Origin of the sequence: Paraburkholderia podalyriae (assembly GCF_014397785.1) — a bacterium.
Lineage (GTDB): Bacteria > Pseudomonadota > Gammaproteobacteria > Burkholderiales > Burkholderiaceae > Paraburkholderia > Paraburkholderia podalyriae.
The window spans coordinates 57672-114509 of sequence record NZ_VZQQ01000021.1; the positions used below are offsets into that span (position 1 = coordinate 57672).

Consider the following 56838-nt stretch of genomic DNA (forward strand, 5'->3'; position numbering starts at 1 on the left):
TGGAAGCAGGGTCGATATCCGACGCAGCAAACAGGCTCGCCATCTCGCAAGCCGGTGTGTCCCATCGCATCAAGGTGCTGGAAACGCTGCTCGATACCACCTTGCTCGACCGGGCGACCCGTCCCGCCCGCCCCACTTCGGCGGGGCAAAGGCTCTTTGAACACGCCACCGTGCTACTGCAGGGCGCGAGCCAGATGGTGGAGAGCGTGCGCAGCGTCACGCGCGCGAAGCGGGTAGTGGTAAGGCTCGGTTGCGTGGACTCTTTCGCGGCCACGATGGGCCCGATCGTCATTCGCGCGCTGGCGGGCACGTCGCATCAGATCCGTCTGTGGTCGGGCATTGGCCCGGTGCTCGAAGCGCAACTGGAAGCGCGGCAGGTCGACATCGCAGTGACCACGTCCGGCCAGACGGGGGCTCAGGGAATCATCCGGCAACGGCTTTTTTCCGAACCCTATCTGGTCGTGCTGCCGCGCAACTTCGAGATCGACCGGTACGGTACGCTGACTGATCTCTCAACGCATCTTCAGTTGATCCGCTATAGCGCGAGGTCGGTCATCGGGCAGCACGTCGATGGGTATCTGGCCGCGAACGCGGAAAGTATCGAACGCACGTACGAGCTCGATGCGACGGACCCGTTACTGAGTCTGGTCGCAGCCGGACTCGGTTTTGCGCTGACAACGCCCATGTGCCTGTGGCAGTCGCGTCAGTATCTGAACGATATCCGCGTCGTGCCGCTGACGTCGTTTTCGCGGCACGGCCGCCCCTACCAGACACTCAGCCGGTCGTTCTACCTTGCATTTCGCGAGAATGAACTGGGCCGGTTGCCCGTTGACATCTATGACATGCTGAGACTTGCGTTTGAGCGGCAAGTGGGGCGAGACATCGCGGCCGCGCTTTCGCTCGCACCCGAAGACGTCTACACGATGGACGGCGCCTGATCCACGGCCCGCTGCACAAACGCCGCCGATTCTATACATAACAGACATTGGCTTAATCAACCCCTGCACAAAGACGGGCTAGTCTTGTACCTGAACCGACCGGCCTTGGCTTTTCCGCCTTCGAGACACGCTCGCGCAGGCCGGCCATACGTCCCATCGTTTTTTGAAGGAGCAGGGGTTGAACTCAAGTCCGAATTTCCCGTTTCCGGCCAATGAACCCGAAGTGCACTTCGGTGCCGGCTCCAAGGCCGCCGAGCAGCTTACCGAGGCATTGAGCGTACGCGACGTCGTCGAGATCCCGACCGTCATCGGTGGCAAACGTTATTTCTCCAATGACGTCGTCGAGGTCCGCGCACCGCATGACCAGTCGCGTCTGCTCGCGCGCATTCACCGTCCGACCGAAGCGCAGATCGGCGAGGCGATCGCCAGTGCGAAGTCGGTTTCGCGCGACTGGGCGGCGCTGTCGTACGCGAGCCGCGCGACGATCCTGCATCGCGCGGCCGACATCATTGCAACGCGCCAGCGCATGCGCATCAACGCAGCGACCGTGCTCGGGCAGAGCAAGACCATCGATCAGGCGGAGCCGGACTCGGCGTGCGAACTGATCGACTTTCTGCGCTTTAACGCATTCAACGCCCAACGCGTGTATGCCGAGCAGCCGCTGTCGGTCTCGACGGCTGTCAATCGCACGGACTGGCGCCCACTCGAAGGCTTCGTGTATGCGGTGTCGCCGTTTAACTTTACTGCGATTGGCGGCAATCTGACGACCGCGCCTGCGATCATGGGTAACACGGTGCTGTGGAAGCCGTCCGAGAAATCCGCACTCGCCAACTGGATTTTCTACGAAGCGCTCGAAGAAGCAGGCCTGCCCGCTGGCGTCATCAACTTCGTGCCGGGCGATGCGGAACTGACCACCCGCGCCGTGCTGGATTCGCCGGATCTTGCGGGCATCCACTTCACCGGATCGTCGGCAGTATTTCAGTCGCTGTGGAAGGGTGTCGCCTCAAAGGTCGGTGCGTTCCGTACGATTCCGCGCCTCGTCGGTGAGACGGGCGGCAAGGACTTCGTACTCGCGCATCCGTCGGCGCATCCGGCCGAACTGGCGATCGCGCTAATTCGCGGCGCGTTCGAGTATCAAGGCCAGAAGTGCAGCGCCGCATCGCGCGCGTACATCCCGCAGAGCTTGTGGCCAGCCGTGCGCGAACAGCTCGTCGAACGCCTCGCGCAACTTAAGGTGGGCGACCCGGCCGATCTCGGCAAGACGTTCATGGGTGCGGTGATTTCGCAGGCGTCGCATGCGAAACTGACCGCCGTGCTGAAGGCAGCGAAGGACGACAGCCAGGTTACGGTCGTCACGGGCGGCAAGACGTGGTCGGAGCCGGGCTTCTTCGTCGCGCCGACGGTGCTCGAAGTGAGCGATCCGAGGCATGCGTTGATGACGCAGGAACTCTTCGGCCCGGTGCTGTCGGTGTTCGTCTACGCGGACCATGCGTGGTCCGACACGCTGGCGCTGATCGATGCGACAAGCCCGTACGCGCTGACCGGCTCGATCTTCTGCACCGATCGCTTCGCACTGCACGAAGCGGAGGCCGCGCTGGTGAACGCAGCCGGCAACCTGTACCTGAACGACAAGCCGACTGGCGCAATGATCGGCCAGCAGCCGTTCGGCGGTGGCCGCGCGAGCGGCACTAACGACAAGGCCGGTTCGTACCTGAATCTGCTGCGCTGGACGTCGCCGCGCGTCGTGAAGGAAACCTATTTGCCGCCGCGCGAGTGGTCTTTCGGCAGTTAAAGCGAATCTGGCCAGCAAGCCGCGCGGATCGTCGATTCGCGCGGTTTTTTTTAATCAGTCGCAGCAATGGTGATGGCTGGCAGGCCCCGCGCAAATCCACTGAGCCCAGGCGGTCAGCCGCGCGACGCACCAATCCATAGTGGAGATTTGCAGACATGACCGACTCACGGGTGTTTGATGTCAAGCCGGGCACCTTGCCATTGGTGGTTTCAATTCCGCATCTGGGCAGGATCATCCCGGGCGATCTGGTAGACCGATACACGGATGCCGCACGCACCGTTGCTGACACGGACTGGCACCTTGATCAACTCTACGACTTTGCCGCGCAAGCCGGCGCTTCGGTCCTGAGTGCGCATGTCTCCCGATACGTGATAGATCTGAATCGTCCGCCTTCCGGCGAGAGTCTCTATCCGGGGCAGACCACCACCGGGCTGTGTCCTTCCGAAACGTTTCGTGGTGAACCGATATACGTCGATGGCAAAGAGCCGTCCTCCGAAGAGATAGCGGCACGCCGCGAGGCATTCCACGCGCCTTATCACGCGAAACTACGCGAGACGCTCAGCGCGTTGAAGGCCGAGCATGGGCAGGTTCTGCTTTGGGAAGCGCACTCGATCGCGAGCGTGCTGCCCCGTCTCTTCGATGGCAAGCTCCCCGACCTGAACCTGGGCACAAACTCCAGCAAGTCGTGCGCGCCGCAGGTTCTCGATGCGGCGACGGCGACGCTGAACCGGCAGCCATTTTCATGGGTTGCCAATGGCCGATTCAAAGGCGGCTATATCACGCGCGAATACGGGCGGCCGGAAGAGGGAATTCACGCTATCCAGCTCGAGATGTGTCAGTCGACCTACATGAACGAGGACGCCCCATTCGACTATCGTTCAGATCTCGCCGCAAGGGTGAAGCCAGTCGTGGAGCGGATGATGTGGGCGGCGCTGGAAGCCACGCGACGTCTGTCCCGATAGACAGAAGATGCAAGAAAACCGTCACCGCGGATTAGCGGTGACGGCAGCAATGTCATGCCGTCTAACTAGACCCTTGGGTCAATCAGAGTGATTGCGTGAGCTGCGGCACCGCTTCGAACAGGTCGGCAACCAGACCGAAATCCGCGACGCTGAAAATCGGCGCTTCAGCGTCCTTGTTCACCGCCACGATGACCTTCGAATCCTTCATGCCGGCGAGGTGCTGAATCGCGCCGGAAATCCCGACGGCGACGTAAAGCTGCGGCGCGACAATCTTGCCGGTCTGCCCGACCTGCCAGTCGTTCGGAGCGAACCCCGAATCGACCGCGGCACGCGACGCACCCACGGCCGCGCCCAGCTTCTGCGCGAGCGGATCGAGCAGCGCGAAGTTTTCCGCGCTCCCCATGCCGCGTCCGCCCGAAACGACGATTCGGGCGGACGTCAGCTCCGGCCGTTCACTGGGCGACACTTCTCTGCGGACGAACCGCACACGGGCCGTGGTCGCAACCGCCTCCCTCTGTTCGACAGACGCCGTGCCGCCTGTGGCTAGCGCGGCCTCGAACGCGGTCGTGCGAATCGTCGCGACCTTGACTGCGTCGTCGCACTGCACAGTGGCAATTGCATTGCCGGCGTAGAACGGCCGGTCGAATGTATCCGCCGAGTGGATTGCGATCACATCGGAAATCTGCGATGCATCGAGCCTCGCCGCGACGCGCGGCGCCACGTTCTTGCCCGCCGCAGTCGCGGGAAAAAGGATGTGAGAGTAAGAAGACGCGAGCGCGAGAACCTGCGCCGCGATATTCTCGGCGAGACCGTCAGCCAGCTCGGGTGCGTCGATCAGGAACACCTTGTCCACGCCTGCGATCTGACTCGCGGCATGGGCCGCCGCCTCGGCGCTGTGACCGGCAACGAGTACGTGGATGCCGTTGTTCAATTGGCGCGCTGCTGCGACGGCGTGCAAGGTCGAAGCCTTAATCTGCGCGTTGTCGTGTTCTGCGATGACGAGAGTGGTCATTTAGATTACCTTCGCTTCGTTTTTCAGTTTGTCGATGAGCGCAGCCACATCGGCGACGCGCACGCCGGCCTGGCGGACGGCTGGCTCCACCACCTTTAACGTCTTGAGGCGGGGAGCCGGATCGACGCCGAGCTCGGCAGGGCTGACCGTGTCGATCGGCTTCTTCTTCGCCTTCATGATGTTGGGAAGCGTCACGTAGCGAGGTTCGTTCAACCGCAGATCGGTCGTGACGATGGCGGGCAGCTGCAATTCGATGATTTCCAGTCCGCCATCTACTTCGCGCGTCACGGTCGCTGTTTCGGCGCCGATCTCGATATGACTCGCGAATGTTGCCTGCGGCCAGTCCAGAAGCGCGGCGAGCAACTGGCCGGTCTGGCCGGCGTCATCGTCGATGGCCTGCTTGCCGAGAATCACGAGTTGCGGCTGCTCGCTTTCGACCGCCGCTTTCAGCAGTTTGGCCACGGCAAGCGGCTGCAACTCCACGTCGGTCTGGATGTGCAAGCCACGATCCGCGCCAATTGCGAGCGCGGTACGCAGCGTTTCGGCACTCTGCGCCGGGCCACAGGTGAGCGCGACGACCTCGCTCGCCTTGCCTGCTTCCTTGAGGCGTGTTGCCGCTTCCACGGCAATCTCGTCGAACGGATTCATTGACATCTTCACGTTGCCTATGTCAACGCCCGTTTGGTCCGCTTTCACGCGGACCTTCACGTTGTAGTCGACAACGCGTTTAACTGCAGCAAAGACCTTCATGTGACGTTTCCTTCATTGCGAAGTTTTAATTGACCCACTGACTCGATCAGGACCAGCGCAACTGCGGCCCCCGAAGCTGACGGAAACAACGGCGTTGGTACGGCATCCGCCAGCGGCGTGACCAGCAGGTCCGGTCCGTCGATGTGCCGCGTGATCACGGAGTCTGACGCTAGCGCCGGCGCCCTGGTCCGGTCTTCCGTTCGCCAGGCGCAGGTTCCGCTCAACGGCAACACGAGCGCGAAACTGCCGGTCGGTACGAGGGTGGTTTCATGCAACGGGACAACGCGCGAGCGAAAGCGCCCGCGCGCCGCCATCGTGTTGAGCGCGATGACCGGACCGCCTCGCAGCGTTGCCTGCCAATCGATTGCGCCGTCATATTCAACAGCACGACCCGGCTCCAGCATGACGTGGTTTCCGGCGTGTCGCAGATCGACCCCCGCGCCCTGGACCACGAGCGACAGCCGGTCCATATCAGGAAAACGTGAGTACGGACCATCGCGCTCCACTTCAGCGAGGCTGATGCGCCAGGCACCGTCGGCGCCTTCGGCGAGAGGGCGAGTTCGACCGCCGCCGTTACGCCACGGCTGCAACGCGTACGATGCAAGCGGCCGGATCGTGAGACCGGCCGGCACGCGCGCTTCAGGAGACGGCGCCAAGACCATATTTGCCGGTCAGAAGTTCGCCGGCCGCAAAGCGTTCGATCGAATACGGCTTCAGCGACACGTCCGTCGTCACGCCCAGCGCGCTTTGCGCCAGGATCTTGCCGACGGTAGGCGAGAGCTTGAAGCCGTGACCCGAGAAGCCGTAGCCCACCGTCAGCCCCTCGATGCCCGGTAGCGGTCCGAGCACCGGATTCCAGTCCGGCGTCACGTCGTAGACGCCAGTCCACGACGACGCGATGCCCGCCGCCTCGTAGGCCGGGAAGCGCTCGGCGACCTGCGCACCGACATCGACGACATAGTCCATCGGAATGTCGCCCTGTTCGGTGTCCGCGGTGCTGAGCTTCTGGCCGACCACGCCTTCGCTCACCAGCATCTGGTTGCCGCCGTAGCTGCGGTAATAGAGCATGCCTTCGGACGCCAGATCCTTGAACACCGGCATCTTGAACGTGTACGCGGCGCCGGCGCAATCGAGCGCGAGGACTGCGTGGCGTTCCGGCGCGATGGGCAGCGTCTTGCCGGTCCAGCCGGCGAGCTCCGGCGTCCAGATGTTCTGTGTGCTGATGACGGTCGAGCACGCAAAGTCGCCCGCGCTGGTCGACACGCCAACCACCTTGCCGTTTTCGATCAGCAGCTTGTTCACGGTCACGTTCTCGCGGATGGTCACGCCGCCACGCCGCGCTGCGCGCGCGAAGCTGGTCGCCGTGAGATACGCGTCCGCGAAGCCGGCTTCCGGCTCGTAGCCGATCAACGCGGCGTCGTTGAATTCCGCGATCGGCAGGAGTTCCTTCGCCTGGCGCGCATCGAGCAGTTCGAGCGGGATGCCTTGCTCCTTCTGCTGGTCGAGCGATGCGCGCAACGGCTCGAGCTTGTCGCCGTCGGCCGCGACAATCATATAGCCGCACTTTACGAGGCCGCACGATGCTTCGTCGTCGCCGAGATAGGCGGCGAAGTCGTTGAACACCGACCACGACTTGCGCGCGAGTTCGACGTTTTCCTTCACCGAATAGTGCGTGCGCAAGATGCCCGACGACTGCGAGGTCGTGCCCGCTCCGATAGTGGCGCGATCGAGCACCAGTACGTTCCGCGCGCCGAGCTTCTGCAGGTGAAATGCGACCGAACTGCCGATCACGCCCGCTCCGATCACCACCACATCATAGGTATTCACGATTCCGCTTCCTTTTTGGTTCCCCATCGTGAGCGCAGTGTGAGGTCTCCCAATTCAAACCACACCAATATCAACGAGCGCGATGTTTAGCAAAAGTGTGGTTCGTGCAGTTGTGCTTCATGGACGATGTTCCTCGGGTTTGTACCGAGGGTTCGTACGCAGGCTTCGCAACGGCGCGCACGAAGCTGTCGCCCACCCCGGAGCATCAATCCAACAGCCGCTTGTTTGCAGCATCAACACGGTTGATAACGCCGCAAGATTTTTTGTTGCGAACTACGATGCGCTGCGAAATGTTTTGACCACATGGGGTTTGGACACATGAACACAGTCACTCAAGCGGGCGACGCAATCGACCGCGAGTCGATGGAGTATGACGTCGTGATCGTCGGCGGCGGCCCGGCTGGCCTGTCGGCCGCCATTCGTCTGAAGCAGCGCGCTGCCGAACAAGGCGTCGAGCTTGGCGTGTGCGTGCTGGAAAAAGGCTCGGAGATCGGGGCGCATATCCTGTCGGGCGCCGTGATGGACCCGCGCGCACTGACCGAACTGATCCCGGGCTGGAAGGAAAAAGGCGCGCCGCTGACGGTCGACGTGACCGAGGACCGCTTCCTGTTCCTGTCGGAGACCGGCTCCAAGAGCGTGCCGACCTGGGCGCTGCCGGACAATTTCAAGAACCACGGCAACTACGTGATCAGCCTCGCGAACGTGACGCGCTGGCTGGGTCAGCAGGCCGAGGCGCTCGGCGTCGAAATCTTTCCCGGCTTTCCCGCCGCTGAAGTGCTGTACAACGACGACGGCTCGGTCAAGGGTGTCGCGACCGGCAACCTCGGCATCGGCAAAGACGGTGAGCCGACCGGGAACTTCCAGCTCGGCATGGAACTGCACGCGAAGTACACGCTGTTCTGCGAAGGCGCGCGCGGCCACCTCGGCCGTCAGCTTAACGACCGGTTCAAGCTGCGCGACGGCGCCGATCCACAGGTCTATGGCCTCGGCATCAAGGAGTTGTGGGAAATCGATCCCGCGAAGCACAAGCCGGGTCTGGTGATGCACACGGCCGGCTGGCCGCTCGAAAACGACACCTACGGCGGCTCGTTCCTCTACCACATGGACAACAACCAGGTTGTGGTGGGCTTCGTGGTCGGCCTCGGCTACACGAATCCGTATCTGTCGCCGTTCGAGGAGTTCCAGCGCTACAAGACGCATCCGGCGATCCGCGCGATTCTCGAAGGCGGCAAACGCGTGTCGTACGGCGCGCGGGCGATTACCGCAGGCGGCCTGATGTCGCTGCCGAAGCTGGTGTTCCCGGGCGGTGCGCTGGTCGGCGACGATGCGGGCTTCCTCAACGCATCGCGCATCAAGGGTTCGCATGCGGCGATCAAGACCGGCATGCTCGCGGCCGACGCTGCTTTCGAAGCGGTACAGGCTGGCCGTCATAACGATGAACTCACTGCCTACCCGGAGTCCTTCAAGACCTCGTGGCTCTACACCGAGTTGTACCGCGCGCGCAACTTCAAGCAGTGGATGAGCAAGGGTCTGTACCTCGGCACGCTGATGGTCGGTCTCGAGCAGAAGCTGCTCGGCGGCAACGTGCCGTGGACGCTCCATCATCAGCATTGGGATCACGAGATGCTGAAGCCGGCGTCGCAGTGCAAGCCGATCACGTATCCGAAGCCGGATGGCAAGCTGACGTTCGACCGGTTGTCTTCGGTGTTCATCTCGAACACGAATCATGAAGAGAATCAGCCGGCGCACCTGACGCTGAAAGATCCGAGCGTGCCGGTCAACGTGAACTGGCAGACCTATGCGGGACCGGAGTCGCGCTATTGCCCGGCCGCTGTGTACGAGTTCGTGAAGAACAACGATGGCAGCGAGCGGCTCGTCATCAACGCGCAGAACTGCGTGCACTGCAAGACCTGCGACATCAAGGACCCGACGCAGAACATCGTGTGGGTGACGCCTGAAGGCGGTGGCGGCCCGAACTACTCAAACATGTAGAGCGGGGACGACATCGCGCTGACAAGACGATGCTCACTAATGCGTCGAAGGCGCCGAAGCCGCACGCTTCATGTTCGACTTCCAGACCCAATGAGTGGCGTTGTCGATCATGCCATGGAAGATTCCAATGACTTCATCCATCGAAATGCTGGCAGCGACCTTGTGCTCGATCCATAACCCATGCACAAGCGCCATGGCCTGGATTGCGTGTATGCGCGCCATCGCCGGATCACAGCCGGCCTGCTTCAGGTCGAACAGGAAGTTGGACCGCAGACGGCGCGAAAACGCGGCGCACAACCTCTGGACTTCCGCTTCGTGCGCGGACGAGCTCCACATATGCGGCCATACGTTCGCGGCGCCTGGACTCATGACTTCCTGGTTGAAGCACATGTCCGCCGTAAATTTCATGCGCTCGACAGGGTCGGCGATGCCGCGGCGGCCACTCGTCAACCGTTCGCGCATCCGTCGGATCAGATACATGAAGGTCTTGTACACGAGATTGCTTTTGTTCTCGAAGTGGTGGTGCACGAGGCCGACCGATACACCGGCGTAGTCGCTCACCTTGCGAATCGTGAGGTTTTCGAGCCCGACATCTCCGACCACCGCCAGCGTGGCGTCGAGCAGTCTCGCTCGCATTCCCTCATATTGCCAGCCGTCTTCCTTCCGGGAGCTGGCCGTTGCGACCTCAGACGCCGTTTGCATTTAAAGATCCTGAATTTGAGTCACCGAGCATCACGCAGGTGGCTGGGCAGCCAACTGACGCGTCTCAAGCAGCCATCTTACCTGGAGGGATTGGTTTGAACAAACGTTTACAGAAACGCTGGTTACAAAGGTGTCTTATTACTGAACATGCGTTCATTTCGTATCGGCCAAAAATCGGCGCGCCGTGTAGCCCGTCTCGGCGACACGCGGGAAAATTGGGCAAAAAGTACCGCGAAAAATTATTTTTGACACATCTCCAGCTTCGCTATAGTAGGGAAAACGCCAAATGAATTGAACAAGCGTTCAGGATACGATGCTATATCCAAAAGGTTGAGCGGCAATTCGCCTGATCGTGTGTTCAGTTGGCTGCCGCAGCATGACGCCGTACGCGGCACGTCGAAACTGCATTCGGCCCGTGGCGCCGCGAGACGCTTTGGTAACAGTGCGGTGAGCGAAAGGTTGCGAACGATTTACGAGCTTTTCTTGAGGAACGGTGATGTCGACAATTGTCTCTTTCAAAAACGTCCAGAAGACGTACGACGGCGAAACTCTGGTAGTGAAAAACCTGAACCTTGACATCAAGGAAGGTGAATTTCTCACGATGCTGGGGCCGTCCGGTTCGGGAAAGACCACTTGCCTGATGATGCTGGCGGGATTCGAAACGGCGACTCATGGAGAGATCCTGCTGCAGGGGCGCCCGATCAACCGCATCCCGCCCGAGCGTCGAAATATCGGCATGGTGTTTCAGAGCTATGCGCTCTTTCCTCATAAGTCCGTGGCCGAGAACCTCGCCTTCCCGCTGAAAGTGCGCAAGGTCAGCAAAACCGACATCGAAAAGAAGGTCAGGAGCGCATTGAAGATGGTGAACATGGAGAAGTTCGCCAATCGCATGCCGGGCCAGTTGTCCGGAGGGCAGCAGCAGCGCATCGCCGTTGCGCGGGCGCTGGTGTTCGAGCCCGCGCTCGTGTTGATGGACGAGCCGCTTGGCGCGCTCGACAAGCAGCTTCGCGAACAGATGCAGTACGAGATCAAGCAGATCCATGCGCAAAGCGGTCTGACGGTCGTGTATGTCACGCACGACCAGAGCGAAGCGATGACGATGTCCGACCGCATCGCCGTCTTCAACAACGGGATCATCCAGCAACTCGCTACGCCGTCGAAGCTTTACGAGCAGCCGGAAAACGTGTTTGTAGCGCGCTTCATTGGCGAGAGCAATGAGCTGAAGGGCATCATCGCCGACGTCGAGCAGGACCGGTGCACCGTCAAGCTCAACGGTGGTCACACCATCAAGGCACGCACCGGCGTGGCCATTCGGGCTTCCGACAACGCGTGCGTGTCGCTGCGACCGGAACGCGTGGCAATCGGCGAGTCCGCCAAGGGCTGCGACAACGTGTTCAGTGGCGGTGTGAAAGACCTGATCTATTACGGCGATCATCTTCGTCTGGTCATGCAGATCTGCGGCAAGGACGACTTCATCGTCAAGCTTCCGAATGACGGCGTCGCCCGCACGCTGCGAGTCGGGGATTCAGTGAACATCGGCTGGATGGCCGACGCGTGCAGGGCATTGCAATAGGAACCGGGTCTGTGAAGACATGACGCCAGCATCATCTGACGCCCGTCGACCTCTAGCCCAGCCTGGCCATCAGGCTGTACTGGTCTCTGATGTCATCCAGAGACTCCGCGCCAACCAGACAAGGCGGAATTTCTGCCGTACTGCAAAATGATCCTTCCCACTGATATGACCGTCCCCGCGGGTGACGCTCCTCCAGCGACAGCCGACGACCTGCAAGGGCTTAAGGCCCGACTGCGCCGGGCGGAACGCACGGAGCGCGCGAAGGCCTTTCTGCTCGTCTTTCCGCTGCTGGCATTCCTGCTCGTCACGTTTCTGGTTCCAATCGGAAGCCTGTTGCTCAAGAGCTTTCGGGACCCGACGATTTCAAACGAACTGCCGCACGCGGCTGCGCTGCTTCGCAATTGGGATCCGGCTTCAGGCACGGTGCCGGGCGATGCAGTCTTCACTGCATTCGGCAACGATCTAACGGCGGCAAAGGGAAATGACGGCGTGAGCCGCGTTGCGTCGCGGCTAAATTACGACGAAGCCGGGTTGCGCAGCCTCATCATGAAAACGTCGCGACACCTTGGCGATGATCAGTCAGGCTCCTGGCACAGCCGTCTGACGACGATCGATTCGCGCTGGGATGACGTTGCCGTCTGGAGCACGTTGAAATACGCGGCCTCTCCGTGGACATTGGACTATTACCTGAAAGCCTTCGACTTCAAGCGGGACGCGTCCGGCGCGATCGTCCGTCAGGGCGAGGGCCAACGCCTGTACGTCGATGTCTTCGTCCGCACAGCGTGGGTGAGCGTATTCGTCAGTTTTCTGTGCCTGCTGTTTGGTTACCCGGTCGCTTACTTCCTTGCCAATATTCCCGCGCGCTACGGCAATCTGTTCATGATCATGGTCCTGCTGCCTTTCTGGACCTCGATCCTCGTGAGAACGACTGCGTGGGTGGTCGTGCTGCAGACGCATGGGGTCGTGAACGACCTGCTCGTTCAGCTCGGCATTAGCAGAATGGCGCTGATCTACAACCGGTTCGGCGTACTGGTCTCCATGACGCACATCCTGTTGCCCTACGCCATCCTGTCGTTGTACAGCGTGATGAAGGGCGTCCCGGCGGTCTATGTGAAGGCCGCGCGCTCACTCGGAGCAGGGCCGATCCGCTCGTTTTTCCAGGCGTATTTTCCACAAACGCTGCCTGGCGTCGGAGCGGCCGGAATGCTGACGTTCATTCTGGCGGTGGGCTACTACATTACGCCCGCGATTGTGGGCGGACCCGATGATCAGCTTGCCAGCTACTACATCGCCAATCACGTGAACGCAACGCTCAACTGGGGACTGGCGAGTGCGCTGGCTTCTGTCCTGCTTGTGGGTGTATTGCTCATCTACGGTATTTTCGTGCGCATCACCGGCGGTGCCGGCGTGAAACTGGGGTAATGCACATGTTCAACTTTCCTGCTTACGTGACCGTTTGGGGAAGAGTCGGGCGCGTCTCATTTGTCGCGCTTTCGCTCACGGTGCTGCTATTCCTCGTGCTGCCGATTCTCGTGGTCATGCCGCTGTCTTTCAACTCGCAGCCTTACTTTACCTATCCGCTTCCCGGGCTGAGCCTGCGCTGGTATCAGGAGTTCTTCGGGAGTTCGGACTGGATGCTGGCGCTGAAGAACACCATGATCACCGGCGTCGTATCGACCGTCATTGCAACCCTTCTCGGTGTGACTGCTTCGCTGGGATTGACCAGTAGCCGCATCCGGGGAAAGCAGTTGATTACTGCCATCCTTATCTCGCCGATGATCGTGCCGCTGATCATCACCGCGGTGGGCGTCTACTTCGCCTTCAGTCCGCTCGGCCTCACTGGCAGCCTGGTCGGTCTCATCCTGTCGCACGCTGCGCTGGGCGCGCCGTTCGTCGTGGTTACCGTTACGGCGACGCTGGCGGGCTTCAATGAAACGCTGAGCCGGGCAGGCCGCAGCCTTGGCGCCTCTCCGCTGCGCGTGTTCCTGCAGGTGAAGCTGCCGATCATCGCCCCCGGCGTCGTATCGGGAGCGCTGTTCGCGTTCGCGACCTCCTTCGACGAAATAGTCGTCGCGCTTTTCCTGACCGGTCCGGACCAGCGCACCATTCCCCGGCAAATGTGGGCGGGCATTCGCGAGCAACTCAGCCCAACGATTCTTGCGGTCGCCTGTCTGCTGGTGGTGATCTCGACGCTGCTGCTGTTGACGCTCGAAGCGCTGCGTCGTCGCACGGAGCGACTTCGCGGAAGCAGTCATGTTGCCTGAATTCATGTTGCCCGATACCGTCGTCATTTCTTCTACGCCTCTTACCGTTCAATCGATCATGTTGTCCAAAATTCAGGAAATGCAGGCGCAGACGTCCGATCTGTCGATACTTCGTCAACGGATACGGGATGCATCCGGCCTCCCGGAAGACGTCGTCGTTCGGGAGTTGATCAACACCGCGTACCTGGATCCGGATACGCTTGCCCGTGTGCAGGCTTTGGCTTCGCGCCTTGCCCAGGGCGTACGCGATACGCGCATCAATGCGGGAGGGGTGGACCTCCTCACCCAGGAGTTCTCGCTCGATAGCCGCGAGGGTATTGCGCTGATGTGTCTCGCGGAGGCGATGCTGCGTATCCCCGACACGCCCACGCGGAACCAGCTGATCCGCGACAAGATCGTCGATGCGGATTGGCGTGCCCACCTCGGGAAGTCGCCCTCGCTTTTCGTCAACGCGACTGCATGGGGACTGCTCGTCACCGGTAAGCTGCTCAAGCAGCCCGACGAAAAGTCCCTTTCGGAAGCATTGACGCGCGTAGTCCGCAAAGGCGGCGAAGCGGTCGTACGATCGGGCGTCGCCTATGCAATGCGCTTGCTGGGCAAACAGTTCGTCACCGGCCAGACGATCGAAGAAGCGATCCGTCTGGCAAAAACGCGGGAAGGACAGGGCTACCGCTTCTCCTACGACATGCTCGGCGAGGCGGCCCTGACTGAAGAAGACGCCGAGGCCTATTTTCAGTCCTACCGCCACGCAATCGAAGCGATTGGCAAGGACGCGTCGCTACGCGGCGAGATTGACGGACCAGGCGTATCGGTGAAGATTTCCGGCCTGCACGCGCGCTATGAGCTGTCGCAGCGCGCGCGGGTCATGGAGGAGCTTTATCCGCGATTGCTGAGCCTCGCGCAACTGGCGAAGAAATACGGCATTGGCTTCCACCTCGATCAGGAAGAGTCGGCGCGCTTCGATCTGACGCTGGAAATGCTTGAGCGGCTGTCGTACGAGCCGAGTCTCATGGGATGGAATGGCATCGGCATTTCACTGCAGGCCTATCAGAAGCGCGGACGGTTTGTCGCCGACTGGATGATTGCGCTCGCGCGCGCGACGGGTCGCCGCTTCAATGTCCGGCTGGTCAAGGGCGCTTACTGGGACACCGAAATCAAACTCGCCCAGGATGCCGGTAGCGACGGCTACCCTGTTTTCACGCGAAAGGTCCATTCGGACGTCAGCTACATCGCCTGTGCAAAAATTCTGATCGCCGCTCCGGACGCGATTTTCCCGCAGTTTGCGACACACAATGCGTTTTCGATCGCTGCGGTGCACACGCTGGCAGGCGATGGCGAATACGAATTCCAGTGTCTGCACGGCATGGGTGAAAGCGTCTATGACCAGATCGTCGGATCGGGCAAGCTGGGCAGATCGTGCCGCGTGTACGCGCCCGTCGGTCCGCATGCAACGTTGCTGGCCTACCTGGTACGCAGGCTGCTGGAAAACGGCGCCAACTCTTCGTTCGTCAACCAGGTGGTCGATCCATCGGTGAGTATCGCCGACATCGTCGCCAGTCCGATCGACAAGGCCGCTCGCACCCAAGGGCGTATGCACGAGGGCATTCCGAGCCCGCGAAGTGTTCTGCCAGGACGTCTGAACGCCGCGTCGCTCGACCTCGCGACGTCGAGCGAATTCAGCATGGCGATTGCTGAGCTCCGTGCCGTGCGGATAAACGTACGCTCCATCGTCGGGGGCGAGCTGATTTCCGGCGCCGGTGCGACCAGCCTTGTCTATAGCGCTGCAGATTCAAGCGAAGTGATAGGCAGCATCGAAGCCTGCCGTCCCGCGACGGTCGAAGACGCATTGCAAAAAGCAGGCGGCGCTACGGATTGGAAAAGCAGCACCGCGGAGTCGCGGGCAGACATACTGGATGCAGTCGCGAACGGTTTTGAGGAACGCGGACCGGCGCTTGCGGCGCTGCTCGTGAAGGAAACCGGCGCAACAATGTCCGAAGCGGCCGAAGAAGTGCGCAGCGCAGTCAATCTGTGCCGGCTCCATGCATACGAACTGCGCGACGAACGCTGGTTGAAGACCAGCGAGCCGCTCGGCGTGATCGTGTCCATCACTTCCGCATTCAATCCGCTAATGGCCCTGGTTGGGCAGCTCGCGCCTGCGCTTGCGGCGGGCAACGCGGTCATCGCAAAGCCGGCAGCGTGTGGCTCGATGGTCGCGTTCGAGACGGTTAGAACCTTCCTGAGATCCGGTGTGCCTCCCGGCGCGTTGCAACTGCTTGCCGGTGGCGAAGACGACGTGAGTCGTGCTCTGGTGATCGACCGGCGTGTCCAGGCTGTCCTCTTCACCGGCGATCAGGACATGGCGGCGAAGATCGCGGCGCACGCAGCCAGTCTGCCCGACGCACCGAAGCTTCTGTTCACGCTACGCAGTGCCAACGCGATGATCATGGACAGTTCGGCCCTTCCGGAGCAGGTCATTTTCGACGCGACTGTGTCGGCTTTCAGGTCCGCCGGACAAGCGGCGATGTCGTTGCGAATTCTGTGCTTGCAGGATTCGACTGCCGAGAAAACGCTGAGAATGCTCAAGGGCATCCTGAGCGAGCGGGCGACGGGCAACCCGCTTGACGTGTCCACCGACATCGGACCGGTCGCGACCCCCGAGGGAAGACAAAAGGCAGAAGCCTATCTCGAGCGCTTGCAACGTGCGGGCTTTGCGATTGCCCGCGGCAGGCCGGTGAGGGGCGACAGGAGTGGAAACTACGTATGCCCGGCGATCGTCGATCTTGGCACGACCGGGAACCTCGCGTCGATTGCAGCGGATGTGAGCGGTCCGATCCTCCACGTCGTTCGTTATCGCACGGGCCAACTGGACGAATTACTCGAACAGCTCAACCGTATTGGATGCGGTGCAATCGGACTGCATACGCGGATCAACGAAGCAGCGGGCAAGCTGCTATCGAGGACGACGGCAAGCAGCGTGTGCGTGAATCGCGCGATGCATTCCACCTTCGTCGGTATGCAACCTTCAGCCGGAGTTGGAGCGGCGGGAACGGGCCCGATGCTGGCTGGTCCGCTCACGTTGTCCGCCTTGACTAAAGCCGGCGCGCGTCAGCTTTCTTCTGAGGAGGGACCGTTCGCACGCTGCGACCGTTTCGACAGCAAGTTCTACGAGTTTCCAGTTGAGTCGGGCAAGGATCGTTTCATTGCGCGTCGCAACGCGCTGGCGGCAGAAAAGGCCCGCCGCACAAAGGCCGTCGAAGACCTGTTCGCGCTTGTATGCGCCGGAGCAGGAGATCGTCTGAACACAGACCAGGTGGCCGGCGTTCGCGACTCGCTCATCCGCCTGACCGCGTTGTCTGATCCGCTTGCTCTGCCCGCGCTATCCGGTGAGGAAAACACACTTGAATTCCTGCCCCGGGGAACCGCCCTATGTGTCGCAGGCGAGCCCGACGAAAGGGTCTTCCAGGCGATGATCGCCAGCGCGTTCGGCAACAAGGTTGTGCTTCCCGCAGACGATGTAGCGACAGCCGTGAAGCGCGTGCTTGGTGAGCACTGCGTCATCGCGGCAACGTCCGATCTGCAAAACCTCCTGGAGACTGAACAGCCAGGAGCCCGGCCTGACGTCGTGCTGGTTTCGCGAAAGGCGCGCGTTGCGCCAGCTTTTTCGGCAGCCTGCATCAGACAGCGCATTGCACTGCTCAAAACCGATTTTTCCGAGGGTTGCGATCTCACCGGGCTTGTCCGTGAGCGGATCACCACGGTGAACGCGAGCGCGGCAGGAGGTAATACCCAGTTGATGGTGTTGAGTGAGGGAGAACAGTGACGGGACGCGTAACGCGCACTGGCTCATCGGCGGGCGATTACACGTCTGCCCGGAGATTCCGGATGATCGGCTCCGCGTGGCAGCGAAAAGAAGTGAGGTCGTAGCAGCACAAGTGGTCTTTTTAAATCCTAAATTGAATGGCGATACGGTGCCATCAGACGACGAGAAGGAACATAGAGAATGAAACTGCACACGAAATTGATCGCGCGGATCGCAGCTCTGGTTGCAATAGGTGCGGTAAGCGCCTCCGCTTACGCCAGTGATATCGTCTTCGCGACGTGGGGCGGCTCGTACCAGGATTCGCAAGTGGAACTGGCGGCGAAACCGTTCGCCGCGAAATCGGGAACGGACGTCAAGACCGATACCTACAACGGCGGCATCGCGCAGATCCGCAGTCAGGTGCAAACGAAGAACGTCACGTGGGACGTCGTCGACATGCAACTCGCCGACGCAACGCGCGCATGCGACGAGGGATTGCTGGAGAAGATCGATCCGGCGTCGCTGCCGCCCGGTGCAAAAACGGGCGCAGCGGCGAAGGCCGACTTCCTGCAGGGCGGTCTGTCCGACTGCATGATCGGCAACGTGGGCTGGTCCACGATGATCACGTACAACAAGGACGCATTCAAGAATGGCGAGCCGACCAGGATCGCCGATTTCTTCGATCTCAAGCGTTTTCCGGGCAAGCGCGGTCTGAGGAAGTCGCCGGAGGGTGCGCTCGAGTGGGCGCTGCTGGCTGACGGCGTCAAGTCGGCGGACATCTATAAGGTGTTGGCGACCCCCGAAGGCCTCAATCGCGCGTTCAAGAAACTCGACACCATCAAGTCGTCGATCGTCTGGTGGGAAGCCGGTGCTCAACCGCCGCAACTGCTCGCCGACCGCGAGGTCTCGATGACCAGCGCCTATCCGAACCGGATCTGGGTTGCGGTTGTTCAGAACAACAAGCCATTTGGCTTCCTGTGGGATGGCGAGGTCATGAACATCGAAGGTCTCGCGATCGTCAAGGGCACGAAGAACCTGAAGGCAGCGCAGGACTTCGTCAAGTATTCGACGACGACCGAATCGCTTGCCAAGCTCGCGACGGCGACGGCTCTGGGACCCATGCGCAAATCGTCGATTGCGATGGTCGATCCGAAGGTAACGCCGTACCTTCCGACCAACCCCGCAAACCAGAAGGACGCAGTGAACATCGATATCAACTTCTGGGCGGATCACGCCGACGATCTGAACCAGAGATTCGCGGTTTGGCTGGGCACGAAGTAATACTGCTCGTGCGCTCTGCGCGAACGGCTTGAGGTATCTCCAAGGTGGAAGTTGAGGCGTGCGAATCCGTACGCCTCTTTTTTGGCAGGACCTAACCGTAGAGGCGCGCTACGGGTGTTGCACGAAACTGATATCGAATACTGGCCGCCGCTGTTCCAGGCCCGGAGTCGAGACGCTTTCAATGTTGACCGGGCGCCAATCATGCCAGGCTCAGCGACGGTGCAATCCGTCATGGCAGAGCCCCTGGCGCTTCGCTGAAGTGTCGAGAAAACCATGACGTTCAAACGGATCTTTCACGCTGTAGAAACTCACTCGGGCGAGCCCATGCGGGTTATCACCGGCGGCGTTCCGCATATTCCCGGCAATACAGTGTATGAGCAGATGAAGTGGCTGGAGGTGAATGACGACCAGATTCGCATGTTGATGCTTCGGGAGCCGAGGGGCTATCCGCCGTTGTGCTGCAATCTCATCGTTCCCGCCAAGCATCCGGATGCCGCGGCCGGCTACATCATCATGGAGCAGGTCGAGTATCCGGTCATGAGCGGCGGCAATACGATTTCTGTCGCGACAGTGCTGCTCGAAACGGGCATGATTCCGATGCAGGAGCCTGTGACCGAATTCCAGCTCGAGGCGCCCGCGGGCCTGATTGGAATCCGGGCGGAATGCGCGAACGGAAAAGTGACGCAGGTAACGTTCAGGAACGTTCCGGCCTTTGCAGCACATATCGAGAAAGTCATCGATGTGCCACATCTGGGAAAAGTCACGGTTGACGTCGGTTGGGGCGGCATGTTTTATGTGATCGCCGACGTGCGTCAGTTCAAAGGACTTGAATTGATCCCGGAGCACGGCCGTGAAATTACGCGCGTGTCGGCGCTTGTTCTCAAGGCGGCACAGGAGCAACTGCCCGTCGCGCATCCGCATTATCCGGGCTATGGGATCACGATCGCCCAACTCTCAGGTCCCACAAGCAACCCGAACGCCGATTGGAGAAACGCCGTAACCGTCGCTAGCGGGGCAATTGATTTCGCCAACCCTGCAACCTGGACGGGAGCGATCGATCGCTGCCCGTGCGGCACGGGCACGTCGGCCAAGATGGCAACACTGCATGCAAAAGGCCAGTTGGACATAAACCAGCCGTTCCGTCACGAGGGCGTTCTGGGGACGGTCTACACCGGACGCCTCGTAGAGCAGGTGAATGTCGGAGAGATTCATGCGGTGGTGCCCACCATCTCCGGACGCTCATGGATCTACGGCTTTAACACATACGTGCTCGATCCGGACGATCCTTTCCCGAATGGCTTCACGATGGGTGACATGTGGGCCTGAAGCGCAGCATGCAATCCGCCTGGTGGCAGGCAGATAGACGGTGGTAACGATGCGATACGAACCTGAAGACGCACAACGAATCGCGTACGGAGCGCTCAAAGCGGTTGGAGCGAGCGACGCAGTCGCGCGGTCGCTCGCCGCGGCGGTGATTTCTGCCGAACTGGCGGGTAGCAAGGCTGTCGGTTTTGCGCATCTTCCGGACTATCTGGACGGCTTTACAAAGGGGCGGATCTCGAAGAATGCAGAGCCCGATATCGACGCCACAGTCCCGGCGGCCATAAAAATCGACGCGAAGCAGGGCATCGCCCAGCTTGCGTTCGATCGCATCTGCGAAGACCTGGTGATGCGGACGACGGATTACGGCGTTGCTGTTCTATCCATCGCCAACAGTTTCACTGTCGGAGAGCTCGGGTACTACACGCGGCGTTGCGCCGAACGCCGACTCGTTGCTGTTGCTACCTGTAACGCCACTGCGCAGATGACGACGCTGGAATCGGGCAAAGCCGTCTACGGAACCAACCCTCTTTCATTTGCTGCGCCGATGGCGCAGGGCCGGCGGCCGCTGGTCATCGATCAGGCCTCCAGCGCGACAGCGTTCGTTAGCGTGCGCAAAGCGGCGGAAAGCGGGGAGTCGATTCCCGAAGGGTGGGCGGTCGATCAGAACGGCCATCCCACCATTGATGCCAGAGAAGCGATGAAAGGACTACTGCTCGCGTTCGGTGGTGCGCGAGGCGCGAATATCGCCATGATCATGGAGATACTCGCGGCCGGAATGACGGGCGCCAACTGGTCGATGGACGCGCCTCACTATGCGCTTGGCAGCGAGAGTCCCGGAGTCGGCCTGTTTCTCGTCGCATTCAGACCGGAGGCGCTGGTGGCCGGATTCACTGAACGTCTGTCGGCGCATATCGACAGGCTTGCGCAGTCCGGCGTGCGCATCCCTGGCAGCCATATCAAGGTTCATCAGGTGGACGTCCCTGCGGACGTTATGGATCGCGTGCGGGCGTACATCAGATAGGCGCAGGCGGCCACTACGGTGCGCCTGTACGTTCCAACGGTCAAAGCCAGTCGGTCTCAAACTGGAACGTCGATAGCGGCGTGCAGCCATGGTCTGTGAGTAGCACCTGCTGCTCGAGCTTCACTCCTTCCTTACCGCCTTCATCGCCGATATAACTTTCGATACAGAGAGTCATTCCGGCTTCGAACATGCCGTCATAGCCTCGGTCCTGGAAGTACGAGATGGACGGATACTCGTCGACCATGCCGATGCCGTGTGCGAGGCAACTGTACCGGTTCTTGAAGAACGTATCCGGCATTGCCCAGCTTCGTTCGGCGAATTCATTGAACGTCATGCCGGGCTTGATGAGTGCCATGTTGGTATGCAGCTGCTCGTAGGCAGACGCGTAAAGCCGCCGCTGATCGTCGGTCGGTCGGACGTGGCCGACTGTCCACGTTCGCGAGATGTCAGCACAGTATCCGAAGGGGCCAACCAGATCCGTGTCGAACGCAATCAGTTCGCCTTTCTGCATTAACCTCGGGCTGCACTCCTGCATCCACGGGTTCGTACGGCTTCCCGACGCCAGCAGCCGCGTCTCGATCCACTCGCCGCCGAGTTTGATGTTTTCGAAGTGCAGGTGCGCCCACAGTTCCTGCTCGGTCATGCCCGGGCGCAAAGCTTCGTGCATTCGCTGAATGCCTTGTTCGCAAACGTCGATCGCGGCTTTCATCACCAGCAGTTCATCGTCGGACTTGATGGTTCGAGCCACTTCCATCAGAGCCTGACCATCCACAACGCTGATACCTTCCTCACCGAGGGCATGCAGACCTTCTGGATCAAGTCGGTCGACTGCGATCCGCCGTTCGGATGGAGCGTTTTGACGCAGCAGATCCGCAATTTCGCGCGCCCACTGCTTTGCCTTCGCGGCGACTTGTGATCCAGCATTAAAGTAGTTCCAGCACACAGCACTGCGGATTTCCGCATCGACCGGCACCTCGTTCCAGACGTGCTCACAGTTGTGAAATTCGAATCCGATCACTGGCCCATCGGCAAACACGACCACGTAACGCGTGGGATTGCGGCCCGTCCATATCTGCATGTTGGATGTGTCTGTCGCGTACCGGATATTCACTGGGTCGTACATGACGATTGCCGGTACGCGACTCTTTCTAAGCTGGCGACGTACGCGCTCCAACCGATAGTGACGGACGCGATCAAGCAACCCTCGCGGCAGGTAGCCTGGAACAGCGGACTCGGGCAGCGCGGCGTGAAGCGAGGAAATCCCCGGCATGAATTGTTCTCCTGTTGTGATCCGTGGGGCGATCGAGTCAAGGCGCAGCGAGCCGCAAACGCATTGAATGTGCGAGGGCGGGGCCGATCAGATTCGTTGCGGCTCTGGTTTGAATGAGCCGGTTGAAACGGCGTCGGCATGCTTCTCCAACGCAGTATCGGAACGACGAAAAAGTCGGTCAACCGCCTTTATTTTCCTTCTCGCATGACTTTAAGTTATCCAAGGAGTGCCACGTGCATGCCGTGCGAATTCAGCGCTTCATTAGCGAACCGTCAGGTCTCCGCGGAGCCAGTCGATCAGTTGCGTGATCACGGGCGAGATGGTCCGGCCGTGGGGCACAACCACAAAGTAGGAATCGGCTGGCTTGAAGGTGGCGACGTCGAGTCGAACAAGCTCTCCGGATGCCAACAGGTCTTCTACCAGTCGGCTCCATCCAAGTGCAATGCCTTGTCCATACCTGGCCGCCTGTATCGCGTCGGTGTAAAGGCTGCAGCGAAGAACCTTGTTGAGGCGCGAGGGACGGTGGCCGACCGCACGGAACCACTCTGTCCAGTCCATCCAGCCCTCTGTCGTCGAGTCAGACTCGACCAGCGCCATGCTGGCAAGCTGCTCGAGTGACTCCGGCGCATCGTTCTCTTTAAGGAATTCGGGAGAGCAAACCGGAAAGATCTCGACGTCGAAGAGGAGTGTCGAGGTGCCGTCCGACCATTGCCCGTCTCCATAACGGACCGCAACGTCGACTTCGACATGCCGCAGGTCAGCGGTGAACATCTGGGTTGTCAGGCGCAGTTGAAGTGGCGGCTTCAGCTTTTTCAGGTTAGCCAGTCGCGGAAGAAGCCGGAACTGCGAAAAAGCTGCGGTCGATGCCAATACCAGTTCGCGCTGCTCGCCTGTCGCCAGGCGATCGAACACGCCCGCGATCTTCTGCATGGACTCCGCCACCACCAGATACAAGGCCTCGCCCTCGGCGGTGAGCTCAATGGAACGATGCCCACGATGGAACAGACGCACGGCCAGCGTTTCTTCCAGGAACCTGATCTGACGACTTGCAGCCGATTGGGTAACGCCAAGTTCAGCCGCGGCAAGCGTGAAGCTGCCCAGACGAGCCACCGCCTCGAACTCCACCAAAGCCGTAAGCGACGGAACAATTCTGCGGTAGCCCTTCGTTCCTCTGGAACTTTTCATCCTATGTCTCTGTTCGATGCTGTAGTCGTAAGAAGGTGGGCATCTGCCAACGTTTAGACAGCCCCATGTGACAGGCACTCCCGTGCAACGAAGCCAGGGTTTACATGTGTTCCGGGGGCTTCCGTGAGCGCGTCGCCCGAGCTTGATTTTCGCATGACTTAAACGAATACAAGGAGGCAAATAAAGCGCATTGACGGTGCATATTGGCGATCCAATACTGAATGCAATGCTGCACCAAGCGCTGCGGCGCATACCGACGAAGAGACCCACCATGTCATCCGTAATCAAGATCAAAACTCATCGCGAACTGCTCGACAGCCGGCAACCGGGACACGGCATGCCAGGCGAGTTGTTCGGCCGCCAGGACGTGTTCGAGACCGATGTCGAGGTCTTCTTTCACAAGCTCTGGATTCTCGTCGGCGTGACGGCCGATGTACCGGAGCCGGGCGACGTCCATACGGTCGACATTGGCAAGGCATCGATCATCATCGTTCGCGACGACGACGAAAACATTCGGGCCTATCGGAACGTGTGCCGCCATCGTGGCTCGCGCATCATGAAAACAACGGGCAAGGCAACCGTCGGCATGCTGGTGTGTCCGTATCACCAATGGACGTACGATCTCGACGGAAGCCTGCGCCACAGTTCGCACATGGGCAAAGACTTCGACCCGGGTTGTCATAGCCTTATTCCGGTTCATGTGAAGAGCGTTGGAGCGCACGTCTTCGTTTGCCTCGCCGATGAACCGCCGGAGGACTTCTCCAAGCTGGAAACCGTCATGACGCCGCGCTTCGCTCCGTACGATCTCACGCGCACAAAGGTCGCGCATGAGCTGGAGATCATCGAAAACGGCAACTGGAAGCTCGTGATGGAAAATAACCGCGAGTGCTATCACTGCGCGGGCACCCATCCCGAACTCGTGAACTCGTTCCAGGCGGAAGATTTCGGTTTCTGTCCGGACGGGCAGGGCGAGGACGCCCTGAAAGCTTACGACGACTACGTGACGCGCAACGCGGCCACTCAGCAAGCATGGGAAAAAGACGGTTGGATCTGCGAGCGGTTCGAGTCGGTGGATGAAAGCGTTCATACGAACTTCCGTACGCAGCGGCTGGTGATTGCCGGCGCGAACGAGTCGCAAACGATGGACACGAAAGTGGCCTGCACGAAGCTGCTGGGCAACGTTTCCCGTCGGAACCTCGGCGACGTGCACATGTGGGGTCACCACTCGTGGACGCATGTGATGAGCGACCATGCTGTGATCGCCTACATCCTGCCGCTTGCGCCTGACAAGACGCTGGTTCGCACCGTATGGCTCGTTCACGAAGACGCGGTCGAGGGTGTCGATTACGACCTGCGGAAGCTGACCGAAGTGTGGAATGCCACGACCAATCAGGATGCCGAACTTGTTGCGAACGCTCATAACGGGACGCAGGATCCGGCTTACCGGCCTGGGCCGTTCTCACGGTTCACTGAAGCGCCGCTGGACGAATTCTCGCGCTGGTACGACGCGCGCCTGAAACAGAGCGGGGTCTGAGAACGATATGGACATCGCCGTGGATACTTGCGTCCCTGAACAGAGATCCGAATTGGCAGACCGCTTCAGTCTTGCCTCGACATGGGAACGTGCGGATGCGCAGTGGCCAAGCCACGAGCAACGAACGCTGGTTTGCTGCCGCGTGCTGGCCGAGACGCACGACGTCCGCACATTCGTATTTGCAGCCGAACAGGGAAGACCGTTCGCCTTCGAGCCGGGGCAGTTCGTGACGGTCACCGCGGAGATCGAAGGTAAGCCGGTCAGTCGGTGCTACACCATATCGTCGCCGCCAACCCGCCCTTACACGCTCTCGATAACTGTCAAGCGGGCGCCGGGTGGCGTCATGTCGAACTGGCTACATGACAACATGACCGAAGGCATGTCGCTGTCTGCTTACGGCCCGTCTGGCATCTTCACGCCTTCGGCCGGGCCATCGGAAAAAGCGCTCTATCTGTCGGCCGGGTCCGGCGTCACGCCGCTGATGGCGATGACGCGTGCGGCATTCGACCTCGGACAGGATCGCGATATAGTCTTTGTTCACAGTGCCAGAACGCCCGAGGACATCATCTTTGCCAAAGAGCTTGCTGCGCTCGAACAAATGTCGAAGACGCTCCGCGTGATCCACATCTGTGAAGCGCAGAGTGAAAAAGGCGACTGGCGAGGTCCTGTGGGACGACTCAGTCTCGATCTGCTGAAGGAGCGCGTGCCCGACTATCAGGAACGGGAGGTCTTTACGTGCGGTCCGGCGGGTTACATGGAGGCAGTCAGAAAGACACTCCTCGACGGAAACCACAACCCCTCAAGGTATCACCAGGAAAGCTTCAATTTCGCGGAGACCGTCGAAGTTGTCGAAGCCGCTCCAGGGGAAACGGCTAGCGCTCAGTCCTGCTTTACTGTGCGTCTGGCACGTTCCGGGAAGACTTTCACGATGGACGCATCGCAGACCGTGCTTGCTGCCGCGCGCAAGGCGGGTGTGCCGTTGCCTTCGTCCTGCAGCCAGGGCATATGCGGCACCTGCAAGACCACGCTGCTCGAGGGAACCGTTGACATGAAGCACAACGGAGGGATTCGCCCGCGTGAGATCGACAAAGGTCTTCGACTGATGTGTTGCAGTAAGCCTACATCCAATATTGTGCTGGATCTGTAGCGGCGCACACACCCGACTACCTCATTTGGATTGAACAGATGGGTGAGCGCTATCTGCGCAGCACGTGTTGATGTGCAATAATTCCGCGAGCCGTGGTCAGTAATTGTGCTAACAGAAAAGTGCCGGAATACCGCTAGCCTAGTCTGGTCAGCGGTTCCTGCAGATGTTCGCGACGGGTCTCGTCGCGCGCAGCGTACAGCTCCCACGCCGCCGGTGTGACTCCCGGTTGGGTAGCACAATGCCGATGATCGGCGCATGTGGCTTCTCGGTCGGTCCCAATACCCGACCGGGAAAGCGCAGGTAGATCATCAGCACAGCGATACCGAGCCGGTTGTGGCCGCCTCGATGCTGGCGCACGAACGCAAAGTCCTCCGCCAACAACGTGGCCAGGCGAATCAGTTCGCTTTTATCTTCTGGGAAAGCAAACAGCTGGAATCGCTGCACAGGCGTAAGGAGTTCGCGGCGGGGCACGATTCACCTCGTCGAGCGAAGATACTGATACAGAGTTTCGCGGCTAACGCCAAATTCACGAGCGATCTTAGGCTTTACGTTCGCCAGCGTCATGCGACGGCGAAGGTCGGCCACCTGCGCGTCGGACTAGGCCGGCTTACGACCGCGATAGGCGCCGCGTTGCTGCGCCAGGGCGATGCCCTCACGCTGGCGTTCGCGAATCAGCGCGCGTTCAAATTCCGCGAAGGCGCCCATCACCGACAGCATAAGGTTCGCCATCGGCGAATCTTCGCCCGTGAAGGTCAGGCATTTTTTCGTGAACTCGATGCGCACGTCGCGCTCGGTCAACGCCTGGACGAGGTGGCGCAGATCGTCCAGGTTCCGCGCGAGTCGGTCCATGCTGTGCACGATCACGGTGTCGCCAGCACGCACGAACGTGAGCAGCGCGTCGAGCCGCGGCCGCTTCGTGTCCTTGCCGGACGCCTTGTCGGTGAAGGTGCGATCCAGCGCAAGCCGTCGAGCTGGCGCGCGGCATTCGGTTCGAACGTGCTGACCCGCACGTAGCCGACGCGCTGACCATTCATGGCTGGCGAGTTTCCGGCAAAGGTGTCAGCCTGAAATTTCTGACCTTGGAGAGTCCGCGTCAAACAATTGTCCGCAAGCCTCTCCCCACGGCGCCGAGCGTTGGCCATGTACTTGACGCATTGCACCACCTTGCGCCCGCCCCAGATGCGGCGCTCTCCGCCGGAGTTGCCCGGGTCGTTGTTCAACGACGCCACGCCGGCCAGCTTCGCGGCCCTCGCGTTGCTGATCTGCCTGAGTTCAAAAACGAATGCAGTTGACGCTCTTTCGGGAGAAACTCCGCTCACCCGGTTCGTACCGATTTCTTCGCCGCCAGGCCGTCGGGCAACGCCGCCAGGAACCGAAGCAGCTCGGGCACGATCGCTTCGTGCGCATCCTCTTGAAGAAAATGGCCTGCGTCCTCGATGCGAGTCACTTCAGCGTCCGGAAAGGTCTGCAGCCACATGCCCTCAAGCGTCTCGGGCGAGAACGCAAGGTCGCGCATCGCCCACATGATCCGCACCGGGCGGCCGCGGTAGTGGCGCTCGAGCCCGTGCTCGATTCGACCCATCATGTCAGCCACCGGGCCGTCAGGTCCTGTAGGTATCTGGCGCGGAAAAACGAGAACACCGGTTCGGCTCGCCCAGGTCGGGTGCGGAGCGAGGTAAGCCCGGCGCACGTCCGGCGTCAGTCGCTCGCGATGAACGACGCCGACTTTGAAGAAGAAAAGCCGGGTGAAGAGTTGGAGGCCTTTCACCATGAACTCGCCAACGCCCGGCACGCGGAACAGCCGTAACGGCACGGGCAGTGGGTACTTGCCCCTTGGGCGATGCGCGGCAGTATTGAGCACGAAGAGGCCGACGACGCGTTCGGAATGCGCAACCGCCCACGAAAGCCCGATCGGACCGCCCCAGTCCTGAGGAACGACGACCGCGCCGGACAAATTCAACGACTCCAGCAACGCGTCGAGCCGGCGGGCATGCTCGGCTATGGGGTAGACGTTCGGCTGCGGGGGCTTGTCAGACCTGCCGAAACCCAGATGGTCGGGTACGATCACGCGGTAGCCGGCGGCCGTCAGCGGCCCGATGAAGTTGCGGTAGAGAAAGCCCCAAGTCGGATTTCCGTGGACGAGCACGACCGGGCGCCCGTCGCGCGGACCCTCGTCGACGTAGTGAAGGCGCCCTTCTGGTGTCTGGAACCAGCGTGGCTCGTAGGGCCAGAGGCCGTTGAAGGTCCAATCCTCAGTGCGTGCGTCGTTCGCAGGATGGCGGGCATCCGGTCCAAGCTTCATCGTCGTATCCGTTCTTTGTTGGAGATCTCAGGCCGCCGGCATGGCTGCCGCCTGGTGGATGGCCGCGCGGATGCGCGGGTACGTACCGCAGCGGATCGCGGGCCTCGGCTTCGCGTTGTGCGCCTTGGAGCGCCAGGGCGTATAAACGCCGCGGTAGGGAAGACGTTTGAGGGCGCCCCAGCGCGGCAGGCGGGGGCCGAGGAGCAGCACGCCTCCGAACTCATCGAACTCGGGGACGCCTTCATCGATGTCGATCACCATGCGGCCGGCAGAGCACTTCCCGCCCGTCGCAGCAATGCACGATAAAGAAAGACGTGACTGACGCCGCTGAGCGGCGCCAACATGGCGGGCACGTACCAGGCCGCGTGAACTTGAGCGATTACGTCGGGGTTCGAAGAGCGGATTGCGGCCCCGATCAGGTCGACGCTGCCAAGGACGCTGACGATCCACACTAGCGGCACCGGCGAGACGCAGCCGAAAGCCGAGCGCGGTAAATGCCACGACGGCAATGGCGGCCGTCGCCATGTCGCCGTACGCGATCTGTTGGCCGAGCGTGCTTGGGTAGGCGCCGGCCACCACGCCCGGAACGGCAAAGACTAAGCCGATGTGGCGAAGCATCTGAGGTATGAGCAGCAGCATCAGCGCCCGTTCGCGCTCCAGTCGATCGAGCTGGGGCACGATCAGAAACCATGCGATCGCAAAATAGCCGCTGGCTGCGATCACCAATTCGAGATTAAACAGATCCAACGTTTGCATGAAAGCCTCCTCCAATTCAAAAAAAGGTAGCCAAACCGGATCCAGCACGGCCAGCAGCTGCGGCAACCAGCATCGCGCATGTCGAAGCCCCCGCCTGACGCATCGGCAGCCAGAGGTCCTTGATGCTGGAGGACGCGCCGGTGAACATCACACCGATCTCGCGCATCGCTTTGCCGGCGACCCGCTCGGCCACCGCCATTAGCATGCCGTCGTCATCGGGTTGAAAGGGCAGGCCGTCGACGAGGCCAGCGATGTTCTGGTAAATCTTGTCGATCGGCGCTCGTTCGACGCGAACCTGGTTCCAGTCAGCGTTCAGCTCTTCGGCCGGCACCATGGCCAGACCTGTGTCGATGCTCTGACCCCTCTCGGACTTGCACATCACAATGCCGACCGTGTTGTCCGTACCGATCTTGACCCAGCCGTTCAGGGCCGATTGGTCCTGGCGGACCAGCAATGGTTGGGCCGTGACCAGACGCGGCTCGGGCGGCAATGCCGTCCAGCCGACCACCGGCGCGCCGAGCCCGCTCACTACGCCGGCACCGCCAAGCAGCATTGTTCTGCGAGTCACCATCGATGTTGCCTCCGAGCCCCTGCTATACTGAAGCGCTTAAAAGACTGATGGTCTCTAATATAACAGACCAGCGGTCTCATGTACAAGCCCCCTGCCCGACACTTGCCACGAAATGAGCCATCCATCCCCGTACCAGCGCGCGCGCTCTCCCGAGCAGAAGGAGGAGCGCCGGCGCCACCTCATCGATACCGCACGGTCCTTGCTGCTCGAGATTCCGGACGTGCACGACCTCGGAATCAACGAACTGGCGCGGCGTGCACAGATGACGAAGTCGAACGTCTACCGATACTTCGAAAGCAGCGAAGCGGTCTTGCTCGATGTGATGGTCGAGGAGTTCGCTCAGTGGCACACCGAGCTGGTCAAGGCCTTGAGCCGCGGCGGCAAGCGCAGTGGAACCATCGAGCACATCGCGCGGGCGTTCTCCGCCACCGCAGCGGCACGGCCGCTGTTGTGCCGGCTCACCAGCATCTTCCCGTCAATCCTCGAGCACAACGTCTCGGCCGAGCGCTTGCAGCAGTTCAAGCATGGCCTGCTGGCCGTGCGCAAGCAGATGGCGCTCGACTTCCACGGCTGCATTCCATCGATGTCGACATCTGCCTTCGACAGGTTCCTGCACCATGCGGTGCCGCTGATGATCGGGCTTTGGCCGCTCAGCCACCCGGCGGAGGTTGCGGCCGAAATGCTCGGCCGTCCCGAGCTGGCGGCCTTGCGCTACGACTTCCAGCGCGATCTGGAAGAGGGGCTGATGTTGCTGTTGCGGAGTCTGGCAAGCAAATAGCCGCCGCAGAAAGTGCGCTTGGGCACCTGCTTACTCGTTATGGCCCGGCATCTGCCACACCAGCAACGCGCAGGGTTCTCAAGGCGCTGGGGCAAAACCGGGTGGTTGATACCATGATCGTTCACTGCCTCAAATAACGGGCGCGACTTCACGTCGCACGCGTACGAAAAAATCCGTTTCTTAGAAAGGCATCCCATGAAGCGACGGCCGCAATGCAGGCTTGGATGTCCAGAGATGGACAGGAAGCGGTCGTTTGCCCCCTAGTGTTGATCAACTGTGCGCAATCCCTCGGCGGCACTCACTGTGAAGTCCTTGACGTCGTGCGGGTTCAGTCCGGGGCGAATCGCAACCGATCGTTATACTTGTGACGTCGAAAATCATGATCAGCTGAGCTGGCGCAAGGCAGTTGAATAGCGAAAACTATCGGAAGCGATTACAACATATGGACAGCGTAGAGAACGTTCGAGCATTTCTCGCAGTGGCGGAGATCGGTAGCTTCTCCGGCGCGGCGCTGCGGTTGAACTTGGCGGGCTCGGTGGTTACCAAACGGGTCGGTGCGCTTGAAAAAGAACTGAACACGCTGCTGTTTCAACGCACCACGCGCAGCTTGCATCTGACCTCGAGCGGGCGGGAGACGGTTGCACTGGCGCGCGATTTCCTCGCCTCCTATGAACGCCTGATGAGCGGCCCCGTCGACGATGGCCCGGGGCTCACGGGCAGATTGCGGATCAAGGCGCCGTCGTCGTTCACGAATCATTTTCTCGGCAAGCTACTGAACGATTTTTTCCGTGCTCATCCGAAAGTCGACATCGAGTTGCAATTGAGGAACCGGCCGGTCGATCCCCTGCTCGAAGGTTTCGATTTCGTGATCACGGGTCTGCCGGTCGCCTATGACGGCGTCGAGGAATTTCCGCTGTGCCCGTTCAAACGGCTCGTCTATGCGTCGCCGGCGTATCTGGAGAAATGCGGCGAGCCGGTTCATCCATCCGAGTTGCCCGCGCATCAATGCCTGCTCTATTCGTATCTCAGCCCGGTTCGCACGTGGACTTTCGACGAACATGGCTCGGGCCGCATCGACGTGGCCGTCAATAGTGCGTTCTCGACCAACGACATCGACGCGATGCATCGCGCTACCGTGGACGGTCTCGGCATTGCGGTGCTGCCGCGTTACCGCGCGAAGGCGAGTGTCAGGCAAGGTGAACTCGTGCAGATCCTCGCAGGCTTTGAGCTGCCGGACTTCTGGATCAAGGTGCTGCGCCCGGCGGATCACAACAATCCGAAGCTGTTCCGTGCCTTGCTGGATTTTCTGACGCAAGGCCTCGCCGAGCTCGCCCGCCAGGACGATTTCCTCTGACGTGTGTCTACGCCTCCGGCCACGAGTCCCGATATTTTCCAGAAACCGTGTTCTGAACTTCCCGTTTGCTGCTATTTCCGACTGCCGGTTTCGGAGATCATTTCCTGACAGGTCGCCTATTGGAGGGTGACCTGGTTAAAAAAGAGGGTGCGCCAGCCGCCCCGGATAACGAACAGGAGACGGAAGTGAAACATCTGGTTGCTTGCCTGCCATTGGCGGCATGCGCGCTAGCGCACGCGCAAAGTAGTGTGACGCTATACGGGGCGGTAGATAGCGCACTCACCTATACCAATAATCAGGGCGGCAAGTCGGCCGTGCAAACCTATAGTGGCGGGCGCGCCGGCGACAAGTTCGGCATGCGTGGCGTGGAGGATCTGGGTTCGAACCTCAAGGCGATTTTCGTGCTCGAGGCGGGCTTCAGTATCCAGACAGGAGCCTTCCAGCCCGCCAATACACTCTTTGGCAGACAGGCATTCGTGGGCCTGAGCGGCGACTGGGGTAGTGTCTACCTGGGCCGGCAGTACTCCATGACCAACGACTACTTCGTGCCGTTAAGCACCAGCTTTCTGTTCGCGGGCGGTCTCGGCGCCACGCTCGGCGATATCGACGGGTCGTGGAATTACAACAAGATCAGCAACGTGATCAAGTACGAAAGCCCCGTCTATCGTGGCTTCAACTACAGTGCGATGTTGAGCCTTGGCGGCACGCCCGGTGATTTTTCCCACGACAGGACCTATGGCGTCGGTGCGCAATATGCGAACGGCGGCCTCACGCTGGCGGGCGCGTACATGAATATGCGAACGCCGGCGACCTCGATTTTTGGTGCGGGTAGCTCGCCCGTGGCGGGCGCGGCCTTTACCAATCCGGTCACCAATCCGATCTTCCAGAACTATGTGACTGCAACCAGCCAGCAGGTGCTTGGAGGCGGCGCGAAATACGTATATGGCCGCTCTCAGTTGTCGTTTCTATATTCGAATGTGCGCTTTCTCGACATTGTCCGGACGGCGTCGAATCGCACGGCGCCCGCGAACGCCGCGTTCAACAACTACCAGTTGAATTACGCGTTCAATTTCACGCCGGCCACAATGGGCGGCGTGGCATGGCAGTACAGTGCATCGCCGGGCGGTCACTACAACTCGCTCGAAGCCGGCACAGCCTATCTCTTCTCGAAGTCCACCTACGTGTACGGCATGACCATCTGGCAACACGCGAGTGGCGTCGATTCGACCGGAAAACAGGCTGTCGCGAATCTGTTCGGATTGTCACCGTCGAGCAACTCGAATCAGGTGGCACTGCGAGTGGGCCTCAGGAAGCTCTTCTAGGAGGCCGGTGTCGATGCGCCTAACCAGGCGCGCAAATAGGATGTGAGCTGGAGACATGCAGCATGAAGCAGAATGATTTGATCGATGTGCAGGAGTTTGTCGACACACAGCCGCTCAGCCGCTTTCAGTGGCTGGTGATCGTGCTTTGCTTCCTGACGGTGGCGATCGACGGTATCGATATCGGGCTCGCCGCTTATATCGCGCCGTCGGTGCGCGCGGAGTGGGGGCTGACGGTCAATCAGCTTTCGCCGATTTTCCTGTTTGGCCTGATCGGCATGATGGCCGGCTCTCTGATCTTCGGCCCGCTCGCCGACCGCTACGGAAGACGGCCGGTGATGCTTGCATCGGTCGCGTTTTTTGGCTTCGCGACGCTGTCAAGCCTGCTGGCCACCAACGTGACGGAGCTGGCGTTGCTGCGATTCGTCGCCGGCGTCGGCATCGGTGGCGCCACGCCGACCGCGGTTACGCTGACGGCGGAATATGCACCCGCGCGCCGTCGCCTAACCATCATCACGATCATGCTGTGCGGCAATTCGCTCGGGTCGGCGTTCGGCGGGGTGGTGGCCTCGCAGGTGATCTCGCGCTTCGGGTGGCACGCTATGTTGATCGTCGGCGGTGTGACGCCTTTGCTGCTGCTGCCGGTGTTGTGGTTGTGGCTGCCGGAGTCGATGCGCTTTCTTGCACTGCGCCGTTCGGATCGGCAAGCGGACCTGCGTACTTTCGGCCAACGCATCGCTGCGACCGCAGTGCAGGCGGATAGCCACTTTGTCGCGCGCGAACCGGAGCGGCTGCGCTCGGCGGTCCGTGAACTGCTGGTGGCACCTTATCGCCGTGGCACGCTGCTGCTGTGGACGACTTTCTTCATGGGTCTCTCGGTGCTGTATCTGATGTCGAGCTGGCTGCCGACCATCATCACCCATTCCGGCGGCACGATGAAGACGGCGGCGCTGACTACTGCGCTGTGGTCTGTCGGCGGCACATGCGGTGGTTTGCTGCTCGGCCGCGTCATGGATCTGGCGACACCGCATCGGGTGCTGGGCTGCGCGTACTGTCTCGCCGGCGCCGTGATCTACCTGGTCGGGCAGACCTACACGACGCCCGCGGTGCTCGGCCCGATTGTTTTTCTCGCGGGCTTTTGCGTCAGCGGTTCGCAGGTCGGCATAAATGGTCTGGCTGCGACTCACTATCCCACCACCAGCCGTGCGACAGGTGTGGCGTGGGCCACCGGGATCGGCCGTTTCGGCTCAATGCTCGGCTCGGTGATGGGGGGATTCCTGCTGTCGTCGGGCTTGGGCTATGAGACTTTGTTCATGCTGGTCGCGGTGCCCGCGCTGGTTGCCGCGCTGTGCATGTTCAGCATGCCCGCAGCCGCGCCGCGCGCGCTGCACGCACGCCCATCCTGAAGTGTTTTCGATTAACTGGAGTGTTGCATCATGGCCATTTCCGGTTCCGCGTTTCTCGCGCTATGGAACGACGTCAGCGCTGAGTCCGACACGGAATACAACCGTTGGCATACGGACGAACATGTGCCCGAGCGGGTCGGCATTGCCGGCTTCATCGCGGGCCGCCGCTATCGGTCGTCGGCGCCGGGGCAGCACCGTTACTTCACGCTGTACGAGACCGAAACATCGGCGGTATTCGATTCGGCTGCCTACCTCGACGTAATTGAGCGGCCCACCGCGTGGTCGGCGTCGATGCGCCCGCTGCTGAAAAACGTGGTGCGTGCGACGTGCGACACCGTCGCGTCCACAGGCAGCGTGCCAGGACAGGCCATCGCGTGCGTCCGTATCAGCGCGGCCGGACAGTTCGATGGACGGGCACTGACCGATGCGTGCATGGCGTTGGCGGGCGTGAGCTCGGCGCATCTGGGGCAGGTCAGATTATCGGTGCCGGACGCATTCGAGAAATGGTCGAATGCCGACGAACCGACTCACGTGCTGCTGGCGGAAGGCGTCGACGAGGCTACCTTGAGGGCGCACGAGGCGGCGCTCGGCGAGTTCGCGCTTCGGTTTGCCGGAGCCGCGCGGCCAGCCATCGTCGACGTCTACGAACTCGTCTTCGGCATCAGGCATTCGCAGGTGGATGCGTCCCTGCTGCGATCCGTACCGGCCTCCGGTTCGCCGCTTTGAACCCGATACTGCAGTCAGGAGCAACTCATGCAAGCATTGCAAAAAACTGCCGCCACATTCGGCCTCGAACTTCGTGAGATAGCGCCGCCGCAGGCGCCCACCACGGGCGAGGTGATCGTCGACGTGGTCGCCGCCGGCATCTGCGGCAGCGACGTCCATATCTACGACTGGTCGGGCGGCTACGACTTTCTGAAACAGGCGTTTCCGGTCACGATCGGTCACGAGTTTGCCGGCAGGATCGCGAGTGTAGGCGAGGGCGTCGTCGATCTTCAGGCGGGGCAGCCGGTCGTTGTGATTCCGTCGGTCGAGTGCGGCGTATGCCGCTTTTGCACGGCAGGGCGGCTCGACGAATGTCGTGACCGTCGCGGCATCGGCATGTTGCGCGACGGCGGCTTTGCACGGTCCGTGCGCGTGCCGGCGATCAACTGCCTCGCGTTGCCCGGCAATCTCGATCTCGGGATCGCGGCGCTATGCGAACCGTTGTCGATCGGATTGAGCGCTGTGAAGGCCGCCGACGTGAAGCGCGGCGACAAGGTCCTCGTGATGGGCCCCGGTACCATCGGGCAGGGCATCGCGTTGCTTGCAAAAGCGCGCGGCGCGGACGTTGTGGTGGCCGGCTATGACGACACGGACCGGCTCAATGGGGTGCGGGCGCTTGGCATCGGCAAGACACTCGATCTGAAAGAACGGCCGCTGTCCGATGCGAAGCAACTGAGTGGCGCGGACGAGTTCGATATCGTTATCGAGGCGACCGGCGTGCCGTCCACGGTGCAGGCCGGTCTCGATCTCTTGCGGCCCTCGGGCGTGATGGTGATCTGCGGCATTCACGGCGCGCCGGTCAGTTTCGATGCGGCTAAACTCGTGCGTAACCGTCATCAGATCCGCGGGACCTATCGTGCTTCTCGCGCGACATGGGCGGAAGTACGTGATTTTGTCGTCGAGCATCATGCCGCGCTGGTGCCGATGGTCACGCATCGGTTGCCGCTTGCCGATGCGCTCGAGGGCTTCGAAATGGCGCGCAACAAGATCGGCTCGAAGATTTTGCTGATGCCGTGACGACGTCCTCAAAAGGAGGAAGGATGCGACGCCATACCGCTTCATGCCATTGCGGTGCGATCAGGTTTGCCTTTGACGTGCAGATCGACGAAGTCGTGATTTGCAAGTGCTCGTTATGCGCAAAGCGGCATGCCGTGATGGTGGGTGTGCCGCGCGATAGTCTGCAAATTCTGGAAGGACACAGTGCGTTAAGCTCATATCGATGGAACACTGGACAAGCCTGTCATTACTTTTGCTCGACGTGCGGCATTTACACCTTTCATCAGCGGCGCATCGATCCTGCCATGTACAGCGTGAACGCATTCTGCATTGACGGTCTCGACGTGCCAGCGATTCCGCTGCGGCATGTGGACGGAAGCAGGCGTTAGCCGGGTTGAAACCCGCCGTATCCGCACCATACCGGCTCAAAGGCTCCTCACACCGCCAACATCAGGCGCATGAGCGCCCGCCAACTGACCGTCCGTCAAGTACCGAGCATCGCCGGCGTAAGCGTTACGGTTTCGCCGGTCCGCGCAGAGCGTGTCGCGGATTCGCCGCAAGCTAAAGCAGCAATTCCGTCGGCAAGTGTCACCGGCACGGGAGCACCTGTTTTGACGGCGTGGATGAAAGCGGCCCACTCGGCTTCGTAAGCACGCATGTAGCGTTCGAGGAAGAAATAGAGGGGCTTGGCCGATTGCGTGCCTTCGCTCGTGACTTTCTCGACGGTGTTTTCAAGTACATTCTTCGCCGACAACAGACCACCGGAACCCAACAGTTCGATGCGCTGGTCGTAGCCATAGCCAGCACGGCGTGAATTCTTGATCACGGCGATCCGGCCGTCCGCCCAGAAGAGTGTAACGACAGCCGTATCAACGTCGCCGGCTGCGCCGATTTCAGGTTCGACAACCGAAGCGCCCGTGGCTGCTACTTTCGACGGCGCGCCGCCCATGATCCAGCAGGCGATGTCGAAGTCGTGAATCATCATGTCGCGGAACAGGCCACCCGATGCCTTGATATACGAAATGGGAGGCGGAGCGGGATCGAAGGAGGTGATGACCAGTAACTCCGCCTTGCCAATTTCTCCCGCGTTGAAAGCCACCTTGAGTGCCGCGAAATTTGGATCGAAACGGCGATTGAAACCGATCATCACGGGTTTGCCGGTCCTGGCCGACTGAGACGCCATCGCCGGATTCGAGGCAGCGTTTCCTCGAGGCCGGGCGGCACCAGCCCCCTGACGGCGCAGCATCGCGCGCAGCGCGACGATCGGCGAGTTCGATGGTCGACGACTCTTGCTTGAGAGGTCGTGACGCACGTATGTGCGGAGATCTTCGATTGACAGACCTTGTCAATTCGGCAGACTGTCGCCACACCACCCGTCCAGGAAGCGTTGGACGAATCGACCGTACTTCCTCCGGGTGCCCTCCGCGAGGCCCTTGACGGCGCCGAGATATGCGTCAAATTCGCTCAGGAATTGAGCTGCGGTCGTGTTTGATGGCAAGAGCGTTACGGGGCATTCCTTGCCGCGCAACGGTTCCGACTGCGTCATCATCTTCTCCTTGCCGCCACCATGGTCGGTAGGAAAAGTTCAGGACATTATGCGAACCATTGCCAACAACTCATCTCGCGCAATCCCGCCTGAATACGGCGGTGTCGCCATCGTCTACATGGCGCTTCGCCTAATCTGCCGGTGTGGGTAATCGCTAATATCTGAAGCTTCGGGTATTCGCGAATCCCGGCCGCCCCTCTCTGTGGGCATGGCTCAAACGTCACGCGATTGCGAACTTCTGCCCCGACGACCTCGACGAGTTGCATACCGTTCGCCCGCAACAAGCTGAAAAGCGCGCAGCACCGACCTTCGATCATTGCCGCGTGCTGGATTCAGGCAACCTTGTGGTGATGTCATGATTTATGGAAAGGTCAATAATAATACCGCTACAGCGACTGGCTTTCTTCCTGGGTCAGCGCGTGCTCGCGAAACAGGAATTCCGCGCGGTCGCCGTGGCCGGCTTCGATCGCCTGCACGATGCTGTGATGCTGTCGATGCGCATAGAAGAGCAGATCGCTCATCTTGCTGTCTTCCCTGCCACCGAACGCGACGCTTTCCGGCGAGGTGAACGGCACGAGGTTGCAGCGCGATGTGAACTCGGACACGAGCGGGACGTTGGCGGCTTCGAGCACCATCGAATGAAAGCGCTTGTTCATGTCGCCGTACGCGAGTTCGCTCTCTGTATCGAGGCGGTCGCGCTGCGCGAGAATCCGGTCGCCTTCCGCGAGGCAGACGCGAAGCGCGGCGATGACCGCGGGCGGTGCGCCGCGCTCCGCAAGCGAGCGCGCGGCGAAGCCTTCGAGCATCGCGCGCAGGCGCAGCGCCTGCTGCGTCTGTTCCGTCGTGAAGACGCGCACGCAATACCCCTTTCGCCCCGCGGGCGCGAGAAGTCCCTCCTGAGCAAGCGCGGGCAGCGCCTGGCGGATCGGCATGCGCGAGGTGCCGAGGCGCTCGGCGAGTTCCATTTCGAGCAAGCGCTCGCCGGGTTTCAACTCGCCGCGCAGGATCATTTCACGAAGTTTGAGCGTCGCGGTGGGCTGGTGCGGGGTCATGGCGGGTTCGAATCGTTCAGAGGGCCGCGCGAGGCGGAACGGGCTGAAATGATACCAATTTGCCGCTGATTCAATGGATCCTGAAGCGTTGCTCTATGCGCCAATACATGCGCGTCAAAGCGACAGTCATGGGTATTGTGGATCCATAAAACGGACTTCAGCGCATGATGGTCTTTCAATGCGGCAAGCCGGTCGCGAAGGACGATGAGACGACACATCGCGGTTTGGTCGATGCAGGTAGGGCGCCTCGCGCCAGGCATTCACGGATATCCGCTACGCACGGGTGGTTCGGACGCCTCGCACATCACATCGGCGTGTCGGCCCGCGTGATCGAGCGCAAGCGCATCGGGCAGCTTAGCGGCGGGCCCAGGCAGGATCCCATTGCGCCGGCGGAACGCGGTAAGCTGGCGCGCCCTCTGTACGCCCGGCACAGGCAGCGTATCAAACACATGTGCGCGGCGTTCGGTCTCGCACGTCGGCGCGGCCATTCAGCACAGGAACCCGGCTCGTGTGACGAGGCTTTTCAGCACCGTGATCGAACGCGTTTCCACGCCAATCTGCGGCGGCTCGAGCCCCTGCGACCGGAAGAGCCGCTGCAATTCCTCGAACGGTGCCGTCCCGCGCGGCGGCATGCACCATTGTGCATCGCGCGTATCGGCGAGTGTGAGGCTGCTTTGGGCGCGCAGCGGATGGTCGAGCGCCGCGACGACCTCGCTGACGTCGCTCCATCCGCAATCCTTGATCGACACAATCTCCTCGGTGTCGTGTGTCGTGTATCGCGGTGCCGAGCGCAAGATCGATCTCGGCGCTGATGAGCGCGTGCGCGAGCCGGTCCCACACGCCCTCGATGATCGTTACCCGCAGGTTCGGCCAGCGCGCGAGCACGTGACTGACCGCTTTCGGCAGCACGCGGCTTGCGATGCTCGCGACCGCGCCAACGCGGATCGTGCCGCGCGCGAGGCCGCGCATCGCGCCGCAACTGCGTCGCGTGCGGCAACAGGGTGCTGCCGATCGCCGCCAGCTGAGTATCCTTCGAATGACGTTCGAACAGCGCGCAGCCGACGTCGTCTTCGAGATTCTTGATGGTGCGGCTCCGCGCGGGCTGGCTGAGATTGAGAAGTTCGGCAGCGCGGCCAAGGCTGCCCGCCTCGGCGATCGTGACGAACGCGCGCAGTTGCAGAAGATTGAAAGTCATGCGTCGATGTTAGGGCTGAGGGATGCCTGGAGGAAAGCGCCCGTATGGTGGCAGCGCATCGGATCGCAATCCCGCCTGCCGGTCGCGAATCGGGCAGCCTGGCGACTACCTTGATGGTGTGGTCCGGCGTTTCGCGCGGAACCAGTCAGACGGCGTGCGCAGGCCGTGACGCCCCGCGCACGCCCCTACCCACACACTACAGATCGAGCACGATAACCGGCGACCGCGACCGCGAGCAGCACGGCAGGAGCTGATTGTTTGCGGCCCGTTCCTCGTTGGACAGATAGCTGTCGCGATGCTCCGGCTCGCCTTCGACGACCCGGGTCAAACAGGTCCCGCATACACCCTGCTCGCAGGCCGTCTGGATCTCGACGCCCTGCGCGGCGAGCGCCTGCACGATTGACTGATCGGCGGCCACGTCGATCGTCTGCCCGGAGCGGTGCAGCCGCACCTGGAACGCACCGCATGCCGACGCTGGCTGCGCCGGCGCCGCGAAATACTCGCGATGCAGGCGATCGTCCGCCCATCCGGCCGCCTTCGCGCGTTCGAGCACCGCATCGATGAAGCCGACTGGCCCGCACACGTACAGGCGCCTGCCGGGCGCCGGCGCGGCCACGACCTGGCCGAGATCGATACGGTATTCTTCCGGATCGACGTCGTGGTAGATCCGCGTGTGCGGCTGCAGGTCCGGCTCCGCGAACCGGTCGGTGAACGCGGTGCGCTCCGGCGAACGCGTGCTGTAGTGCATCTCGAACGAGGCGCCGCGCGCGGCGAGCTGTTCGGCCATGGCGAGGATCGGCGTTACACCGATGCCGCCCGCGACCAGCACCGTGTGGGTCGCGTCGGGATCCAGCGGGAACAGGTTGCGCGGCGCGCTGATCTCGACGTGCGTGCCCGGCTGCAGTTGATGCATCGCGACCGAGCCGCCGCGCGAAACGGGGTCGCGCAGCACGCCGATCCGGTAGCGATGCGTCTCGTCGGGCGCGTTGCACAGCGAATACTGGCGCACCAGCCCGTCGGCGATCTTCACGTCGATGTGCGCGCCCGCCTCGAACGCGGGCAGCGGCGCACCGTCCGTGCTGACGAATTCGAACACGCAGATGTCCTCTGCGGCCGTGCGCTTGTCGGCGAGCAGGACCTTCATCACACCTGCTCCGGCTCGGTCGCGCGTTCCGCTGCGATCAGGCGGTCGAGCACCTTGCGCGACTGCACGCCGCCCGAGTCGATGTTCAGCTTGAGCAGGCGACGCTCCGGGTACGTCAGCAGGTTGCGCTGCTGCGCTTCGAGCATGTCCTGGTCTTCAGCAAAGATCTGCCCCTGGCCCTTGCGGATCGCGGCGGTCAGCTCGGCGTCCTGCGGCCGGTAGTTGCGCGCCATGCCCCAGAAATACCAGATCGACGTGTCGGTTTCCGGCGTGATGAAGTCGACGACGATGCTGCCCGCCTTGTGTTCGGGCGCGGCGTGATAGCCGCCCTTGCCGGCGTGCGCGACGCCCACTTCGATCATCACGTGGCTCGGCGGCGTGAAGCGGCAGATCTGCCAGCGGTCGCACGGCACGTCACCGTCGAGTCCGTTCGCACGCAGTGCGCCCGCCCAGAACGGCGGCGGCATGATGTTCTCCATGTGGCGGCTCGTCACCACGCTGTCGCCTTCGGCGCTCGTCACCGGCGGCGCTTCCTCGATCTCGTCCTGGCCGATGCTGCTCGCGTGGACGTAGGTCTCGTGGGTCAGGTCCATCAGGTTGTCGATCATCAGGCGATAGTCGCAACCGATGTGATAGAGGCCGCCGCCATAGGCCCACTGCTCGCTCTCCGCCCATTCGAGATGCGGGATCTTTGCCGCGTTAGCCTTCGCGGCGTCGCCGGGCCATACCCAGATGAAGCCGTGACGCTCGACCGACGGATAGCGCCGCACTGCCGGGAAGCCGCCGACCCGCTGGCCGATCATCTTCGCGCAGCGGCCGTCGTGGCCGACCGTGAGGCCGTGATAGCCGCACACGAGTTGGCCTTCGCGCACGAAGCCGAGCGACAGCGGCGCGCCGCGGTGCGGGCAGAAATCCTCCAGCGCGGACACCTCGCCGTTCTCGCCGCGGAAGAACACCATCGCCTCGTTGCAGATCTTCCGGCCAAGCGGCTTGCCGTCGATCTCGTCCAGCGTGCATGCGACATACCACGTGTTTTTCAGGAACATGTTTTTCGTCTCCTGGGAGCGTGTCGCGCTCCCGTCCGTTCATCGTGATTGAGATAGCTAATCAAAAATGCAAGGGTCCCGGCGGCGGCTCGCCGTGACGACGCGTCGTTGATCCGGTTTGGCCGGCGGGCCGGCCGGCGAATCAGTCGTGCGCCATGCTGTATTCCTGCGTGACGATATGTTCGCGGCACAGGAATTCCGCGCGATCGCCTTGCCGGCGGCGGATCGCCTCGACGATCGCGTGGTGCTGGCGATGCGCGTAGGTCAGCAGATCGACAGACAGATTACGGTCGGTGTGGCCGAACGCGACGCTGCCCGGCGAAACGAAGGGCACGAGATTGCAGCGCATCACGAACGATTCGAGCAGCCCCGACCCGGTGCCGCCAACGAGCAGTTCGTGGAACGTCGCGTTCATCTCCGCGTACTGAATCTGGGTTTCTGAGGTCATCGAGCGCGCTGACAGCAGCGCGTCGCCGGTGGCGAGGCATGCCTCCATCTGCGCGAGCAGCGCTTCGGGCGCGCCCCGTTCCGCGAGCGCGCGCGCGGCGAAGCTTTCCAGCGCGCCGCGCAGACGTAGCGCCTGCTGGCTTTCGCCAGGCGTAAACGCGCGCACCGCGTAGCCGCGATTGCCGGCACGCACGAGCAGGCCTTCCTGCGCGAGCACCGGCAACGCCTGGCGCACGGGCATGCGCGACACCCCGAGTTGCTCCGCGAGCGAGGCTTCCTTGACGCGCTCGCCGGGTTCGAGCACGCCGTTCAGGATCATCTCGCGCAGTTGCAGAATGGTCGGAGTCGCATGAAGCATCGTGATCCTCAAAAAGGAACCGGCATTAGAAGCCAAGATAGGATGGGTGAATTATTGGATCCCAAATCTCCAAAAAACAGCGGTATAAACCCTGATTTTTACTATTTCGGGATCCAATGTAGCATTGACACCCACAATGGACAGCTCGTCGGCGGGCGCCGCGGCCCACAAAGCCGGCGCGCCGCGATGGTTGCCGATCCGCCACGCAACAACACGGGAGACAGGTTTTGGCAACAATCATCGGAGGGATCGGTACGTCGCACGTACCGACGATCGGCCTCGCCTACGACAGGGGCAAGCAGGACGATCCGGCATGGGCGCCGTTGTTCAAGGGCTACGAGCCGGTCGCGCAGTGGCTCGCCGACAAGCGGGCCGACGTCCTGGTGTTTTTTTACAACGATCACTGCACGACCTTCTTCTTCGACCTCTATCCGACTTTCGCCATCGGCATCGGCGAATCGTTTCCGATCGCGGACGAAGGCGGCGGCGCGCGTCAGCTGCCGCCGTTGCGCGGCGACGTCGCGCTGCAGGCGCATATCGCCGAATCGCTCGTCAACGACGAATTCGACCTCGCGGTGTTCCAGGACAAGCCGATCGATCACGGCTGCACGTCGCCGTTGCCGTTGATGTGGCCGCACCGCCCGGACTGGCCGGGCACGATCGTGCCGATCGCGATCAACGTGCTGCAGTATCCGCTGCCGACCGGGCGCCGCTGCTACAAGCTCGGCCAGGCGGTACGTCGGGCGATCGAGTCGTATCCGGAGGACCTGCGCGTCGTGATCGTCGGCACGGGCGGGCTGTCGCACCAGATCCACGGCGAACGCACCGGCTTTAACGACGAGGAATGGGATCGCACCTTCCTCGACCTGCTCGAACGGGATCCCGAACAGCTGGCCGAACTGAAGCACGCGGAGTACGTGCGGCGCGGCGGCGCGGAAAGCGTCGAGCAGATCATGTGGTTGTCGATGCGCGGCGCGCTCGGCCCGGCCGTGAAGCGCGTCCACCTGAACTACTACCTTGGGATGACGACCGCGATGACCGTTACCGTCTACGAGGAGGCCGTATGAATCCGCAACTCGAAGGCATCGAGCAGGTCGACGGCACCTACATATTCGATCTGCGCACGAGCAACCGGACACTGAAGCTGAACCGCTTCTTCTGGCGGATGATCGACGCCAGCTACCGCGCCGCCTACGTCGCCGATCCCGCCGCGACGATGGCGGCGGCCGGGCTCACGGTCGACGAGCAGGCGATGATTGCGCGGCTCGACTGGATCGGGCTCGTGCGTCACGGCGTGAATTTCTTCGTGCTCGAAAAATTCGCGCGCGTCGCCCGGCTGTCCAATCTGGAAGTTTACGCGAGCATGCGCGGCGAGACGCTCGATGCGTTCCTCGCAACCCGGCGCGTGCCGACCATGCGCTGAGCGGCGTTCGAGGGGGGGCGCGACATGGGACCGGTCTGTATCGACGCCGAACCGGCGTGTCCGCAAGACAGCGGCGAACCGGATTCATGGGGGCGTGCGGCGCCTTGCGCGCCGGGCGGCGGCGTGCTGCTGCTCAAGCTGCGCTCGTTGCGCGCCGTCGTCGCGGTGATCGGCCACGAATCCGTCACGCAGGCCGCGCATTCGCTGCATTTGTCGCCTTCGGCGGTGGCCCGCGCCATCTCGGACATCGAGAGCGAGCTGGGTTTCCCGCTGTTCCAGCGCAGCGTGCGCGGCCTCGTGCCGAATCCGGCAGGGAGCCTGCTCGGCATGCGCGCGACGCGCGCGCTCGCCGAACTGGCTGACGGGCATCGCGAGGCATTTGCCCACGCGGTCCGGTCCGACGGCGCGGAGCGCAATGTGGAGCGCGGCGCGGGCCGTTTCGCCGAGGTGGTGACGCTGCCGCAACTGAGCAGTTTTGTCGCGGTGTCGGAACTCGGCAGCGGCGCGCTCGCGGCGCAGCGGCTCCAGTGTTCGCAGCCGACCATCCAGCGCAACCTCGACCAGCTCGAGAATCTGTCGGGCATGAAGCTGTTCCGCCGTACGCCGCAAGGCACGCGGCTCACCGACGACGGCCTCGCGCTGCTCGGGCCCGTCAAGCGCGCGCTGTGGGAACTGGCCATCGCCGACGACGAACTGGGCCGCTTCGGCGGTCGCCGACACGGCTCGGTGGTCGTCGCGGCGCTGCCCCTGTCGAGCAGCTTTCTGCTGCCGCAGGCGATCGACCGGCTCGTGTGCAAGCACACGGACCTGATGGTCACCATCGTCGACGGCACCTACGATGCGCTGATCCGGCAGTTGCGCCATGCGGACGTCGACATGATCGTCGGCGCGCTGCGCGTGCATGACGTGCCGCCTGATATCCGCCAGGAAGCGCTGTTCGACGACACATTGAGGGTGGTCACGCGCCCCGGACATCCGTGCTTCAACCAGTGCGCCACGACGCTCGCGGACCTGATGACCTACGACTGGCTGACGCCGCTGCCCGGCACGCCGGCCCGCACGACCTTCGAACGAATATTTGTCGCCGAAGGGCTCGATCCGCCGAAGACGCGGCTGCAGGTGAACAGCTCGGCGGTCGTGCGCGGGCTGCTCTCGGGCAGTGACCGGCTCGCGCTGCTGTCGCCGGTGCAGATTTTCGAAGAATTGCAGAGCGGCGAACTCGCCGTGGTGCCCGTACCGCTGCGGGACGCCACCCGCGCAATCGGCATCGCGACGCGCAGCGACGGCGTGCTGTCGCCCGGCGCGCTGCAACTGGTCGAGGAGCTGCGCGCGGTGTCGGCCGCGATGCGCGGTGGTGCCTGAGCCGTCCGACGCACGCGCGGGCATCGCGCGCGTCTTCCTTTCCTGTGTGTTTTCGGCCCATGCCGTCGTGGCCTGCGCGCGTCCCGCAGCGCCCTTTCGTGCGCGGCTGACGATGCGCGGGTGAAGCGTCGCTAGATCCGTTTGGGATCCCGTACGGGAAATCCCGGGGATATACGAAAAACGCAATGTGCACGCAGAGAGTTGCAATCGACGGGATCCCGGCCGTTCATTAAGCTTCATTTTCCGACACATAGGATCCCGACGCGGTCGGGACACCTGAAAACTGACGACCCAAGACGTCGTCGAGGAGACACCACAATGACAAAGCGCCAGACATGGCTCGCGCTGATGTGCGCGGTACTTTTCCAGCAACCGGCCCTGAGCCACGCCGACGAAGTGAAGGTCGGTCTGCTGGGCCAGTTTTCCGGCCCGTATTCGTGGTGGGGCAAGGAATACCAGCGCGGTGTCGACCTCTTTCTCGACCAGAGCAAAGGCAAGGTCGGCAATGACACGCTCACCGTCGTCTCGCGCGACGAGGGCGGCGTCAACCCGCAGCGCACGCGTCAGCTCGCCCAGGAACTGGTCGTGCGGGATCACGTGCAGTACCTGTTCGGTACCGCGTTTACCCCGAACGCACTGGCGGTCGCCGACGTCGCGAACCAGACGAAGACGCCGTTCCTGATCGGCAACTCGGGCACCTCCAGTGTCACCAGCAAGTCGCCGTATTTCATCCGCATGGGCTTCACGCAGTGGACGGTCAGCGTGCCGCTCGTGCAGTACGCGGTCAGCCACGGCGCGAAGAGCGCGGCGATCGTCGTCGCTGACTACGCACCCGGGCAGGATGCCATCGACGCGTATTCCGACACATTGAAGAAGCTCGGCGGCACGGTGGCGGCGCAAGTGCGCGTGCCGCTCGGCACCACGGACTTCTCGAGCTACCTGCAGCGCGTGAGCGATGCGAAGCCGCAGGCGGTGCTGCTGTTCATGCCGGTCGGCCCGATGTCGGCCGGCTTCATCAAGGCGTTCAAGGACCGCGGTCTCGACAAGTCGGGCATCACTTTGCTGGCGACGACGGAGACGATGGAATCGGACCTGCCCGCGATCGGCGACAGCGCGCTCGGCCTGCAGACGGCCCTGCACTACTCGCCGTATCTCACGACGCCGGAAAACCAGGCATTCGTGGCCGCCTACAAGGCGAAGTACGGCAAGGATGCGATTCCGAGCATCGCTTCGGTGGCGGCGTATGACGCGATGCACGTGGTCGCCGAGATGGTGAAGGCGACGCACGGTCAGAAGGATGGCGACAAGGCCATGGCGACCGCGAAGGGACTCGCGTGGACCAGCCCGCGCGGCCCGGTGTCGATCGATCCGAAGACGCGTGAAATCGTCCAGAACGTGTACATCCGCCAGGTCGAGAAGATCGACGGCGTGCTCGGCAACAAGCCGATCGCGACCTACAAGGCAGTGATGGAGCCGTGGTACCAGGCCCATCCGACCACGGTGCAGTAATGGCAGCAGCGAGCAGGGTGTTCGGATCATGATGCATTCCCTTGTCACTTTCGCCGGGCTGTCGATCGACGGCATCACCTACGGGATGATGCTGTTCCTGATCTCGGTCGGCCTGACCGTCACGCTCGGCGTGATGCGCGTGGTCAATCTCGCGCATTCCGCCTTCGCGATGATCGGCGGTTATTTCACGCTCTGGGCGATGCAGCACCTGAACGTGAACTTTTACGCGGCTCTCGTGCTCGGCATCGCGGGCACGATGCTCGTCGGCGCCTTGCTCGAACGCACGTTGTACCGCTGGGTGTACGAGGCCAACGGCCTCGGACAACTGCTGATGACGATCGGCCTCGCCTTCATCATCAGCGCGCTGTTCAAGAACCTGGCCGGCCCGCAGTTGCAGGCGATTCCGGTGCCAGAGAGTCTGCAGGGCAACTGGACGTTCGGCGCGCTGTCGGTGTCGATCTACCGGATGTTCGCGCTCGCATGCAGTGCGGTCGTCGCAATCGGTATCTGGCTGGGGCTCGAACGCACCAACTTCGGCGCGAAGCTGCGCGCGGCCGTCGACAACCCCCGCATGGCGCGCTGCGTCGGCATCAACGTGCCGGTGGTGTTCTCGATCACGTTCGCGATCGGCTGCGGTCTGTCCGGTCTCGGCGGCGCGCTCAGCAGCCAGATCCTGCCGCTCGAACCGTACTACGCGCTGAAGTACCTGGTGCTGGTGCTGATCGTCGTCGCAGCGGGTGGCCTCGGCAGCCTGCGCGGCTCGCTGTACGCGGCGCTGCTGCTTGCGCTGATCGACACCTTCGGACGCTACTACCTGCCCGTCGCCGGTGCGTTCGTGATCTACCTCGCCGTGCTCGCGATCCTGCTGATCCGCCCGCACGGCCTCGTCGGAAGGGCCTGACGCAATGAAGCATGCAATCAACACTTCGGGCAATACGTCGAACGGTCCATCGATCCGTCACGCATTCTCGCACAGGCGCATCGGGCTCTTCGAAGCGCTGTTCGTCGTTGCCGCGCTGGCGACCTACGTGTTCGCCGATACCTATCTCGCGCTCGCGACGAGCGTGCTGATCATGGCGGTGTTCGCGCTCTCGCTCGATCTCGCGCAAGGCTATACCGGCATCGAGACGCTGGGCCATGCGGCCTTCTTCGGCAGCGGCGCCTATGCGGCCGGACTGTTCGCGATGCACGTGGGACAGGATGCCTTCGTCGGCCTCGCGATCGGCGCGGTGGCGGGCGCGGTCGTCGGCCTCGTGACGGGCATTGCGGTGCTGCGCGTGAGCGGGCTCACGCAGATCATGCTGACGCTGACCTGCAGCACGCTGCTCTATGAACTCGGCAACGTGGCGAAGGCCTTCACGATGGGCGACGACGGCCTGACCGGCTACACCATCGCGCCGCTGTTCGGCCGCCTCACGTTCGACATCTACGGCCATACCGCGTACGTGTACGCATTCTGCGTGCTGGTCCTCGTCTACCTGTTCGCGCGCTATCTCGTCAATTCGCCGCTCGGCCTGACCGCCCAGGGCATTCGCGACAACCCGGTGCGCATGGCGCTGCTCGGCGTGCGGGTCGGCACGCGCCGCCTCGTGATGTACACGATCGCGGCGGCGATTGCCGGCATCGCGGGTGCGCTGTCCGCACAGGTCAACAACATCGTCGCGCTCGACACGCTCGGCTTCACGCTGTCGGCCAACGTGCTCGTGATGGTGGCGCTCGGCGGCCCGGGGCGGCTCTATGGCGCGATCCTCGGCGCCGCCGTGTTCGTCGTGCTGTCGGATCGTGCGGCGGCGATCGACCCGGTCAACTGGCTGGCGGCGCTCGGCGTGGTGCTGATTCTCGTGGTGCGGTTCGCGCCGGACGGGCTCGTCGCGCGCTTCGCGACGCGCCGCCGCGAGCGGCGCCCGGCCGCCGCAGCGAAGGAGGTCGCGTGATGACGCCTGCATTGGAGGTGAATGGGCTGTCCAAGCGCTTCGGCCGGCTTGAAGTGACTCGCGGGGTCGCGCTGCGGCTCGCGCCCGGCGACCGGCATGCGCTGATCGGCCCGAACGGCGCCGGCAAAAGCACGCTGATGAACCTGCTTACCGGCGTGCTGCGGCCCGATGCGGGCTCGGTGAAGGTCGGCGGCCGCGACGTTACGTCGATGTCCGCGCATCAGCGCGTGAAGCTCGGCCTCGCCCGCACGTTCCAGCTCAATTCGCTATTCGTGACGTTGACGGTCGCCGAGAACATTGCGCTCGCGCTCAGCGCGAAGCATGGCTTGGACGGTCGCATCGGCCGCGCGCTCGGGCATCGTCCGGCGCTCGTCGAAGAGGCGGCGGAGGGGCTGCGCGCGCTGGGAATTCTCGATCTCGCCGGCCGCCGCGTGTCGGAACTCGCATACGGGCAGCGCCGCCAGGTCGAGATCGCGCTCGGACTCGCGCTCGATCCGAAGGTGCTGCTGCTCGATGAACCGGTCGCGGGCGTGCCGTCCGCGCAGGGACGCAAGGTTTTCGACCTGCTCGAACGGCTGCCTTCCGACGTTGCCGTGATGGTGATCGAGCACGACATGGATCTCGTGTTCCGTTTCGCGAAACGCATCACGGTGCTCGTCGAGGGCGGCGTGCTGCTGGAAGGCGACATCGATACGGTCCGCAACGACCCGCGCGTGCGCGATATCTATCTGGGGAGACGTCACGATGCCTGACGCACTGCTGGACCTGAATGGGCTCAGCGCCGGCTACGGCGAGACGAGCGTGCTCGAAAACGTGAACATCGGCGTCGCGCTGGGTGAAGCGGTCGCGGTGCTCGGCCGCAACGGCGTCGGCAAAAGCACGCTGCTGATGAGCCTGCTTGGTCTGACGACCATGCATGGCGGCACGCTGCATTATCGCGGCGAGGACATCAGCGCGTGGCCCGCGTGGCGGCGCGCGCGCGCCGGGCTCGCCCTGGTGCCGCAGGAACGCGAGATTTTTCGCTCGCTGACCGTCGAGGAAAACCTGGTGGTGTCGGCAATGCCCGGCAACTGGACGCTCGAGCGCGTGTACGAACTGTTCCCGCGTCTCGAAGAGCGGAACCGCAATCTCGGCCACCAGCTGTCCGGCGGCGAGCAACAGATGCTGGCGATCGGCCGCGCGCTGATCGGCAATCCGAAGGTGATCCTGTTCGACGAGCCGTTCGAAGGCCTCGCGCCCGTGATCGTCGACCAGCTCGTCGATGCGTTCTGGAAGCTCCGCGCGGACCAGGGCATCGGCGTCGTGCTCGTCGAACAGCACGCGGATCTCGCGCTGGAGCCGACCGATCGCGCGCTCGTCCTCGATCGGGGGCGCGAAGTCTGGGCCGGCCTCAGCCGCGACCTCGCGGCGGACGGCGCGCTGCTCGGCACGCTAGTCGGCCTCGAAAGCGCTTAGTGAGAGTGAATAAGCGCCTCGTGGCGCACTGTCAAACTGTTAGGAAAAGCACACCATGACGAATACCCCCCAATCCACCGACGCGGCCGGCAAGGCCGGCCTCGTCGTCAGCGCGCACTCGGCCGACTTCGTCTGGCGCGCAGCGGGCACGATCGCCGCGCATGTCGCGCAGGGCTACCGGATGAAAGTCGTATGCCTGTCGTTCGGCGAGCGCGGCGAGTCTGCCAAGCTGTGGCGCAAGGGACCGCAGATGACTGAGTCGACCGTGAAGGCCGCTCGCCGCGAAGAAGCGCAGCGTGCCGCGGACATTCTCGGCACGGAAATCGAGTTCTTCGATCTCGGCGACTACCCGTTGCGCGTCAACGACGAAGCGCTGTTCCGGCTCGTCGACGTCTATCGCGACCTGCAGCCGTCGTTCGTGCTGAGTCATTCGGAGAAGGACCCGTATAACTTCGACCACCCGCTCGCGATGCACGTCGCGCAGGAGGCGCGCATCATCGCGCAGGCCGAGGGCCACCGGCCTGGCGAGAAGATCATCGGCGCGCCGGCCGTGTTCGCGTTCGAACCGCACCAGACCGAGCAATGCGAGTGGATGCCGAACACCTTCATCGACATCACGGAAGTATGGGAGCGCAAGCGCGCGGCGATCGAGTGCATGGCGGGCCAGGAACATCTTTGGGATTACTACACACGCGTCGCGCTGCAGCGCGGCGTGCAGGCGAAGCGCAACATCGGCATTACCGCCACGCGCGACATCAAGTATGCCGAGGGCCTCATGCGTCTGACGCCGACCGTCACGGGGGTGCTCGCATGAAGCGCGGTGTCGTCGTTCGTCAGATTCCCCGCGTCGACGCGGCTATCGTCGACGCGCTGTGCGCGGCCGGCAGCGCGACGGTCCACGAGGCGCAGAGCCGGCTCGGTCTGGTCAGCTCGCAACTGCGGCCGATCTATGCGGGCGCGGCGATCGCCGGTCCGGCCGTGACGGTGCTCGCGCCGCCCGCCGACAACTGGATGCTGCACGTCGCGATCGAGCAGTGCCAGCCGGGCGACATCGTCGTGGTCGGCATCACGTCGCCGTGCGACGACGGCTACTTCGGCGATCTGCTCGCGACGTCGATGCAGGCGCACGGCGTGAAAGGGCTCGTGATCGACGCCGGCTGCCGCGACGTGCGCACGCTCACCGAAATGCGTTTCCCTGCCTGGTCGCGCACGATCTCCGCGCAGGGCACCGTGAAGGAGACGCTCGGCTCGGTCAACGTGCCGGTGGTCTGCGGCGCGCAACTCGTGAATCCCGGCGACGTCGTCGTCGCAGATGACGACGGCATCGTGATCGTCCCGCACGCGAGTGCCGCGAAGGTGGCCGAGGCGGCTGCCGCGCGCGTCGCCGACGAGGACAGGAAGCGCCGGATTCTGGCCGGTGGCGTATTCGGGCTCGACTACTACAAGATGCGCGAGAAGCTCGCCGCGAAGGGCCTGCGCTACGTCGACTCGCTCGACGAACTGGACGCCGGCTGAGGAGACGCGCAATGCATGCTCAAACCCGCATTCCCCTAGCCGTGCTGCGTGGCGGCACGTCGAAAGGGCTGTTCTTTCTCGCGAGCGATCTGCCCGCCGATCCGGCGCTGCGTGACCGCGTGCTGCTGGCCGCGATGGGCTCGCCCGATCCGCGCCAGATCGACGGCATGGGTGGCGCGAACCCGCTGACGAGCAAGGTGGCGATCGTGTCGAAGTCGACCCGGCCCGACGCGCAGATCGACTACCTGTTCGCGCAGGTGGTGGTCGACGAGGCGCGCGTCGACTATGGCCAGAACTGCGGCAACGTGCTGGCGGGCGTCGGGCCCTTCGCGATCGAGCGCGGGCTGGTGCCGGTGGCTGGCGACACGACGCAGGTGACGATCCACATGGTCAACACGGGCCAGGTAGCGGTCGCGACGATCGAGACGCCGGACGGCATGGTGCGCTATGACGGCGAGGTTTCGATCGACGGCGTGCCGGGTACGGCCGCGCCGATCCCGTTGATCTTCCGCGACACCGAGGGCTCGACGTGCGGCGCGTTGTTCCCGACCGGGCAGCGGCGCGATGTCGTCGATGGCGTGCCGGTGACCTGCATCGATAACGGCATGCCGCTCGTGCTGATGCGCGCCGCCGATCTCGGTGTGACGGGCGACGAATCATGCGCGGAACTGGAGGCGAACACCGCGCTGACCTCGCGTATCGAGGCGATCCGGCGCGCGCTCGGCCCCCGGCTGAATCTCGGCGACGTCGCCGCTCGCACCGTGCCGAAGATGGGCATCGTGTCCGCACCGCGCCACGGCGGCGCGATCCATACCCGCTGCTTCATCCCGCATCGCTGCCATTCGTCGATCGGGGTGCTCGCGGCGGTCAGCGTCGCGACCGCCGCGGCGTTGCCCGGCTCCGTGTGCGAGGGGCTGGCGACGGTCGCGGACGGCGCATCGCCGGTGCTGGCGATCGAGCATCCGACCGGCGCGTTCGACGTCCAGCTTCACTTCGGGCATGCCGCCGACGGCACGCTTGAAGTGACCGGCGCGGGCCTGCTGCGCACCGCTCGCTGGCTGCTCGACGGTACGGTGTCGATTCCCCGCGCGATCTGGAGCGGACACGACACGAATACCCGTACCCAAATGGAGGTGGCGGCATGACGGCGCCTCGTCCTGTTCTGCTGTTGTTGCCGGGGCTGCTGTGCGATCACGCGGCATGGTCGGGGCCGGCCGCGCTGCTCGCGGCGCAGGCCGAATGCCGGATCCCGTCGTGGGGCAAGCTCGACAGCATCGAGGCAATGGCCGCGCACGTGCTCGCGACTGTGCCGGAGCCGCGCTTCGCGCTTGCCGGGCACTCGATGGGCGGCCGCATCGCGCTCGAGATCATGCGCCAGGCGCCGCAGCGGGTCGAACGGCTCGCGCTGCTCGATACCGGCTATCAGCCGCTCGCGGCCGGCGACGCAGGCGAGCGCGAACGCGCGGGCCGTTACGCGCTGCTGGCGCAGGCGCGCGAGCAGGGGATGCGCGCGATGGGCGCGGCATGGGCGGTCGGCATGGTGTTGCCGGCGCAGGTGGGCACGCCGCTTTTCGAAGCGATTCTCGACATGATCGAGCGCAGCAGACCCGAGCAGTTCGACGCGCAGATCCACGCGCTGCTGGGCCGGCCCGACGCGACCGCGCTGCTCGCCGGGATCCGCTGTCCGACGCTGCTGCTGTGCGGCCGCGAGGACCGCTGGAGTCCGCTGGAACGACACGCGGACATGCACGAACAGATCCCGGGCGCGGTGCTCGAGATCATCGAGCGCTCAGGGCATATGACGACGATGGAGGCACCGCACGACGTGGTCCGCGCACTGTTGCGCTGGCTCGACCGGAAAGACTCGCGGGCCGAAGGCAAGGAGACCCCATGACGCACGACACGATGACGGCGCTCGACACGATCCTCGCGAAACAGGCCTGCCATGACCTCGTGGTGCGCTTCGCTCTGCTCAACGACGCGCGGGACACAGCGGGGCTCGCCGCGCTGTTCGCGCCGGACGGCGTGATGCGTCGCCCGGACGGAACCGAGTTGCGCGGACACCCGGCGATCGCCGCCGCGTACTCCAACCGTCCGGCGGACCGCATCAGCCGGCATCACGTCGGCAGCGTGCTGATCGACGTCGAGTCGCCGCGGAGCGCGAGCGGCACGAGCAGCGTGCTGCTGTGGACCGGCTCGACGTCCGATCCCGTCGGCCCGTTCGGCCGACCCGCCGCAGCGCGTCAGGTGCTGGGCGAGTTCCACGACCGCTTTGTGAAGACCGATGACGGATGGCGGATTGCCGAACGGGTGGCGCATTTCACGTTCGTTCGCGAGACCGGCGCATGAGTGCTGTCCACGCGAACCGGGGGCGGGTTCCGCTTGCCCTGGCCGATCGACGCGCCGGAGACAGTGCGTCAGCGCCGGCCTTGCAGCCGGCTTTATACGTCGTCCGCAGGCGGGCGGCGTTCCAACCTGAAAAGGAGGCTTGATGACAACGAATCGAGGAGTGGCGTACGTCCGGCAGGGCGTCGTCGAAGTGCGGTCCATTCCGTTCCCCAAACTTGAGGATCCGCGCGGACGCCGCATCGGACATGGCGTCATCCTGAAAGTCGTGACGACCAACATCTGCGGTTCCGACCAGCACATGGTGCGAGGCCGCACGACCGCGTCCGAAGGGCTGATTCTCGGCCACGAGATCACAGGTGAAGTGATCGAGGCCGGCCCGGACGTCGAGACGCTGCAGGTCGGCGATCTGGTGTCGGTGCCGTTCAACGTCGCGTGCGGCCGCTGCCGGACCTGCAAGGAACAGCACACGGGCGTGTGTCTGACCGTCAACCCGGCGCGCGCCGGCGGCGCGTACGGCTACGTCGACATGGGCGACTGGGTCGGCGGGCAGGCCGAGTACGTGATGGTCCCGTATGCGGACTTCAACCTGCTGAAGTTCCCCGACCGCGACCAGGCGATGGCGAAGATCCGCGACCTGACCTGTCTGTCCGACATTCTGCCGACCGGCTATCACGGCGCGGTAACGGCTGGCGTCGGTCCTGGCAGCACGGTCTATGTCGCCGGCGCGGGCCCGGTCGGGCTGGCCGCCGCCGCCTCGGCGCGGCTGCTCGGCGCGGCCGTCGTGATCATCGGCGACGTGAACCCGGCGCGTCTCCAGCATCCGCGTGCGTTGGGCTACGAAACAGCCGATCTGTCGCGCGATGCGCCGCTCGCCGACCAGATCGCCGCGATTCTCGGCACGCCGGAAGTCGATTGCGCGATCGATGCGGTCGGCTTCGAGGCGCGCGGCCACGGTCACGAGGGCGCGCAGCACGAGGCCCCGGCGACGGTGCTGAACTCGCTGATGGAAGTGACGCGCGAGGCGGGACGCATCGGCATTCCGGGTCTTTACGTGACCGAAGATCCGGGCGGCGTGGACAGCGCGGCGAAGAAGGGCGCGCTGAGCATCCGTCTGGGGCTTGGCTGGGCGAAGTCGCATAGCTTCTTCACCGGCCAGACCCCGGTCATGAAATATAACCGAGCGCTGATGCAGGCGATTCTGTGGGACCGCATCAATATCGCGGAGACCGTCGGCGTCGAGCTGATCGGCCTCGACGAGGCGACGCGCGGCTACGCGGAATTCGATGCTGGCGCACCGAAGAAGTTTGTAATCGATCCGCACGGGATGGTGAAACGCGCAGCCTGAGCGCGCCGTCGAAATCGATCGAGGAGTGGTAGGACGGATGCCGAAAAATATTATTAGTTAGCCATCCGTAATAAATACAGGCCGGGCGAAAACAGATCCGGCAGCATATAAAACCAGAAACGGAGTTTGGAGATGAAGAAGTCGTTAGCCGCGAGTCTGTTGTTGGCAGCAGGGGTAGGGGTGGCGCATGCGCAAAGCAGCGTGACGTTCTACGGGATCGTGGATACAGGTGTCGAGTTTTACAACCACGCAGCAACCGGTGGAAGTTTCGTCGGTATGTCGCCCCTCACGGGTGAAGTCCCGTCCCGCTTCGGGTTGCGCGGCAGCGAGGACCTGGGCGGCGGCCTGAAGGCGGTGTTCAACCTGGAGAACGGCTTCGCGCCGTCCACGGGCGGCCTGAACTACGGCGGCCGGCTGTGGGGCCGGATGGCGAACGTCGGTCTGAGCAACCAGTACGGGACCGTGCTGCTCGGGCGTCAGATGAACATGACGTACTACGTGACGGGTAATGCGGACGTCATCGGACCGTCGATGCATTC

54 protein-coding genes and 2 pseudogenes (2 of these 56 running past the window's edge) are annotated in these 56838 nt (G+C 62.7%); 36 read left to right on the plus strand and 20 right to left on the minus strand.

Features of this window, described 5'->3' with window-relative positions:
- The 3 genes from F6X42_RS23680 to hutG form a co-directional block, all read left to right on the plus strand.
- Window positions 1–938 carry the 3' portion of a LysR family transcriptional regulator gene (locus tag F6X42_RS23680; RefSeq protein ID WP_187636517.1) on the plus strand. 64 nt of this gene lie to the left of the window's left edge, so 938 of the gene's 1002 nt are visible here — the last part of the coding sequence; its start codon lies off the left edge, out of view; its stop codon occupies window positions 936–938.
- 178 nt (window positions 939–1116) lie between these two features.
- Complete coding sequence (gene pruA / locus F6X42_RS23685; protein ID WP_187636518.1) at window positions 1117–2730, plus strand: L-glutamate gamma-semialdehyde dehydrogenase; 1614 nt, start codon at window positions 1117–1119, stop codon at window positions 2728–2730.
- Between the two features lie 155 nt (window positions 2731–2885).
- Window positions 2886–3692, plus strand: a complete 807-nt coding sequence (gene hutG, locus F6X42_RS23690) for an N-formylglutamate deformylase (protein WP_187636519.1) — start codon at window positions 2886–2888, stop codon at window positions 3690–3692.
- 82 nt (window positions 3693–3774) lie between these two features.
- Here the strand turns inward: hutG and F6X42_RS23695 are convergent, their stop codons facing one another.
- The 4 genes from F6X42_RS23695 to F6X42_RS23710 are packed head-to-tail and all read right to left on the minus strand — an operon-like array spanning window position 3775 to window position 7281.
- Entirely contained in the window at window positions 3775–4704 is a 930-nt protein-coding gene (locus tag F6X42_RS23695; RefSeq protein WP_187636520.1) for an electron transfer flavoprotein subunit alpha/FixB family protein, read from the minus strand.
- Window positions 4705–5454 carry an electron transfer flavoprotein subunit beta/FixA family protein gene (locus F6X42_RS23700; protein ID WP_187636521.1) on the minus strand — a complete coding sequence of 250 codons (750 nt, stop codon included), beginning with the start codon at window positions 5452–5454 and terminating at the stop codon, window positions 4705–4707. It lies immediately after the preceding gene.
- On the minus strand, window positions 5451–6044 hold the full coding sequence (locus F6X42_RS23705; protein WP_187636522.1) for a HutD/Ves family protein: 594 nt from the start codon (window positions 6042–6044) through the stop codon (window positions 5451–5453). Before F6X42_RS23705 ends, F6X42_RS23700 begins: the two co-directional genes overlap by 4 nt.
- Window positions 6045–6093: 49 nt before the next feature.
- The gene (locus tag F6X42_RS23710; RefSeq protein WP_187636523.1) at window positions 6094–7281 is read right to left on the minus strand and encodes an NAD(P)/FAD-dependent oxidoreductase; all 1188 of its coding nucleotides are present in this window, start codon (window positions 7279–7281) and stop codon (window positions 6094–6096) included.
- Between the two features lie 318 nt (window positions 7282–7599).
- Between F6X42_RS23710 and F6X42_RS23715 the strand changes: the two genes are divergently transcribed.
- Window positions 7600–9273: an electron transfer flavoprotein-ubiquinone oxidoreductase gene (locus F6X42_RS23715; protein WP_187636524.1), complete on the plus strand. Its 1674-nt coding sequence runs from the start codon at window positions 7600–7602 to the stop codon at window positions 9271–9273.
- A 36-nt stretch (window positions 9274–9309) separates the two neighbouring features.
- Here the strand turns inward: F6X42_RS23715 and betI are convergent, their stop codons facing one another.
- Window positions 9310–9975, minus strand: coding sequence for a transcriptional regulator BetI (gene betI / locus F6X42_RS23720; protein WP_187636525.1), 666 nt, complete (start codon window positions 9973–9975; stop codon window positions 9310–9312).
- 496 nt (window positions 9976–10471) lie between these two features.
- On the opposite strand from betI, the gene F6X42_RS23725 reads away from it, so the two are divergent.
- The 7 genes from F6X42_RS23725 to F6X42_RS23755 all read left to right on the plus strand — a co-directional run bounded on the left by F6X42_RS23725 (window position 10472) and on the right by F6X42_RS23755 (window position 21236).
- Window positions 10472–11548 carry an ABC transporter ATP-binding protein gene (locus F6X42_RS23725; protein ID WP_187636526.1) on the plus strand — a complete coding sequence of 359 codons (1077 nt, stop codon included), beginning with the start codon at window positions 10472–10474 and terminating at the stop codon, window positions 11546–11548.
- Window positions 11549–11695: 147 nt separating this feature from the next.
- Window positions 11696–12970, plus strand: a complete 1275-nt coding sequence (locus F6X42_RS23730) for an ABC transporter permease (RefSeq protein WP_187636527.1) — start codon at window positions 11696–11698, stop codon at window positions 12968–12970.
- 5 nt (window positions 12971–12975) lie between these two features.
- Window positions 12976–13812 (plus strand): ABC transporter permease, encoded by an 837-nt coding sequence (locus F6X42_RS23735; RefSeq protein ID WP_187636528.1) that lies wholly within the window; start codon window positions 12976–12978, stop codon window positions 13810–13812.
- The gene (putA, locus tag F6X42_RS23740; protein WP_246530194.1) at window positions 13802–17632 is read left to right on the plus strand and encodes a bifunctional proline dehydrogenase/L-glutamate gamma-semialdehyde dehydrogenase PutA; all 3831 of its coding nucleotides are present in this window, start codon (window positions 13802–13804) and stop codon (window positions 17630–17632) included. Before F6X42_RS23735 ends, putA begins: the two co-directional genes overlap by 11 nt.
- A gap of 180 nt (window positions 17633–17812) precedes the next feature.
- Complete coding sequence (locus tag F6X42_RS23745) at window positions 17813–18892, plus strand: ABC transporter substrate-binding protein (protein ID WP_116117562.1); 1080 nt, start codon at window positions 17813–17815, stop codon at window positions 18890–18892.
- A gap of 273 nt (window positions 18893–19165) precedes the next feature.
- Window positions 19166–20218 (plus strand): proline racemase family protein, encoded by a 1053-nt coding sequence (locus F6X42_RS23750; protein ID WP_187636529.1) that lies wholly within the window; start codon window positions 19166–19168, stop codon window positions 20216–20218.
- Between the two features lie 49 nt (window positions 20219–20267).
- Window positions 20268–21236: an Ldh family oxidoreductase gene (locus F6X42_RS23755; protein WP_187636530.1), complete on the plus strand. Its 969-nt coding sequence runs from the start codon at window positions 20268–20270 to the stop codon at window positions 21234–21236.
- Between the two features lie 40 nt (window positions 21237–21276).
- On the opposite strand, the gene F6X42_RS23760 is transcribed toward F6X42_RS23755, so the two are convergent.
- On the minus strand, window positions 21277–22506 hold the full coding sequence (locus tag F6X42_RS23760) for a M24 family metallopeptidase (protein ID WP_187636531.1): 1230 nt from the start codon (window positions 22504–22506) through the stop codon (window positions 21277–21279).
- Between the two features lie 261 nt (window positions 22507–22767).
- Window positions 22768–23691 carry a LysR substrate-binding domain-containing protein gene (locus F6X42_RS23765; protein WP_187636532.1) on the minus strand — a complete coding sequence of 308 codons (924 nt, stop codon included), beginning with the start codon at window positions 23689–23691 and terminating at the stop codon, window positions 22768–22770.
- A 271-nt stretch (window positions 23692–23962) separates the two neighbouring features.
- Here F6X42_RS23765 and F6X42_RS23770 point away from each other — a divergent pair, with 271 nt between their 5' ends.
- Both F6X42_RS23770 and F6X42_RS23775 read left to right on the plus strand, forming a co-directional pair.
- Entirely contained in the window at window positions 23963–25225 is a 1263-nt protein-coding gene (locus F6X42_RS23770) for an aromatic ring-hydroxylating oxygenase subunit alpha (RefSeq protein ID WP_187636533.1), read from the plus strand.
- A gap of 7 nt (window positions 25226–25232) precedes the next feature.
- Window positions 25233–26372 carry an FAD-binding oxidoreductase gene (locus F6X42_RS23775; RefSeq protein WP_187636534.1) on the plus strand — a complete coding sequence of 380 codons (1140 nt, stop codon included), beginning with the start codon at window positions 25233–25235 and terminating at the stop codon, window positions 26370–26372.
- Between the two features lie 147 nt (window positions 26373–26519).
- Here the strand turns inward: F6X42_RS23775 and F6X42_RS23780 are convergent, their stop codons facing one another.
- The 7 genes from F6X42_RS23780 to F6X42_RS23805 form a co-directional block, all read right to left on the minus strand.
- Window positions 26520–26843, minus strand: a complete 324-nt coding sequence (locus F6X42_RS23780; RefSeq protein ID WP_187636535.1) for a DUF4158 domain-containing protein — start codon at window positions 26841–26843, stop codon at window positions 26520–26522.
- A 3-nt stretch (window positions 26844–26846) separates the two neighbouring features.
- Window positions 26847–26936, minus strand: a complete 90-nt coding sequence (locus F6X42_RS46415) for a helix-turn-helix domain-containing protein (protein WP_429534927.1) — start codon at window positions 26934–26936, stop codon at window positions 26847–26849.
- Window positions 26937–26969: 33 nt separating this feature from the next.
- Window positions 26970–27329: a recombinase family protein gene (locus F6X42_RS46420; RefSeq protein WP_429534928.1), complete on the minus strand. Its 360-nt coding sequence runs from the start codon at window positions 27327–27329 to the stop codon at window positions 26970–26972.
- A complete protein-coding gene (locus F6X42_RS46425) occupies window positions 27233–27592 on the minus strand; it encodes a hypothetical protein (RefSeq protein WP_187636536.1) in 360 nt (119 codons plus the stop codon). The genes F6X42_RS46420 and F6X42_RS46425 overlap by 97 nt, the downstream gene beginning before the upstream one ends.
- 95 nt (window positions 27593–27687) lie before the next feature.
- Window positions 27688–28674, minus strand: coding sequence for an alpha/beta fold hydrolase (locus tag F6X42_RS23795; protein ID WP_187636537.1), 987 nt, complete (start codon window positions 28672–28674; stop codon window positions 27688–27690).
- Between the two features lie 27 nt (window positions 28675–28701).
- On the minus strand, window positions 28702–29430 hold the full coding sequence (locus tag F6X42_RS23800; protein WP_187636538.1) for a DUF8737 domain-containing protein: 729 nt from the start codon (window positions 29428–29430) through the stop codon (window positions 28702–28704).
- Between the two features lie 16 nt (window positions 29431–29446).
- Window positions 29447–29983 carry a hypothetical protein gene (locus tag F6X42_RS23805; protein ID WP_187636539.1) on the minus strand — a complete coding sequence of 179 codons (537 nt, stop codon included), beginning with the start codon at window positions 29981–29983 and terminating at the stop codon, window positions 29447–29449.
- A 130-nt stretch (window positions 29984–30113) separates the two neighbouring features.
- Between F6X42_RS23805 and F6X42_RS23810 the strand changes: the two genes are divergently transcribed.
- From F6X42_RS23810 to F6X42_RS23840, 7 genes are all read left to right on the plus strand, one after another.
- The gene (locus tag F6X42_RS23810) at window positions 30114–30779 is read left to right on the plus strand and encodes a TetR/AcrR family transcriptional regulator (RefSeq protein WP_187636540.1); all 666 of its coding nucleotides are present in this window, start codon (window positions 30114–30116) and stop codon (window positions 30777–30779) included.
- A gap of 442 nt (window positions 30780–31221) precedes the next feature.
- Window positions 31222–32133, plus strand: coding sequence for a LysR family transcriptional regulator (locus tag F6X42_RS23815; protein ID WP_187636541.1), 912 nt, complete (start codon window positions 31222–31224; stop codon window positions 32131–32133).
- Window positions 32134–32318: 185 nt separating this feature from the next.
- Entirely contained in the window at window positions 32319–33455 is a 1137-nt protein-coding gene (locus tag F6X42_RS23820) for a porin (protein WP_187636542.1), read from the plus strand.
- A 62-nt stretch (window positions 33456–33517) separates the two neighbouring features.
- Window positions 33518–34858 carry an MFS transporter gene (locus F6X42_RS23825; protein WP_187636543.1) on the plus strand — a complete coding sequence of 447 codons (1341 nt, stop codon included), beginning with the start codon at window positions 33518–33520 and terminating at the stop codon, window positions 34856–34858.
- 30 nt (window positions 34859–34888) lie between these two features.
- A complete protein-coding gene (locus tag F6X42_RS23830; protein ID WP_187636544.1) occupies window positions 34889–35584 on the plus strand; it encodes a DUF4286 family protein in 696 nt (231 codons plus the stop codon).
- A 27-nt stretch (window positions 35585–35611) separates the two neighbouring features.
- Window positions 35612–36640, plus strand: coding sequence for a zinc-dependent alcohol dehydrogenase (locus tag F6X42_RS23835; RefSeq protein WP_187636545.1), 1029 nt, complete (start codon window positions 35612–35614; stop codon window positions 36638–36640).
- A gap of 23 nt (window positions 36641–36663) precedes the next feature.
- Window positions 36664–37008: a GFA family protein gene (locus F6X42_RS23840; RefSeq protein WP_187636546.1), complete on the plus strand. Its 345-nt coding sequence runs from the start codon at window positions 36664–36666 to the stop codon at window positions 37006–37008.
- A gap of 95 nt (window positions 37009–37103) precedes the next feature.
- On the opposite strand, the gene F6X42_RS23845 is transcribed toward F6X42_RS23840, so the two are convergent.
- On the minus strand, window positions 37104–37931 hold the full coding sequence (locus F6X42_RS23845) for a Gfo/Idh/MocA family oxidoreductase (protein WP_312892909.1): 828 nt from the start codon (window positions 37929–37931) through the stop codon (window positions 37104–37106).
- Between the two features lie 434 nt (window positions 37932–38365).
- On the opposite strand from F6X42_RS23845, the pseudogene F6X42_RS23850 reads away from it, so the two are divergent.
- Window positions 38366–38516, plus strand: a pseudogene (locus F6X42_RS23850) (IS630-like element ISCARN39 family transposase); the annotation flags it as partial.
- 35 nt (window positions 38517–38551) lie between these two features.
- Here the strand turns inward: F6X42_RS23850 and F6X42_RS23855 are convergent.
- From F6X42_RS23855 to F6X42_RS23875, 5 genes and pseudogenes are all read right to left on the minus strand, one after another.
- A complete protein-coding gene (locus F6X42_RS23855) occupies window positions 38552–39217 on the minus strand; it encodes a GntR family transcriptional regulator (RefSeq protein ID WP_187636547.1) in 666 nt (221 codons plus the stop codon).
- 260 nt (window positions 39218–39477) lie between these two features.
- Window positions 39478–40412, minus strand: a pseudogene (locus F6X42_RS23860) (LysR family transcriptional regulator).
- 196 nt (window positions 40413–40608) lie between these two features.
- Window positions 40609–41556: a PDR/VanB family oxidoreductase gene (locus F6X42_RS23865; protein WP_187636548.1), complete on the minus strand. Its 948-nt coding sequence runs from the start codon at window positions 41554–41556 to the stop codon at window positions 40609–40611.
- A complete protein-coding gene (locus F6X42_RS23870; RefSeq protein ID WP_187636549.1) occupies window positions 41556–42602 on the minus strand; it encodes a Rieske 2Fe-2S domain-containing protein in 1047 nt (348 codons plus the stop codon). The genes F6X42_RS23865 and F6X42_RS23870 overlap by 1 nt, the downstream gene beginning before the upstream one ends.
- A 142-nt stretch (window positions 42603–42744) precedes the next feature.
- A complete protein-coding gene (locus tag F6X42_RS23875) occupies window positions 42745–43407 on the minus strand; it encodes a GntR family transcriptional regulator (RefSeq protein WP_187636550.1) in 663 nt (220 codons plus the stop codon).
- A gap of 227 nt (window positions 43408–43634) precedes the next feature.
- On the opposite strand from F6X42_RS23875, the gene F6X42_RS23880 reads away from it, so the two are divergent.
- The 15 genes from F6X42_RS23880 to F6X42_RS23950 form a co-directional block, all read left to right on the plus strand.
- Entirely contained in the window at window positions 43635–44474 is an 840-nt protein-coding gene (locus tag F6X42_RS23880) for a gallate dioxygenase (protein ID WP_187636551.1), read from the plus strand.
- Complete coding sequence (locus F6X42_RS23885) at window positions 44471–44830, plus strand: protocatechuate 3,4-dioxygenase (protein WP_187636552.1); 360 nt, start codon at window positions 44471–44473, stop codon at window positions 44828–44830. The genes F6X42_RS23880 and F6X42_RS23885 overlap by 4 nt, the downstream gene beginning before the upstream one ends.
- 24 nt (window positions 44831–44854) lie before the next feature.
- Window positions 44855–46192 (plus strand): LysR family transcriptional regulator, encoded by a 1338-nt coding sequence (locus F6X42_RS23890; protein ID WP_187636553.1) that lies wholly within the window; start codon window positions 44855–44857, stop codon window positions 46190–46192.
- Window positions 46193–46510: 318 nt separating this feature from the next.
- Window positions 46511–47701: an ABC transporter substrate-binding protein gene (locus F6X42_RS23895; RefSeq protein ID WP_187636554.1), complete on the plus strand. Its 1191-nt coding sequence runs from the start codon at window positions 46511–46513 to the stop codon at window positions 47699–47701.
- 28 nt (window positions 47702–47729) lie between these two features.
- Window positions 47730–48602 (plus strand): branched-chain amino acid ABC transporter permease, encoded by an 873-nt coding sequence (locus F6X42_RS23900; protein WP_187636555.1) that lies wholly within the window; start codon window positions 47730–47732, stop codon window positions 48600–48602.
- Between the two features lie 4 nt (window positions 48603–48606).
- The gene (locus tag F6X42_RS23905) at window positions 48607–49635 is read left to right on the plus strand and encodes a branched-chain amino acid ABC transporter permease (RefSeq protein WP_187636556.1); all 1029 of its coding nucleotides are present in this window, start codon (window positions 48607–48609) and stop codon (window positions 49633–49635) included.
- The gene (locus F6X42_RS23910) at window positions 49635–50387 is read left to right on the plus strand and encodes an ABC transporter ATP-binding protein (RefSeq protein WP_187636557.1); all 753 of its coding nucleotides are present in this window, start codon (window positions 49635–49637) and stop codon (window positions 50385–50387) included. The genes F6X42_RS23905 and F6X42_RS23910 overlap by 1 nt, the downstream gene beginning before the upstream one ends.
- The gene (locus F6X42_RS23915; RefSeq protein ID WP_187636558.1) at window positions 50380–51090 is read left to right on the plus strand and encodes an ABC transporter ATP-binding protein; all 711 of its coding nucleotides are present in this window, start codon (window positions 50380–50382) and stop codon (window positions 51088–51090) included. The genes F6X42_RS23910 and F6X42_RS23915 overlap by 8 nt, the downstream gene beginning before the upstream one ends.
- 55 nt (window positions 51091–51145) lie before the next feature.
- Complete coding sequence (locus tag F6X42_RS23920) at window positions 51146–51904, plus strand: PIG-L deacetylase family protein (protein WP_187636559.1); 759 nt, start codon at window positions 51146–51148, stop codon at window positions 51902–51904.
- Complete coding sequence (locus F6X42_RS23925) at window positions 51901–52605, plus strand: 4-carboxy-4-hydroxy-2-oxoadipate aldolase/oxaloacetate decarboxylase (protein ID WP_187636560.1); 705 nt, start codon at window positions 51901–51903, stop codon at window positions 52603–52605. The genes F6X42_RS23920 and F6X42_RS23925 overlap by 4 nt, the downstream gene beginning before the upstream one ends.
- Before the next feature lie 11 nt (window positions 52606–52616).
- Window positions 52617–53750 carry a 4-oxalomesaconate tautomerase gene (locus F6X42_RS23930; RefSeq protein WP_187636561.1) on the plus strand — a complete coding sequence of 378 codons (1134 nt, stop codon included), beginning with the start codon at window positions 52617–52619 and terminating at the stop codon, window positions 53748–53750.
- The gene (locus F6X42_RS23935) at window positions 53747–54499 is read left to right on the plus strand and encodes an alpha/beta fold hydrolase (RefSeq protein WP_187636562.1); all 753 of its coding nucleotides are present in this window, start codon (window positions 53747–53749) and stop codon (window positions 54497–54499) included. The genes F6X42_RS23930 and F6X42_RS23935 overlap by 4 nt, the downstream gene beginning before the upstream one ends.
- A complete protein-coding gene (locus tag F6X42_RS23940) occupies window positions 54496–54954 on the plus strand; it encodes a nuclear transport factor 2 family protein (RefSeq protein ID WP_187636563.1) in 459 nt (152 codons plus the stop codon). Before F6X42_RS23935 ends, F6X42_RS23940 begins: the two co-directional genes overlap by 4 nt.
- Before the next feature lie 142 nt (window positions 54955–55096).
- On the plus strand, window positions 55097–56299 hold the full coding sequence (gene fdhA / locus F6X42_RS23945) for a formaldehyde dehydrogenase, glutathione-independent (protein WP_187636564.1): 1203 nt from the start codon (window positions 55097–55099) through the stop codon (window positions 56297–56299).
- A gap of 132 nt (window positions 56300–56431) precedes the next feature.
- A protein-coding gene (locus tag F6X42_RS23950; protein ID WP_187636565.1) for a porin crosses the window boundary here: on the plus strand, window positions 56432–56838 show its 5' portion. The gene runs 673 nt beyond the window's last position; 407 of the gene's 1080 nt are visible here — the first part of the coding sequence; it begins with the start codon at window positions 56432–56434; its stop codon lies off the right edge, out of view.

Excerpts from the sequence above, each read along its gene's own strand:
- F6X42_RS23840 (WP_187636546.1), top strand. The coding sequence starts at position 36,664 with ATGCGACGCCATACCGCTTCATGCCATTGCGGTGCGATCAGGTTTGCC.
- F6X42_RS23770 (WP_187636533.1), top strand. The coding sequence starts at position 23,963 with ATGTCATCCGTAATCAAGATCAAAACTCATCGCGAACTGCTCGACAGC.
- F6X42_RS23905 (WP_187636556.1), top strand. The coding sequence starts at position 48,607 with ATGAAGCATGCAATCAACACTTCGGGCAATACGTCGAACGGTCCATCG.
- F6X42_RS23825 (WP_187636543.1), top strand. The coding sequence starts at position 33,518 with ATGAAGCAGAATGATTTGATCGATGTGCAGGAGTTTGTCGACACACAG.
- putA (WP_246530194.1), top strand. The coding sequence starts at position 13,802 with ATGTTGCCTGAATTCATGTTGCCCGATACCGTCGTCATTTCTTCTACG.
- F6X42_RS46415 (WP_429534927.1), bottom strand. The coding sequence starts at position 26,936 with ATGACGCTGGCGAACGTAAAGCCTAAGATCGCTCGTGAATTTGGCGTT.
- fdhA (WP_187636564.1), top strand. The coding sequence starts at position 55,097 with ATGACAACGAATCGAGGAGTGGCGTACGTCCGGCAGGGCGTCGTCGAA.
- F6X42_RS23765 (WP_187636532.1), bottom strand. The coding sequence starts at position 23,691 with ATGAAAAGTTCCAGAGGAACGAAGGGCTACCGCAGAATTGTTCCGTCG.
- F6X42_RS23910 (WP_187636557.1), top strand. The coding sequence starts at position 49,635 with ATGACGCCTGCATTGGAGGTGAATGGGCTGTCCAAGCGCTTCGGCCGG.
- F6X42_RS23795 (WP_187636537.1), bottom strand. The coding sequence starts at position 28,674 with ATGAAGCTTGGACCGGATGCCCGCCATCCTGCGAACGACGCACGCACT.
- F6X42_RS23930 (WP_187636561.1), top strand. The coding sequence starts at position 52,617 with ATGCATGCTCAAACCCGCATTCCCCTAGCCGTGCTGCGTGGCGGCACG.
- F6X42_RS23745 (WP_116117562.1), top strand. The coding sequence starts at position 17,813 with ATGAAACTGCACACGAAATTGATCGCGCGGATCGCAGCTCTGGTTGCA.
- F6X42_RS23935 (WP_187636562.1), top strand. The coding sequence starts at position 53,747 with ATGACGGCGCCTCGTCCTGTTCTGCTGTTGTTGCCGGGGCTGCTGTGC.
- F6X42_RS23755 (WP_187636530.1), top strand. The coding sequence starts at position 20,268 with ATGCGATACGAACCTGAAGACGCACAACGAATCGCGTACGGAGCGCTC.
- F6X42_RS23885 (WP_187636552.1), top strand. The coding sequence starts at position 44,471 with ATGAATCCGCAACTCGAAGGCATCGAGCAGGTCGACGGCACCTACATA.
- F6X42_RS23915 (WP_187636558.1), top strand. The coding sequence starts at position 50,380 with ATGCCTGACGCACTGCTGGACCTGAATGGGCTCAGCGCCGGCTACGGC.
- F6X42_RS23830 (WP_187636544.1), top strand. The coding sequence starts at position 34,889 with ATGGCCATTTCCGGTTCCGCGTTTCTCGCGCTATGGAACGACGTCAGC.
- F6X42_RS23810 (WP_187636540.1), top strand. The coding sequence starts at position 30,114 with ATGAGCCATCCATCCCCGTACCAGCGCGCGCGCTCTCCCGAGCAGAAG.
- F6X42_RS23895 (WP_187636554.1), top strand. The coding sequence starts at position 46,511 with ATGACAAAGCGCCAGACATGGCTCGCGCTGATGTGCGCGGTACTTTTC.
- F6X42_RS23920 (WP_187636559.1), top strand. The coding sequence starts at position 51,146 with ATGACGAATACCCCCCAATCCACCGACGCGGCCGGCAAGGCCGGCCTC.
- F6X42_RS23735 (WP_187636528.1), top strand. The coding sequence starts at position 12,976 with ATGTTCAACTTTCCTGCTTACGTGACCGTTTGGGGAAGAGTCGGGCGC.
- F6X42_RS23870 (WP_187636549.1), bottom strand. The coding sequence starts at position 42,602 with ATGTTCCTGAAAAACACGTGGTATGTCGCATGCACGCTGGACGAGATC.
- F6X42_RS23940 (WP_187636563.1), top strand. The coding sequence starts at position 54,496 with ATGACGCACGACACGATGACGGCGCTCGACACGATCCTCGCGAAACAG.
- F6X42_RS23725 (WP_187636526.1), top strand. The coding sequence starts at position 10,472 with ATGTCGACAATTGTCTCTTTCAAAAACGTCCAGAAGACGTACGACGGC.
- F6X42_RS23695 (WP_187636520.1), bottom strand. The coding sequence starts at position 4,704 with ATGACCACTCTCGTCATCGCAGAACACGACAACGCGCAGATTAAGGCT.
- F6X42_RS23730 (WP_187636527.1), top strand. The coding sequence starts at position 11,696 with ATGATCCTTCCCACTGATATGACCGTCCCCGCGGGTGACGCTCCTCCA.
- F6X42_RS23760 (WP_187636531.1), bottom strand. The coding sequence starts at position 22,506 with ATGCCGGGGATTTCCTCGCTTCACGCCGCGCTGCCCGAGTCCGCTGTT.
- F6X42_RS23855 (WP_187636547.1), bottom strand. The coding sequence starts at position 39,217 with ATGACCCCGCACCAGCCCACCGCGACGCTCAAACTTCGTGAAATGATC.
- betI (WP_187636525.1), bottom strand. The coding sequence starts at position 9,975 with ATGCAAACGGCGTCTGAGGTCGCAACGGCCAGCTCCCGGAAGGAAGAC.
- F6X42_RS23925 (WP_187636560.1), top strand. The coding sequence starts at position 51,901 with ATGAAGCGCGGTGTCGTCGTTCGTCAGATTCCCCGCGTCGACGCGGCT.
- F6X42_RS23750 (WP_187636529.1), top strand. The coding sequence starts at position 19,166 with ATGACGTTCAAACGGATCTTTCACGCTGTAGAAACTCACTCGGGCGAG.
- hutG (WP_187636519.1), top strand. The coding sequence starts at position 2,886 with ATGACCGACTCACGGGTGTTTGATGTCAAGCCGGGCACCTTGCCATTG.
- F6X42_RS23835 (WP_187636545.1), top strand. The coding sequence starts at position 35,612 with ATGCAAGCATTGCAAAAAACTGCCGCCACATTCGGCCTCGAACTTCGT.
- F6X42_RS23890 (WP_187636553.1), top strand. The coding sequence starts at position 44,855 with ATGGGACCGGTCTGTATCGACGCCGAACCGGCGTGTCCGCAAGACAGC.
- F6X42_RS23700 (WP_187636521.1), bottom strand. The coding sequence starts at position 5,454 with ATGAAGGTCTTTGCTGCAGTTAAACGCGTTGTCGACTACAACGTGAAG.
- F6X42_RS23875 (WP_187636550.1), bottom strand. The coding sequence starts at position 43,407 with ATGCTTCATGCGACTCCGACCATTCTGCAACTGCGCGAGATGATCCTG.
- F6X42_RS23775 (WP_187636534.1), top strand. The coding sequence starts at position 25,233 with ATGGACATCGCCGTGGATACTTGCGTCCCTGAACAGAGATCCGAATTG.
- F6X42_RS23865 (WP_187636548.1), bottom strand. The coding sequence starts at position 41,556 with ATGAAGGTCCTGCTCGCCGACAAGCGCACGGCCGCAGAGGACATCTGC.
- F6X42_RS23715 (WP_187636524.1), top strand. The coding sequence starts at position 7,600 with ATGAACACAGTCACTCAAGCGGGCGACGCAATCGACCGCGAGTCGATG.
- F6X42_RS23800 (WP_187636538.1), bottom strand. The coding sequence starts at position 29,430 with ATGCAAACGTTGGATCTGTTTAATCTCGAATTGGTGATCGCAGCCAGC.
- F6X42_RS23805 (WP_187636539.1), bottom strand. The coding sequence starts at position 29,983 with ATGCTGCTTGGCGGTGCCGGCGTAGTGAGCGGGCTCGGCGCGCCGGTG.
- F6X42_RS23900 (WP_187636555.1), top strand. The coding sequence starts at position 47,730 with ATGATGCATTCCCTTGTCACTTTCGCCGGGCTGTCGATCGACGGCATC.
- F6X42_RS23815 (WP_187636541.1), top strand. The coding sequence starts at position 31,222 with ATGGACAGCGTAGAGAACGTTCGAGCATTTCTCGCAGTGGCGGAGATC.